Source organism: Kitasatospora sp. NPDC043950 (assembly GCF_056435345.1).
On sequence record NZ_JBWKER010000006.1, the window covers coordinates 81,317 to 138,391 of the forward strand.

Annotated in this window: 50 protein-coding genes and 3 tRNA genes (1 of these 53 running past the window's edge); 14 read left to right on the forward strand and 39 right to left on the reverse strand. The window is 72.6% G+C overall.

All coding sequences use genetic code 11. The features are described 5' to 3' along the window. Positions 1-124: 124 nt before the first annotated feature. The 4 genes from AC07BF_RS06110 to leuA all read right to left on the reverse strand — a co-directional run bounded on the left by AC07BF_RS06110 (position 125) and on the right by leuA (position 4,638). The gene (locus AC07BF_RS06110; RefSeq protein ID WP_363369948.1) at positions 125-964 is read right to left on the reverse strand and encodes an isoprenyl transferase; all 840 of its coding nucleotides are present in this window, start codon (positions 962-964) and stop codon (positions 125-127) included. Between the two features lie 4 nt (positions 965-968). Then, positions 969-1,715: a DNA repair protein RecO gene (gene recO, locus AC07BF_RS06115; protein WP_063347510.1), complete on the reverse strand. Its 747-nt coding sequence runs from the start codon at positions 1,713-1,715 to the stop codon at positions 969-971. Between the two features lie 223 nt (positions 1,716-1,938). Beyond that, entirely contained in the window at positions 1,939-2,481 is a 543-nt protein-coding gene (locus AC07BF_RS06120) for a TerB family tellurite resistance protein (RefSeq protein WP_350878207.1), read from the reverse strand. A 360-nt stretch (positions 2,482-2,841) separates the two neighbouring features. After that, positions 2,842-4,638, reverse strand: coding sequence for a 2-isopropylmalate synthase (gene leuA / locus AC07BF_RS06125; protein ID WP_350878208.1), 1,797 nt, complete (start codon positions 4,636-4,638; stop codon positions 2,842-2,844). Between the two features lie 330 nt (positions 4,639-4,968). Here leuA and AC07BF_RS06130 point away from each other — a divergent pair, with 330 nt between their 5' ends. Together AC07BF_RS06130 and AC07BF_RS06135 are read left to right on the forward strand one after the other, a co-directional pair. Further along, a complete protein-coding gene (locus tag AC07BF_RS06130; RefSeq protein WP_363588239.1) occupies positions 4,969-5,991 on the forward strand; it encodes a M4 family metallopeptidase in 1,023 nt (340 codons plus the stop codon). Between the two features lie 157 nt (positions 5,992-6,148). Next, positions 6,149-6,415, forward strand: coding sequence for a protealysin inhibitor emfourin (locus tag AC07BF_RS06135; protein WP_063351090.1), 267 nt, complete (start codon positions 6,149-6,151; stop codon positions 6,413-6,415). 75 nt (positions 6,416-6,490) lie between these two features. On the opposite strand, the gene era is transcribed toward AC07BF_RS06135, so the two are convergent. From era to hrcA, 14 genes are all read right to left on the reverse strand, one after another. Next, positions 6,491-7,420, reverse strand: coding sequence for a GTPase Era (gene era, locus AC07BF_RS06140; protein ID WP_363588241.1), 930 nt, complete (start codon positions 7,418-7,420; stop codon positions 6,491-6,493). Between the two features lie 59 nt (positions 7,421-7,479). Continuing rightward, complete coding sequence (locus AC07BF_RS06145; protein WP_159398424.1) at positions 7,480-7,638, reverse strand: hypothetical protein; 159 nt, start codon at positions 7,636-7,638, stop codon at positions 7,480-7,482. Positions 7,639-7,789: 151 nt separating this feature from the next. Next, positions 7,790-8,143: a hypothetical protein gene (locus tag AC07BF_RS06150; RefSeq protein WP_063351091.1), complete on the reverse strand. Its 354-nt coding sequence runs from the start codon at positions 8,141-8,143 to the stop codon at positions 7,790-7,792. Positions 8,144-8,174: 31 nt separating this feature from the next. Next, the gene (locus AC07BF_RS06155) at positions 8,175-8,720 is read right to left on the reverse strand and encodes a DUF4383 domain-containing protein (protein ID WP_363588245.1); all 546 of its coding nucleotides are present in this window, start codon (positions 8,718-8,720) and stop codon (positions 8,175-8,177) included. Between the two features lie 44 nt (positions 8,721-8,764). After that, complete coding sequence (locus AC07BF_RS06160; protein ID WP_063351092.1) at positions 8,765-9,001, reverse strand: hypothetical protein; 237 nt, start codon at positions 8,999-9,001, stop codon at positions 8,765-8,767. 33 nt (positions 9,002-9,034) lie between these two features. Then, the gene (locus AC07BF_RS06165; protein ID WP_063347516.1) at positions 9,035-10,360 is read right to left on the reverse strand and encodes a hemolysin family protein; all 1,326 of its coding nucleotides are present in this window, start codon (positions 10,358-10,360) and stop codon (positions 9,035-9,037) included. Positions 10,361-10,379: 19 nt separating this feature from the next. Continuing rightward, positions 10,380-10,874 (reverse strand): rRNA maturation RNase YbeY, encoded by a 495-nt coding sequence (gene ybeY, locus AC07BF_RS06170; protein WP_063347517.1) that lies wholly within the window; start codon positions 10,872-10,874, stop codon positions 10,380-10,382. 14 nt (positions 10,875-10,888) lie between these two features. Further along, positions 10,889-12,007 (reverse strand): PhoH family protein, encoded by a 1,119-nt coding sequence (locus AC07BF_RS06175; RefSeq protein ID WP_400805391.1) that lies wholly within the window; start codon positions 12,005-12,007, stop codon positions 10,889-10,891. A gap of 176 nt (positions 12,008-12,183) precedes the next feature. Continuing rightward, positions 12,184-13,107 carry a ribonuclease Z gene (locus AC07BF_RS06180; protein ID WP_363588246.1) on the reverse strand — a complete coding sequence of 308 codons (924 nt, stop codon included), beginning with the start codon at positions 13,105-13,107 and terminating at the stop codon, positions 12,184-12,186. A gap of 5 nt (positions 13,108-13,112) precedes the next feature. Continuing rightward, positions 13,113-13,466 (reverse strand): histidine triad nucleotide-binding protein, encoded by a 354-nt coding sequence (locus AC07BF_RS06185; protein WP_363588248.1) that lies wholly within the window; start codon positions 13,464-13,466, stop codon positions 13,113-13,115. A gap of 119 nt (positions 13,467-13,585) precedes the next feature. Continuing rightward, positions 13,586-16,822, reverse strand: coding sequence for a S41 family peptidase (locus tag AC07BF_RS06190; protein ID WP_363629211.1), 3,237 nt, complete (start codon positions 16,820-16,822; stop codon positions 13,586-13,588). 72 nt (positions 16,823-16,894) lie between these two features. Further along, positions 16,895-17,644 (reverse strand): 16S rRNA (uracil(1498)-N(3))-methyltransferase, encoded by a 750-nt coding sequence (locus tag AC07BF_RS06195; RefSeq protein ID WP_363620285.1) that lies wholly within the window; start codon positions 17,642-17,644, stop codon positions 16,895-16,897. 110 nt (positions 17,645-17,754) lie between these two features. After that, the gene (gene dnaJ / locus AC07BF_RS06200; protein ID WP_350878218.1) at positions 17,755-18,894 is read right to left on the reverse strand and encodes a molecular chaperone DnaJ; all 1,140 of its coding nucleotides are present in this window, start codon (positions 18,892-18,894) and stop codon (positions 17,755-17,757) included. A gap of 76 nt (positions 18,895-18,970) precedes the next feature. Further along, positions 18,971-20,005: a heat-inducible transcriptional repressor HrcA gene (gene hrcA / locus AC07BF_RS06205; protein ID WP_063347523.1), complete on the reverse strand. Its 1,035-nt coding sequence runs from the start codon at positions 20,003-20,005 to the stop codon at positions 18,971-18,973. Between the two features lie 263 nt (positions 20,006-20,268). On the opposite strand from hrcA, the gene htpX reads away from it, so the two are divergent. The 3 genes from htpX to AC07BF_RS06220 are packed head-to-tail and all read left to right on the forward strand — an operon-like array spanning position 20,269 to position 22,668. Beyond that, positions 20,269-21,189, forward strand: a complete 921-nt coding sequence (gene htpX / locus AC07BF_RS06210; RefSeq protein ID WP_363588254.1) for a zinc metalloprotease HtpX — start codon at positions 20,269-20,271, stop codon at positions 21,187-21,189. 42 nt (positions 21,190-21,231) lie between these two features. Then, on the forward strand, positions 21,232-21,816 hold the full coding sequence (gene pspAB / locus AC07BF_RS06215) for a PspA-associated protein PspAB (RefSeq protein ID WP_363588256.1): 585 nt from the start codon (positions 21,232-21,234) through the stop codon (positions 21,814-21,816). A 24-nt stretch (positions 21,817-21,840) separates the two neighbouring features. Beyond that, positions 21,841-22,668, forward strand: a complete 828-nt coding sequence (locus AC07BF_RS06220; RefSeq protein WP_363629209.1) for a DUF3097 domain-containing protein — start codon at positions 21,841-21,843, stop codon at positions 22,666-22,668. 6 nt (positions 22,669-22,674) lie between these two features. Here the strand turns inward: AC07BF_RS06220 and AC07BF_RS06225 are convergent, their stop codons facing one another. From AC07BF_RS06225 to AC07BF_RS06235, 3 genes are read right to left on the reverse strand one after another with little or no spacing between them, the layout of a single operon-like run. Further along, entirely contained in the window at positions 22,675-23,232 is a 558-nt protein-coding gene (locus tag AC07BF_RS06225) for a Uma2 family endonuclease (RefSeq protein ID WP_363588260.1), read from the reverse strand. A 41-nt stretch (positions 23,233-23,273) separates the two neighbouring features. Then, a complete protein-coding gene (gene hemW, locus AC07BF_RS06230; RefSeq protein ID WP_363588262.1) occupies positions 23,274-24,503 on the reverse strand; it encodes a radical SAM family heme chaperone HemW in 1,230 nt (409 codons plus the stop codon). A gap of 58 nt (positions 24,504-24,561) precedes the next feature. After that, on the reverse strand, positions 24,562-26,526 hold the full coding sequence (locus AC07BF_RS06235; protein ID WP_400805382.1) for an AMP-dependent synthetase/ligase: 1,965 nt from the start codon (positions 26,524-26,526) through the stop codon (positions 24,562-24,564). Between the two features lie 358 nt (positions 26,527-26,884). On the opposite strand from AC07BF_RS06235, the gene AC07BF_RS06240 reads away from it, so the two are divergent. Then, positions 26,885-28,618 (forward strand): ABC transporter ATP-binding protein, encoded by a 1,734-nt coding sequence (locus tag AC07BF_RS06240; RefSeq protein ID WP_363588266.1) that lies wholly within the window; start codon positions 26,885-26,887, stop codon positions 28,616-28,618. A gap of 194 nt (positions 28,619-28,812) precedes the next feature. Continuing rightward, entirely contained in the window at positions 28,813-30,711 is a 1,899-nt protein-coding gene (locus tag AC07BF_RS06245; protein ID WP_363588280.1) for an ABC transporter ATP-binding protein, read from the forward strand. A gap of 162 nt (positions 30,712-30,873) precedes the next feature. Here the strand turns inward: AC07BF_RS06245 and lepA are convergent, their stop codons facing one another. Beyond that, complete coding sequence (gene lepA / locus AC07BF_RS06250; RefSeq protein WP_478333032.1) at positions 30,874-32,742, reverse strand: translation elongation factor 4; 1,869 nt, start codon at positions 32,740-32,742, stop codon at positions 30,874-30,876. Positions 32,743-32,930: 188 nt separating this feature from the next. On the opposite strand from lepA, the gene AC07BF_RS06255 reads away from it, so the two are divergent. Both AC07BF_RS06255 and rpsT read left to right on the forward strand, forming a co-directional pair. Continuing rightward, positions 32,931-33,236 (forward strand): antibiotic biosynthesis monooxygenase family protein, encoded by a 306-nt coding sequence (locus tag AC07BF_RS06255; protein ID WP_363588270.1) that lies wholly within the window; start codon positions 32,931-32,933, stop codon positions 33,234-33,236. Between the two features lie 175 nt (positions 33,237-33,411). Continuing rightward, complete coding sequence (rpsT, locus tag AC07BF_RS06260) at positions 33,412-33,681, forward strand: 30S ribosomal protein S20 (RefSeq protein ID WP_270147017.1); 270 nt, start codon at positions 33,412-33,414, stop codon at positions 33,679-33,681. A 397-nt stretch (positions 33,682-34,078) separates the two neighbouring features. Here rpsT and holA read toward each other — a convergent pair whose 3' ends face one another. Next, positions 34,079-35,077 carry a DNA polymerase III subunit delta gene (gene holA, locus AC07BF_RS06265; RefSeq protein WP_363588272.1) on the reverse strand — a complete coding sequence of 333 codons (999 nt, stop codon included), beginning with the start codon at positions 35,075-35,077 and terminating at the stop codon, positions 34,079-34,081. 158 nt (positions 35,078-35,235) lie between these two features. Between holA and AC07BF_RS06270 the strand changes: the two genes are divergently transcribed. Both AC07BF_RS06270 and AC07BF_RS06275 read left to right on the forward strand, forming a co-directional pair. After that, the gene (locus AC07BF_RS06270; RefSeq protein WP_363588274.1) at positions 35,236-35,529 is read left to right on the forward strand and encodes a hypothetical protein; all 294 of its coding nucleotides are present in this window, start codon (positions 35,236-35,238) and stop codon (positions 35,527-35,529) included. A 305-nt stretch (positions 35,530-35,834) separates the two neighbouring features. Further along, the gene (locus tag AC07BF_RS06275; RefSeq protein ID WP_363588276.1) at positions 35,835-36,572 is read left to right on the forward strand and encodes a chitinase; all 738 of its coding nucleotides are present in this window, start codon (positions 35,835-35,837) and stop codon (positions 36,570-36,572) included. 201 nt (positions 36,573-36,773) lie between these two features. Here the strand turns inward: AC07BF_RS06275 and AC07BF_RS06280 are convergent, their stop codons facing one another. The 15 genes from AC07BF_RS06280 to AC07BF_RS06350 all read right to left on the reverse strand — a co-directional run bounded on the left by AC07BF_RS06280 (position 36,774) and on the right by AC07BF_RS06350 (position 52,402). Next, entirely contained in the window at positions 36,774-39,398 is a 2,625-nt protein-coding gene (locus tag AC07BF_RS06280; protein ID WP_363586401.1) for a ComEC/Rec2 family competence protein, read from the reverse strand. Between the two features lie 113 nt (positions 39,399-39,511). After that, entirely contained in the window at positions 39,512-40,543 is a 1,032-nt protein-coding gene (locus AC07BF_RS06285) for a ComEA family DNA-binding protein (protein WP_478333033.1), read from the reverse strand. Between the two features lie 152 nt (positions 40,544-40,695). Further along, on the reverse strand, positions 40,696-41,541 hold the full coding sequence (locus tag AC07BF_RS06290) for a DegV family protein (RefSeq protein ID WP_363586403.1): 846 nt from the start codon (positions 41,539-41,541) through the stop codon (positions 40,696-40,698). Between the two features lie 132 nt (positions 41,542-41,673). Continuing rightward, positions 41,674-42,537, reverse strand: a complete 864-nt coding sequence (locus AC07BF_RS06295; RefSeq protein ID WP_363629201.1) for a hypothetical protein — start codon at positions 42,535-42,537, stop codon at positions 41,674-41,676. Between the two features lie 274 nt (positions 42,538-42,811). Beyond that, positions 42,812-45,694: a leucine--tRNA ligase gene (gene leuS / locus AC07BF_RS06300; protein WP_363629200.1), complete on the reverse strand. Its 2,883-nt coding sequence runs from the start codon at positions 45,692-45,694 to the stop codon at positions 42,812-42,814. A 264-nt stretch (positions 45,695-45,958) separates the two neighbouring features. Continuing rightward, the gene (locus AC07BF_RS06305) at positions 45,959-47,263 is read right to left on the reverse strand and encodes an NsdA family TPR-like regulatory protein (RefSeq protein WP_350878238.1); all 1,305 of its coding nucleotides are present in this window, start codon (positions 47,261-47,263) and stop codon (positions 45,959-45,961) included. 97 nt (positions 47,264-47,360) lie between these two features. Further along, positions 47,361-47,433: transfer RNA gene (locus AC07BF_RS06310), tRNA-Ala, on the reverse strand. Positions 47,434-47,722: 289 nt separating this feature from the next. Next, positions 47,723-47,795: transfer RNA gene (locus tag AC07BF_RS06315), tRNA-Ala, on the reverse strand. Positions 47,796-47,838: 43 nt separating this feature from the next. Then, positions 47,839-47,911 (reverse strand) — tRNA-Ala (locus tag AC07BF_RS06320). Between the two features lie 196 nt (positions 47,912-48,107). Beyond that, positions 48,108-48,755 carry a histidine phosphatase family protein gene (locus AC07BF_RS06325; RefSeq protein WP_478333039.1) on the reverse strand — a complete coding sequence of 216 codons (648 nt, stop codon included), beginning with the start codon at positions 48,753-48,755 and terminating at the stop codon, positions 48,108-48,110. Further along, positions 48,752-49,210 carry a ribosome silencing factor gene (rsfS, locus tag AC07BF_RS06330; RefSeq protein ID WP_063347541.1) on the reverse strand — a complete coding sequence of 153 codons (459 nt, stop codon included), beginning with the start codon at positions 49,208-49,210 and terminating at the stop codon, positions 48,752-48,754. Before rsfS ends, AC07BF_RS06325 begins: the two co-directional genes overlap by 4 nt. A 129-nt stretch (positions 49,211-49,339) precedes the next feature. Continuing rightward, positions 49,340-51,178: an LCP family protein gene (locus AC07BF_RS06335; protein ID WP_363629198.1), complete on the reverse strand. Its 1,839-nt coding sequence runs from the start codon at positions 51,176-51,178 to the stop codon at positions 49,340-49,342. Between the two features lie 12 nt (positions 51,179-51,190). Next, positions 51,191-51,823 carry a nicotinate-nucleotide adenylyltransferase gene (gene nadD / locus AC07BF_RS06340; protein WP_363586407.1) on the reverse strand — a complete coding sequence of 211 codons (633 nt, stop codon included), beginning with the start codon at positions 51,821-51,823 and terminating at the stop codon, positions 51,191-51,193. A 124-nt stretch (positions 51,824-51,947) separates the two neighbouring features. Continuing rightward, positions 51,948-52,103: a hypothetical protein gene (locus tag AC07BF_RS06345; RefSeq protein ID WP_167745857.1), complete on the reverse strand. Its 156-nt coding sequence runs from the start codon at positions 52,101-52,103 to the stop codon at positions 51,948-51,950. 152 nt (positions 52,104-52,255) lie between these two features. Continuing rightward, a complete protein-coding gene (locus tag AC07BF_RS06350) occupies positions 52,256-52,402 on the reverse strand; it encodes a hypothetical protein (RefSeq protein ID WP_159398425.1) in 147 nt (48 codons plus the stop codon). A 248-nt stretch (positions 52,403-52,650) separates the two neighbouring features. Here AC07BF_RS06350 and AC07BF_RS06355 point away from each other — a divergent pair, with 248 nt between their 5' ends. Then, a complete protein-coding gene (locus tag AC07BF_RS06355) occupies positions 52,651-53,745 on the forward strand; it encodes a M48 family metallopeptidase (protein WP_063347544.1) in 1,095 nt (364 codons plus the stop codon). Positions 53,746-53,813: 68 nt separating this feature from the next. On the opposite strand, the gene AC07BF_RS06360 is transcribed toward AC07BF_RS06355, so the two are convergent. After that, positions 53,814-55,211, reverse strand: coding sequence for a DUF2079 domain-containing protein (locus tag AC07BF_RS06360; RefSeq protein WP_478333034.1), 1,398 nt, complete (start codon positions 55,209-55,211; stop codon positions 53,814-53,816). A 129-nt stretch (positions 55,212-55,340) separates the two neighbouring features. Between AC07BF_RS06360 and AC07BF_RS06365 the strand changes: the two genes are divergently transcribed. Together AC07BF_RS06365 and AC07BF_RS06370 are read left to right on the forward strand one after the other, a co-directional pair. Beyond that, on the forward strand, positions 55,341-56,018 hold the full coding sequence (locus AC07BF_RS06365; protein ID WP_363586409.1) for a response regulator transcription factor: 678 nt from the start codon (positions 55,341-55,343) through the stop codon (positions 56,016-56,018). Then, positions 56,008-57,075, forward strand: the 5' portion of a protein-coding gene (locus AC07BF_RS06370) for a sensor histidine kinase (protein WP_478333035.1). 519 nt of this gene lie beyond the right edge of the window; 1,068 of the gene's 1,587 nt are visible here — the first part of the coding sequence; the start codon lies at positions 56,008-56,010; its stop codon lies beyond the right edge, outside the window. Before AC07BF_RS06365 ends, AC07BF_RS06370 begins: the two co-directional genes overlap by 11 nt.

The window sequence follows — 57,075 nt, forward strand, 5'->3', positions numbered from 1 at the left end:
TGGGAGTCGGGGGAAGACAGAAGAGAGACAAAAAAAGAGGCCAAACGAGACGGCCCCCCCCCCCCCCCCCCCCCCCCCCCCCCCCCCCCCCCCCCCCCCCCCCCCCCCCCGCCGCCGTACCGCGTCAGCGCTGGGTGGGCAGGTCCAGCGGCTCGGGCACCTCGTTCGGGATCGCCCCGCCGAAGCGGCGGTCGCGCCTCGCGTACTGCTCGCAGGCACGCCACAGGTCGCGGCGGTCGAAGTCCGGCCAGAGCACGTCCTGGAACACGAACTCGGCGTACGCGGACTGCCAGAGCAGGAAGTTGGAGGTGCGCTGCTCGCCGCTGGGGCGCAGGAACAGGTCCACGTCCGGCATGTCCGGGTGGTACATGTACTTGGCGAGGGTCTTCTCGTTGACCTTCTTCGGGTCCAGCTTCCCGGCGGCGACGTCGGCCGCGAGGGCCGCCGCGGCGTCCGCGAGCTCGGCCCGGCCACCGTAGTTGACGCACATGTAGAGCGTGACGGCGTCGTTGTCCTTGGTCTGCTCCTCGGCGACCTGGAGCTCCTGGACGACGCTCTTCCACAGCTTCGGCATCCGGCCCGCCCAGCGGACCCGCACGCCCATCGCGTCCATCTCGTCGCGGCGGCGGTGGATGACGTCCCGGTTGAAGTTCATCAGGAACTTCACCTCGTCGGGCGAGCGCTTCCAGTTCTCGGTGGAGAACGCGTACAGCGAGATGTTCTTCACGCCGAGCTCGATCGCGCCCTTGAGGACGTCCAGCACGACCGACTCGCCGACCTTGTGGCCCTCGGTGCGGGGCAGTCCGCGCTCCTTGGCCCAGCGGCCGTTGCCGTCCATCACGATGGCGACGTGGCCGGGGACCAGCTCGCCGGGAATCTTCGGGGGCTGTGCGCCACTGGGGTGCGGGGTCGGGGGGAGGTACTCCCTCTGTTTGCCGCCGCCGAAGAGCCGTCGCGCTGCCATGTGCTCACTTCTCCACGTATCTCATCGAGCGGATGCCCCGCTCCAAATGCCACTGCAGATAGGCCGCGACCAGGCCGCTGCCCTCCCGCCAGTACCTCGGCTCGCAGGAATCGGCCGTCTGCCAGTCCCCTGACAGCAGCGCCCCGAGCAGTACCAGTGTCTCAGGGGAGGGTACGGCACATCCGGGCACTCGGCAGTCCGGGCAGAGGACCCCGCCCGCGGGAAGGGAGAAGAAACGGTTCGGCCCCTCCAGCCCGCATTTGGCGCAGTCCGTGAAGCTCGCGCCGTACCCGTTCACCGCGAGCGAGCGCAGCAGGAAGGCGTCCATCACCAGGTGCGACTCGTGCAGCCCGGCCGCCAGCGTGCGCAGGGCGCCCACCAGCAGCAGGTACTGCTGGACGGCCGGTTCGCCCTCGTTCTCGGCGAACCGCTCGGCCGTCTCCAGCATCGCCGTCCCGGCGGTGTAGCGGCCGTAGTCGGTGACGATCGAACCGCCGTACGGCGCGATCGTCTCCACCTGGGTGCACAGCGGCAACCCGCGGCCGATCAGCTCACTCCCCCGGCTGAAGAACTGCACGTCCACGTGCGAGAACGGCTCCAGACGGGCGCCGAACTTGGACTTGGTCTTGCGCACCCCGCGCGCCACCGCCCGCACCTTGCCGTGGTGCCGGGTCAACAGGGTGATGATCCGATCGGCCTCGCCGAGCTTCTGCGCCCGCAGCACGACGCCGTCGTCCCGGAAAAGACTCATGGGAGCCATTCTCCCCCACGGCACGCCCCGGCCGCCGACAGCCGTGTTGCCCGCACCGAGTCCGTGGGGGAGGACCGATCGGTGCGGGTCACGGCGGGCCCGGAGGGGGATTTCGGGCCCGTTTTGTGGGGGATCGGAGATGGCTCGGGGGTTGCGCGGCGGGCCCGGCACTGCGGAGCGGGTCCGGTACTGCGGAGGACGTCCGGGTTACTGCGGAGAAGGTCTAGTACGGAGCCCGGGTCGCCGCCTCCAGCAGCGCCCCGACCCGCGACTGCGGTAGATCCAGACAGCGCCCGACCGCGGCCAGCGCCTCGCGCTCCTGCGGCAGGTAGCGCCCGTCGGACAGGGCGATCGCCGCGCCCTGCAGCAGCAGCCGCTCCCGGCCCTGGTGGGCCAGGTGCGGGGCGAGCGGTTCGAGCACCGCGTGCAGTTCCACGGCCAGGCCGCCGGCCATCCCGTGGGCGTCGTAGAGTTCGCCGCCGAGCCCGGACAGCGCGGCGAGCGCGGCCAGCACCTGGGCCTCGCCGCAGTCCTCGAACCCGGCCTCGCGCACCGCCGTGCAGGCCGCCTCGCGGGCCGCGCGGTGCGCGGTGCCGCCGGCCGCGAGCAGGGCGAGCGCGATGGTGTACTGCGCGTCCCGCAGCATCGCGCCGAGCCGTACGGAGGTGGGCTGTTCCAGGCTCTCGACGCCGTAGCGACCGTGGCAGCTGGTGCACTGCACGCTGCCGATCACCGGGCCGAGCGGGGCCACCGGGGTCCCCAGCAACCGCAGCCACCGCCGACCGTGCTGCCGGCGGTAGTTGCGGTCCCCGCCACAGCCCGGACAGAAGAAGTCACCGAGAACGTCAGTCCGCCACCGCGGGCGAACACCCCACAACCTGGTCACGGCGCCACTCCCCAGACATGGCAGACGGCCTGCACAACAATGGGCAGGTCACGCGACCGGACACCGAGGCCGTCCCACCGACCCGGCTTTCCGGTGGATCGATGTTGCCATGGTTACCGGCACGTGTCAGTACCTCGAACGGCTTCCGACCCGAAAAAATGTGGCGCAGGACACAACTGGCCCCAGGCGCGGCGAAGGGCCGCCCCGGAGGACGGCCCCGCCACATCTCACTCGTACGAACTACCCGCGCTGTGCCCGGTTGACGGCGCTGATGATCGCCTTCAGCGAGGCCAGCACGGTGTTGCCGTCGATGCCGACGCCCCACAGCACCTTGCCGTCCACCGCGCACTCGACGTACGCGGCGGCCTGGGCGTCGCCGCCCTCGCTCAGCGCGTGCTCGGCGTAGTCCAGGACGCGGACGTCCAGGCCGATCCGGGCCAGCGCGTCCGTGAAGGCGGAGACCGGGCCGTTGCCGACACCGGTCAGGGTCACCGGTACCGAGTCCACCAGCGCGCCGGCGATCAGCGCGTCCCGGCCGTCCTCGGTGGTCAGGGTGCGCGAACCGCTCAGCGAGATCCGGCCCCACGGGTTGTCCGGGGTCGGCAGGTACTCGTCCTCGAAGACCCGCCAGATCTCGGCCGGGGTGACCTCGCCGCCCTCGGCGTCGGTCTTGGCCTGGATGATCCGGGAGAACTCGATCTGCATCCGGCGCGGCAGGTCCAGCTTGTGGTCGTTCTTCAGGACGTACGCCACACCGCCCTTGCCGGACTGGCTGTTGACCCGGATGACCGCCTCGTAGGTGCGGCCGACGTCCTTCGGGTCGATCGGCAGGTACGGCACGCCCCAGGTGTGCTCCCCCACCGGGACGCCCGCCGCCGCGGCGTCCGCCTCCAGGGCGTCGAAGCCCTTCTTGATGGCGTCCTGGTGCGAGCCGGAGAAGGAGGTGTACACCAGGTCGCCGGCGTACGGGTGGCGCGGGTGCACCTCCATCTGGTTGCAGTACTCGGCGGTGCGGCGCACCTCGTCGATGTCGGAGAAGTCGATCTGCGGGTCGATGCCCTGCGAGAACAGGTTCATGCCCAGGGTCACCAGGTCGACGTTGCCCGTCCGCTCGCCCTGGCCGAACAGGCAGCCCTCGATGCGGTCCGCGCCCGCCATGTAGGCCAGTTCGGCGGAGGCGACGGCGGTGCCGCGGTCGTTGTGCGGGTGCACCGACAGGCAGACGAACTCGCGGCGCGACAGGTTGCGCGACATCCACTCGAACTGGTCGGCCTGCACGTTCGGGGTGGCCCGCTCGATGGTGGCCGGCAGGTTCAGGATGATCTCGCGGCCCTCGCCCGGCTGCCAGACGTCCATGACCGCCTCGCAGACCTCCAGCGCGAAGTCCAGCTCGGTGTCCACGAAGATCTCCGGCGAGTACTGGTAGCCGAAGACGGTCTCCTCGCCCAGCAGCTTCTCGGCGTACTCCATCACCAGCCGGGTGCCGTCGGTGGCGATCGCCTTGGTCGCGGCCCGGTCGTTGCGGAACACCACCCGGCGGAACAGCGGCGCCGTCGCGTTGTACAGGTGGACCGTCGCGCGCGGGGCGCCGACCAGCGACTCGACGGTCTTCTCGATCAGCTCCTCGCGGGCCTGCGTCAGCACCGAGATGGTGACGTCCTCGGGGATCGCCCCCTCCTCGATCAGCGACCGCACGAAGGCGTGGTCGGTGGCGCCGGAGGACGGGAAGCCGACCTCGATCTCCTTGTAGCCCATCGCGACCAGCAGGTCGAACATCTTGCGCTTGCGGGCCGGGGACATCGGGTCGATCAGCGCCTGGTTGCCGTCCCGCAGGTCGGTGGAGAGCCAGCGCGGCGCCTTGGTGATCACCTTGCTCGGCCAGGTGCGGTCCGGCAGGTCGACGGTGTCGAACGGCAGGTAGCGCCCGTACCGCATGCCGGAGGGCAGCTGGCGCACGGACGCGGCGGTGATCGGGGTGGGGCGGTCGACGAAGGCGCGACCGGCGGGGATGGGCGCGGCGGAGCTCTGCTCGGTCATGGAATGACTCTCGGCTTCCTGTGATGCGTGGTGCGGGGGCGGGTCGGGGTGGTCAACACCGACTGGCCGGCAGCTGCCGCTCGCGACCCTCCGTTGGATCGCCGGATGACGCGCACAGCTCGATCCCCGCGGCGAGGGAGCCGGCCCTGTGGACTACAGGCCCTCGACGCGGCAGCTAAGAAGAAGCAGCCCGTTGCGCATGATGGCCCCAGCGTAACCCAGGGCCGCGCGCCCCCGAAGTGATCCGGGCCACCGTTCCACCCCTTGAGACACCGACCGGTCACGCCAAGAGTGGTGACAACCGGTCATCGAGGCCTCACCCTGGGCCACATGACTGCAGCAGTTCCGATCTGCGCGATCGTCCCGCCGTACGTCCTGGACCGCCTCGCCGAGGCCGGTCACGAGCCCGCCGTCCGCTCCCTCCTGCTCGACACCGCGCACCGCGCGGCCCGCCTCGCCCCTCCCCCGCCCGTCAGCACCGGCCCGACCCCCAGCCGACTGATCGCCGACACCGCCCACAGCCAGCGGCTGCCCGGCCGGACCGTCCGCACCGAGGGCCAGGCCCCGGTCGCCGACCAGTCCGTCAACCACGCCTACGACGGCCTCGGCGACACCTTCGCCCTGTACGCCACCGTCTTCGGCCGCCGCTCGATCGACAACCGGGGGCTGCGCCTGGACGCCACCGTGCACTACGGCCAGGACTACGACAACGCCTTCTGGAACGGCCACCAGATGGTCTTCGGCGACGGCGACGGCGAGATCTTCGGCGACTTCACCGCCTGCGTCGACGTCATCGGCCACGAACTCACCCACGGCGTCACCCAGTTCACCGCCGGCCTGCAGTACCAGGACCAGCCCGGCGCGCTCAACGAGTCGGTCTCCGACGTCTTCGGCTCGCTGGTCAAGCAGCACTCGCTGGGCCAGGACGCCGCCCACGCCGACTGGCTGATCGGCGCCGGCCTGCTCGCCCCCGGCATCCAGGGCGTGGCGCTGCGCTCGATGAAGGCCCCCGGCACCGCCTACGACGACCCCCGGCTCGGCAAGGACCCGCAGCCCGCGCACATGCGGGACTACGTGGACACCACCGACGACAACGGCGGCGTGCACATCAACTCCGGCATCCCCAACCACGCGTTCTACCTGCTGGCCACCGCCCTCGGCGGCCAGGCCTGGGACCGCGCCGGGCGGATCTGGTACGACGCCCTGACCGGCGGCCGGCTGGCCGCCGACGCCGACTTCACCGCCTTCGCCCGAGCCACCGTGGCCGCCGCCAAGGCCCGCTACCCCGACCAGTCCTCGGTGGCGGACACCGTGACGGCCTCCTGGGCGCAGGTGGGCGTCAGCCCCGGCTGAACCCCTCAGGCGGCCCCGGCCGAACCCCTCAGGCCTCGGCGGCGGCCCCGACGACGGCCCCGACCGAGGACCGGTTGAGACCGGGTTGAGCCGCGCTTAAGGTCACGGTCCGGGAAAAGACCGGCAAACTCCCTCCCCTGGTAGCACCATGGACACCATGCGTATCCAGGTGACCCGGACCGGCGGCTTCGCGGGGATCGTCCGCCATGCGGAACTCGACACCGTCGACCGCACGGACGCCCCGCACGTCCACGCGCTCGCCCGCGAGGCCGTCGCGGGCGGGCTGCGGGCGCCCTCGTACGGGGTGCCGGACGGCTTCCACTACGAGATCACCGTCGACGGCCGGACGGTCTACTGCGCCGACCCGAAGCTCACCGACTCGCAGCGCGAGCTGGTGTCGCTGGTCCTGCGCGAGGGCGCGTAGCCCCACCGGCCCCCGGACCCGCCGAAGGCCCGCCCGATCGACGGATCCGGGCGGGCCTTCGCTGGGAACCGGGGCTCAGAAGCCGAGCTTGCGCAGCTGCTTCGGGTCGCGCTGCCAGTCCTTGGCCACCTTGACGTGCAGGTCCAGGTAGACCGGCGTGCCGAGCAGCGCCTCGATGTGCTTGCGGGCGGTGGTGCCGACGTGCTTGAGCCGCGCGCCCTTGGCGCCGATGACGATCGCCTTCTGGCTCTGCCGCTCGATGTAGACGTTGGCGTGGATGTCCAGCAGCGGGCGGTCCGCCGGGCGGCCCTCGCGCGGGAGCATCTCCTCGACCACGACGGCCAGCGAGTGCGGCAGCTCGTCCCGGACGCCCTCCAGGGCGGCCTCGCGGATCAGCTCCGCGACCATGATCTGCTCGGGCTCGTCGGTGAGGTCGCCGTCCGGGTAGAGCGGCATGCCCTCCGGCAGCAGCTTGGTGATCAGGTCGCCGACCAGTTCCACCTGCTTGTCGCCGACGGCCGAGACCGGGATGATCTCGGCCCACTCGATGCCCAGTTCCTCACCGAGCTGGTGGATGGCGATCAGCTGCTCGGCGAGCCGCTTGGAGTCGACCAGGTCGGTCTTGGTGACGATGGCGACCTTGGGGGTCTTCTTGACCTCGGCGAGTTCCTTGGCGATGAACTTGTCGCCGGGGCCGAGCTTCTGGTCGGCGGGCAGGCAGAAGCCGATCACGTCGACCTCGGCCCAGGTGCTGCGGACCAGGTCGTTGAGGCGCTCGCCGAGCAGGGTGCGCGGCTTGTGCAGGCCGGGGGTGTCGACCAGGACGAGCTGGGAGTCCGGGCGGTGCACGATGCCGCGCACGGTGTGCCGGGTGGTCTGCGGGCGGTCGGAGGTGATCGCGACCTTCGTCCCCACCAGAGCGTTGGTCAGGGTCGACTTGCCCGCGTTGGGTCGGCCGACGAAGCACGCGAAGCCGGAGCGGTACGAGGAGGAAGGGGCACTCATGTGCTCCATTCTCCCTGATCACCGGAGTCGCGCTGTCCGGGCCCGCCCGCACCGCCCGATCAGCCCTTGCGGCCACCCCGCGAGACCACCGACATCACCACCAGCAGCACCAGGAAGGCGACCGAACCCCAGAGCCAGTACGGCGAGCCGGTCTCCTGCCACTTGCCCATCCCCATCACGAACAGCAGCAGCCCGGCGAAGAACGCCACCGCCCCCATGTGCCCAGCCCCCTCACCGAGTTCACTCCCCCGGTGAGACTATCGGCTCGGTTCGGGCAGGTGTTCGCCAGGCCGCCGCCATCGCCCGCCACAGCGGGCCCCAGCAGCCCTCAGCGGGCCGCGGCATCAGGCCGGCGGGCCCCAGCAGCCCTCAGCGGGCCTCGGCCGCCACCCGCAGCGTCCCGTCCACACCGGCCAGCAGCACGGGCGTCCCGGCCCCGCCGAGGTCCCGGACGGCCGCCAGGTCGGCCTCGGCCGGCTGCTCGGCCTCGCTCACCACGGCCGCCGCCTCCAGCGACTTCGCACCGCTGGCCACCGCCATCGCCACCGCCGTCTGCAGCGCGCTCAGCCGGAGCGACTCCAGCGCGACCGTCCCGGCCACGTACGTCCGGCCGGTCTCGTCACGCACCGCGGCCCCCTCGGCGACGCCGTTGCGGGCGCGGGCCGAGCGGGCCAGGGTGATGATCTTCTTGTCTTCGGGGTCGAGCTCGACGATGTCACTCATGCCGCCGAGCATAGGCGGCCCCCGCGGCCGCTCAGTGGCCGACCGGGTGGGTCGGACCGGGGTTCGGATTGAGGACCTTGACGAAGGTCTTCGGCCCGGACGGCCTCGCCGTCTCGTGCTCCGCGCGCTCGCGCCAGAACGGGTTGTCGTGCGGCAGGTGGCTGCTCACCCGGCCGTACATCCCGAAGGTCGTCAGGATCACCCCGAAGATGAAGGCGAACAGCACGTTCGACATCCGGAAGTTCAGGATGTTGGCGTCCGGCCGCCCGAGCACCGCCAGGCCGTAGAAGCCGGACAGGACGAACAGCACGCCGACCACCATGTTCAGGTTGGACGCGAAGTTGCCGCCGATCACCGCCCCCGCCACCAGGATCGCGCCCGCCACGATGGACAGGATGCTCAGCGCCCCGTTGGTCGACAGCCCGGCGATCCGGTCACCGTGGGTGGCGAGGAAGCCCGGGTGATCGGCCAGCCCCAGGCACCCGAACACGATCAGGAAGATCCCCCCGAGCCCCGCCCCGATCCGCCACACCGTGGCGAGCCGGCTGTTCACGGGCAGTTCGTCTTGCAGCTTCATGGTGACCTCCACCATGGCCTGGCCGGCCTGCCGGCCACGCCGGCCTAGCTGTAGGGATGGCTCCCCTGCATGTGCGGCACCTCGTGCATGTAGAGCGAACCGCACTGCTGGCAGCAGCGCAGCCCGGTGCCCCACTCCTGCTCGGGCCGCGTCTCGGCGTCGTCGGCCAGGCTACGGCCGCAGAGCGCCGTCGCGGGGTCGCCGTCGCGCACCACGTGCCAGACCTTGACCCCGCCGGTCGCACCCTGCGGGCCGTACTCCGCGCGAAGTTGATGCGTCATGCTGTCCATGGTCGCTCCGCCGGGGCGCGACCGCTACTCGCCGGGCTCCGCCCCGGCCTCCGCGGCCTTGCGGACCGGGGTCGCGACCATCGAGCCGATCCGGTTGCGGCGCCCGGCCGAGGACTCGGCGGTCAGCAGGATGCCGGTCAGCCCGGTGCCCGCGGGCTCGGGCAGCGGGATCTCGCAGGCCGAGCCGGGGATCGGCACCCGGCCGAGGTGCTTGGCCAGCAGGCCGCCGACGGTCTCGACGTCCTCGTCCTCCAGCTCGATGCCGAAGAGCTCGCCCAGGTCCTCCACCAGCAGCCGGGCGGTGATCCGGTACGAGCCGTCGCCGAGGTCCTCCACCGGTGCGATCTCCCGGTCGTACTCGTCGGTGATCTCGCCGACGATCTCCTCCAGGACGTCCTCGATGGTGACCAGGCCGGCCGTGCCGCCGTACTCGTCGATCACGATCGCCACGTGCGAGCGGCGCTGCTGCATCTCGCGCAGCAGGTCGCCGGCCGGCTTGGAGTCCGGTACGAAGACGGCCGGGCGCATCACCGCGCCGACCTCCTCGGACTCCGCCTCCCGGTTGATGTGGGTACGCCGGACCAGGTCCTTCAGGTAGACGATGCCGACCACGTCGTCCTCGCTGTCCCCGACCACGGGGATCCGCGAGAAGCCCGAGCGCAGCGCCAGGGTGAGCGCCTGCCGGACGGTCTTGTGCCGCTCGATCATCACCAGGTCGGTGCGCGGCACCATCACCTCGCGGACGATGGTGTCGCCCAGCTCGAAGACGGAGTGCACCATCCGGCGCTCCTCGTCCTCGATCAGGTCGTCCTTCTCGGCGAGGTCGACCAGCGCCCGCAGCTCGGCCTCGGAGGCGAACGGCCCCTCCCGGTAGCCCTTGCCCGGGGTCAGCGCGTTGCCGAGCAGGATCAGCAGCCGCGGGATCGGGCCGAGCACCGCGGCCAGCGGCAGCAGCACGAAGGAGGCGGCGGTCGCGGTGGTGAGCGGGTGCTGGCGCCCGATCGTGCGCGGCGAGACCCCCACCGCGACGAAGGACACCAGCACCATCACGCCGAACGCCAGCAGCACGGCCTGCCAGATCGGCTCCACGTTGCGCACGCACACCACGGTGACCAGGACGGCCGCCGCCATCTCGCTGGCCACCCGGATCAGGGTCGCCAGGTTGAGGTAGCGGATCGGGTCGGAGGCGACGGTCAGCAGCCGGGCCGAGCCGCGCCGCCCGGCCCGCACGGCCTCCTCCGCCCGGAACCGGGAGACCCGGGAGATGCCCGCCTCGGCGCACGCGGCCAGCCAGCCGAGGACGACGAGGAGCACGGCACCGAGGATGAAGCTCGTACTTTCACCACTCACAGGGGTTCGGGCTCCGCGCTCAGTGGGTGGTGGGGGCCGGGGAGAGACCACCGAGGCCCCGGCCCGCCCGCCAGTCGTCCAGGATGCGCTTCTGGAGGGCGAACATCTCCTCCTCCTCCTCGGGCTCCTCGTGGTCGTACCCGAGGACGTGCAGCACCCCGTGGACGGTGAGCAGTTGGAGCTCCTCGTCCATCGAGTGCTTGGAGGGGGCCGCCTTGCCCTGCTGCTCGGCGACCTCCGGGCAGAGCACGATGTCGCCGAGCAGGCCCTGCGGCAGCTCCTCGCCCTCCTTGCCGGGGCGAAGCTCGTCCATCGGGAAGGACATCACGTCGGTGGGGCCGGGGAGGTCCATCCACTGGATGTGCAGCTCCTCCATCGCCGCTCCGTCCACCAGGATCACGGACAGTTCGGACTGCGGGTGGATCCGCATCTTGTCCAGGGCGAAGCGGGCGACGTCGAGGATGGCTTCCTCATCGGCGTCCCAACCGGACTCGTTGGCGATGTCGATCGACATGACGGGCTGCGTACTCAGCTTTCGGTGCGATGGGACTGACGGGGTGCGCGGGAGCCGCGCCGCTGGGCCGGCTTGCGGGCGGGCGAGGAGTTCTCCTCGGCCTCCTGCTTGGCGTCCCAGCGTTCGTAGGCGTCCACGATCCGGCCGACCAGCTTGTGGCGGACCACGTCGGTGCTGGTGAGGACGGAGAAGTGGATGTCGGGCACGTCGGCCAGGATGTCCTGGACGACCTTGAGGCCGCTGCGGGTGCCGCCCGGGAGGTCGATCTGGCTGGTGTCGCCGGTGACCACCACCCGGGAGTTGAAACCGAGGCGGGTGAGGAACATCTTCATCTGCTCGGGCGAGGTGTTCTGGGCCTCGTCCAGGATGATGAAGGCGTCGTTGAGGGTGCGGCCGCGCATGTACGCCAGCGGCGCGACCTCGATGGTGCCGGCCGCCATCAGGCGCGGGATGGAGTCCGGGTCCATCATGTCGTGCAGCGCGTCGTACAGCGGGCGCAGGTACGGGTCGATCTTCTCGTAGAGGGTGCCGGGCAGGAAGCCAAGCCGCTCCCCCGCCTCGACGGCCGGGCGGGTCAGGATGATCCGGTTGACCTCCTTGGCCTGGAGGGCCTGGACGGCCTTGGCCATCGCGAGGTAGGTCTTGCCGGTGCCGGCCGGGCCGAGGCCGAAGACGATCGTGTGCTTGTCGATCGCGTCGACGTAGCGCTGCTGGTTGAGGGTCTTGGGGCGGATCGTGCGGCCCCGGTTGGACAGGATGTTCGCGGTGAACACCTGGGACGGCGCCGGGCTGTCCGGGTCCTCCGCGGCACCGCGGAGCATGGCGATGGAGCGCTCCACGGAATCCTCCGTCAAGGGCTGGCCGGTGCGCAGCACCAGCATCATCTCGGTGAAGAGCCGCTGCACGAGGGCGACCTCGGCGCGCGCTCCGGTGGCGGTCACCTCGTTGCCGCGGACGTGGATGTCGGCGGCGGGGAAGCCCTGCTCGATCACGCGCAGCAGCGAGTCCGCCGTGCCGAGCAGGGTGACCATCGGGTGCTTCTCGGGGATGACGATCCGGGCGCTGACGCGACCGTCGTCGGCCGGTTCGGGGCGCGACTGTCCGTTCGTACGGGTCTGCGATGTGTCACTCATAGGTCGGCGCTGGGCCTGCCTCATCCCATCCGTGGTGTCGTGTGCCGATCGGTCTCTCCGGGGCACCAGGGTACGCCGCGCACGTGGTCGCCGCGGCGGGCGGCGGGGCCGCACCCGACGATGCTGCGGCAGATCGGGGGGCGGCGCGAGCGCTTTTCACGGGGTGCGGGCCGGGTTCACGGCTGGCGCCGGACGGGGACGGGCACCCGGGTGAGGTCGGCGGCGATCACCAGCTCGCCGTCGAAGTGTTTGCGGGCGTCGGCCAGGTGCTGGCCGAGGTCCGGGTAGCGCTGGGAGAAGTGGGTCAGCACCAGGGTGCGCACACCGGCCTCGGCGGCGGCCTTGGCGGCCTGCCCGGCGGTGAGGTGGCCGTGCTCCTCGGCGAGCCGGGCGTCGGCGTCGGCGAAGGTCGACTCGGCGACCAACAGGTCGGCGCCCTCGGCGAGTTCGTACACGCCGTCGCAGAGCCGGGTGTCCATCACGAAGGCGAAGCGCTGGCCCGGCCGGGGCTCGCTGACCTCCTCCAGGGTGACCCGCCGGCCGTCCGCCTCGATCGCCCCCTCGTGCTGGAGGCGGCCGACCGCGGGGCCGAAGACGCCCAGCGCGGCGAGGCGTTCGGGCACCAGGCGGCGGCCGTCCGGCTCGGACAGCCGGTAGCCGAAGGACTCCACGGGGTGCGACAGCCGCACGGCGTCCAGCGCGAAGCGGGCACCGGGCGCGGGCAGCGGGCCCGGCTCGTCGATCGGCCGGGGCCGCAGGACGGCCGTCTCGTGGTAGGCGGTGGCGTGCCGCAGCCGCTCGAAGTAGACCTCGCCGGAGGCCGGGAAGTAGACGTCCACCGGGTGGGGGACGCGGTCCAGGTTGATCCGCTGGATCACCCCGGCGAGGCCCAGGCAGTGGTCGCCGTGGAAGTGCGTCACGGCGATCCGGGTGATCTGGGTGGCCGAGACGCCGGCCAGCAGCATCTGCCGCTGGGTGCCCTCGCCGGGGTCGAACAGCAGGCCCTCGCCGTCCCAGCGGAGCAGGTAGCCGTTGTGGTTGCGGTGCCGGGTGGGCACCTGGCTGGCGGTGCCGAGGACGACGAGTTCGCGCTGTGACACGTAGGTCAGACCATGTTCTCGGTCATCGGCTTGCCGCCGAGCACGTGGACGTGGGCGTGGAAGATCGTCTGGCCGGCGCCGGCGCCGGTGTTGAAGATCAGCCGGTAGTCCTCGATGCCCTCGTCCCTGGCCACCGCGCCCGCCTCGGCGAGGAGTTCACCGGCGATCTCCGGCTCGGCGGCGGCCAGCGCGGCGGCGTTCGGGTAGTGGACGTGCGGGATGACCAGGACGTGCAGCGGCGCCTTGGGGGCGATGTCGCGGAAGGCGAGGACGCGCTCGGTCTTGCGCACCACGGTCGCCGGGATCTCGCCCGCAACGATCTTGCAGAACAGGCAGTCGGGTTGCGGCTCGCCGGCCATCGGCTTCTCCTCGGTTCGTGTCTGGTCTGGGGCCGTACGGGCGCAGCCTAGCGGGAAGTCGGCCGGGCCGACCTCCCGTTCGGCTGCTCTCCCGCCCGCCGGGGCGGCGGGGGCGCGCCCTACGCCCAGGGCATCGGCGGGGCCGTGCGGGGCGGGGCCGCGGCGAGCGCGGCGAGGGCGATCCGGACGCCCTCGGCCAGCTGCGGGTCCTCGCCGGCGGCCCACTGGTGCGGGGCCATCGGCACCTCGACGTCCGGGTCGACGCCGTGGTTCTCCACGCCCCAGCCGTAGTTCTCCAGCCAGTACGCGTACTTGGGCTGGGTGACCAGGGTGCCGTCGACCAGGTGGTAGCGGCTGTCGATGCCGATCACCCCGCCCCAGGTGCGGGTGCCGACCACCGGGCCGATGCCGAGCGTCTGGATGACGGCGTTGACGACGTCGCCGTCCGAGCCGGAGAACTCGTTGGCGAGCGCGACGACCGGCCCGCGCGGGGCGTCGAGGGGGTAGGGCACCGGGTGGTCGGTGTCCCGGATGGCGTTCCAGCCGACGATCCGGCGGGCGAGCTTCTCGATCACCAGCTGCGAGGTGTGGCCGCCGCGGTTCTCCCGGACGTCGACGATCACGCCGTCCCTGGCCAGTTCCACGGCCAGGTCGCGGTGGATCTGGGCCCAGCCGGCCGACTGCATGTCGGGGATGTGCAGGTAGCCGAGCCGGCCGCCGGACAGCTCGCGCACCGCGGCCCGCCGCCCGGCCACCCAGTCGTGGTAGCGCAGCGGCTCCTCGTCGGCGATCGGGACGACCACCGGGTGGCGCCGGTCGGTGCCGTCCTTGCCGGCCACGGTCAGCTCGACCGGCTGCCCGGCGGTGCCGGCCAGCAGCGGGGCCGGGCCGGTGACCGGGTCCACCGGGCGGCCGTTGACGGCGAGGACCGCGTCGCCCGGGCGGATCGCGGCGCCGGGCGCGGCCAGCGGCGAGCGGGCCCGGGGGTCGGAGGACTCGCCGGGCAGGATGCGGGCGATCCGCCACCGGTCGCCGTCCTTGGCGAGGTCCGCGCCGAGCAGGCCCTGGCGCCGGGCCGGCTCGGTGTACCGGCCGTACGGGATGACGTAGGCGTGCGAGGTGCCGAGCTCGCCGTGCACCTCCCAGAGCAGGTCGACCAGGTCGTCGTGCGAGCCGAGGCGTTCCACGAGCGGCCGGTAGCGGTCCAGCACGCCGGCCCAGTCGACGCCGCCGAGGTCGGGGCGCCAGAAGTTGTCGCGCATCAGGCGGCCGTTCTCGGCGTACATCTGCCGCCACTCGGCGGCCGGGTCGACGGTGACCCGCAGCCGGGCCAGGTCGACGCCCACCTCGTCGTCCTCACCACCCGCCTTGTGCTCGGCCGGGACGATCCGCAGCTCGCCCCCGTCCAGCACGGCCACCCGGGTGCCGTCCCCGCTGACCGCGAAGCCGTCCACGCCGTGCACCAGTTGCTCGACGCGGCGCTTCTTCAGGTCGAAGCGCTCCAGCACCGGCCGGGGCCGCTCGTCCTCGGGCGAGGCCGCCTCGTCGCCGAGTTCGCCGAGCAGCGGGGCGCGGGTCCACAGCACGCCGTCCTTGGCCGCCCTGAGCGCGTCGAACCGGCCGCCCTCGACCGGGAACGGGACGATCCGGTCCGCAATGCCGTCCAGGTCGACCCTGGTCACCGGCGCGGCGTCGCCGGCGGCCTCCTCGCCGTCCGCCCTCCTGCCGCGCAGCTCGTCCTCCTCCCCGCCGAGCGGGCGCCCGGCCCGCTGCGGCCCGAACGGGGACGGCGTGTCGGCGGCCAGCGTGATCAGGTACGGGCGGCAGCCGTTGGGGAACGACAGGTCGAAGACGTGCGAGTCGTAGACCGGGTCGAGGTTGCGCACCGACAGGAACGCCAGGTAGCGGCCGTCCGCGGTGAAGGCCGGCGAGGTGTCGATGAAGCGCTCCTGGGTGACCTCGCCGACCGTCCGGGCCACCAGGTCGGCCAGCACGATCTGGCGCAGCGAGTACGGGCCCAGCCGGTGCACCGGCCGCGACCAGGCCAGCCAGGCCGAGTCCGGGCTGAAGGCCAGCCCACTGACCTCGCCGTCGGCGCTGCGGTCCAGCTCGTGCACGGTGCCGTCGGCGAGCGCGACCAGCAGGACCCGGCCGTCGTGCACGCCGAGCGCGGCCTGCTTGCCGTCCGGGGACACCGCCAGGGAGTTGACCCGGCCGATCCGCCCGGCGGCCAGCCGGCGGCGCTCGGCGCCCTGCGCGTCGGGGGCGAACTCCAGGGCGTCCTCGCCCTCGGCGTCGGACACCCACAGCACGCCCTGGGCGCCGTCCTCGCCCGGCACCACCCGGGCCAGCCGCCCGCGCACCCCCGGGGTCTCGTCCAGCACCCGGGCCGGGCCCTCGCGGTGGGTCAGCCAGTGCACGTCGCCGCGCACCACCACGGCGCCGGCCCGGCCGGTGCGGTCGGGGGCGGCGGACTCCAGCCAGTGCGCGGCGTGCACCGGGCGGGGGCGACGGCCGCTGCGCGGGCCGGCCAGCCGGATGTCGAGGCGGCGGGGCGCGGCTCCCGCCAGGTCGTCCAGCAGCCAGACGTCGCCGGCCCGGTGGAACACCGTCCGGGTGCCGTCGGTGCCGGCGTTGCGGGCGTAGAAGCCGTCCGGGTCGGTGGTGTGGCGGCGCAGGTCGGAGCCGTCCGGGAGGCTGGAGTAGAGCTCGCCGACGCCCTCGTGGTCGGAGAGGAAGGCGATCCGGTCCCCCACCCACAGCGGCGAGTCGAGCTGGCCGTCCAACTCCTCGTGGACGCGGACGAATGCGTCCCGCCCGATCCACAACTTGCCCGCCCGGCCGCCCCGGTAGCGCTTCCACCAGGCCGGCTCGCGGTTGTTGACGGTGCCCAGCAGCACGCGGTCGCCGCCCGGCTCGAAGGCGAGCCCGCCGACCGGCCCGTACGGCAGCCGCACCGACTCGCCGCCGTCCAGCGGCACGGCGTGCGCCCAGCTGCGGCGCAGGGTCGCCTCGCCGGCGGTGGTGAGGGCGATCGGGCGCCCGTCGGCCGTCCAGCCCCGCACCTCGGTCTGCTCGCTGCCCCAGTGGGTGAGCCGCCGGGACGGCCCGCCGTCCACCGGCACCACGTGCACCTCGGGCGCGCCGTCCCGGGTGGAGGTGAAGGCGATGTGCCGCCCGTCGGGGGCGAACCGGGGGTGCCGGACGGGCACGTGATCGGCCGTCAGCCGCCAGGCCCGGCCACCGTCCAGCGGGGCCAGCCAGACGTCGTCCTCGGCGACGAAGGTGACCAGGTCACCGTGCAGATGGGGGTGGCGCAGGTAGGCGCCCGCGGAGGTGCTCAGGGGTTCCGTCACGCGGTCAGCGTAGGCACGTGCGCGCACGGCGCGGGCCGGTTCGGGCAGACTCCGACCGCACGGGCGGGCCGGCTACGACCAGCGGCCGGTGCGCCCCAGCAGCAGGGCGCCGGCGGCCACCCCGGCGGTGGAGGTGCGCAGCACCGAGGGGCCCAGCCGGTACGGCCCGGCACCCGCCTCGGCGAACGCGGCCAGCTCCTCCGGGGAGACCCCGCCCTCCGGGCCGACCACCAGCACCACGTCCCCGGCCGCGGGCAGCGCGGCCAGCGCCAACGGCTCGGCGCCCTCCTCGTGCAGCACGGCGGCGAACGCGGCCCCGGCCAGCAGCGGCGCCAGCTGCCGGGTGGTCGCCGGCTCGCGCACCTCGGGGAAGCGCAGCCGGCGGGACTGCTTGCCGGCCTCCCGGGCGGTGGCCCGCCACTTGGCGAGTGCCTTGGCGCCCCGGTCGCCCTTCCACTGCGTGATGCAGCGCGAGGCGGCCCACGGGACGATCACGTCCACGCCGACCTCGGTCATGGTCTCCACCGCGAGCTCGCCGCGGTCGCCCTTGGGCAGCGCCTGGACGACGACGATCCGCGGCGCCGGCTCGGGCTCCCGGCGGACGGCGGCCACCGTGACGTCGATCGCGTCCTTGCCGAGCACCGCGGCGACCGTCCCGTCCACCCCGAGGCCCAGCCCGTCGGCGAGGGTCACCGCCTCGCCCGCCGCCAGCCGCTTCACCGCGGCCGCGTGCCGCCCCTCCGGCCCGTCGAGGCGCACCACGGAGCCGGGCGCGGCGGCGGCGATCCGCTCGGTCTCGACGACGAAGACGGGGGCGGTCATGCGGGGAACCTCCGGGGGTGGGGCGGATCGGGAACGCGAAAGGGGCGCCGGGCAGAACCCGGCACCCCCGCGCGGACGGCCAGGGCCCAGTAGCGGCCCCGGCCTAGGGCCTAGCGGCCGTTGAACGCGTCCTTGAGGCGCGAGAACAGGCCCTGCTGGCCCGGCGCGAACTGGCCGGACGGCCGCTCCTCGCCGCGCAGCACCGCGAGCCGGCGCAGCAGCTCCTCCTGCTCGGGGTCGAGCTTGGTGGGCGTCTGCACCTCGACATGCACTATCAGGTCGCCCCGGCCGCCGCCGCGCAGGTGCGTGATGCCGCGGCCGTGCAGCGGGATCGACTGGCCGGACTGGGTGCCGGGCCGGATGTCGACCTCCTCCAGCCCGTCCAGGGTCTGCAGCGGCACCTGGGTGCCGAGGGACGCGGCCGTCATCGGGATGGTGACGGTGCAGTGCAGGTCGTCCCCGCGCCGCTGGAAGACGGTGTGGGTGGTCTCGGCGATCTCGACGTACAGGTCGCCGGCCGGGCCGCCGCCGGGGCCGACCTCGCCCTCGCCGGCCAGCTGGATCCGGGTGCCGTTGTCGACACCGGCCGGGATCTTGACGGTCAGGGTGCGCCGGGCGCGGACCCTGCCGTCGCCGGCGCACTCCGGGCACGGGGTCGGCACGACGGTGCCGAAGCCCTGGCACTGCGGGCAGGGACGGGAGGTCATGACCTGGCCCAGGAACGACCGGGTGACCTGGGAGACCTCGCCCCTGCCGCGACACATGTCGCAGGTCTGCGCGGAGGTGCCGGGGGCCGCGCCCTCGCCGCTGCACGTGGTGCAGGTGACGGCGGTGTCGACCTGGAGTTCCTTGGTGGTGCCGAAGGCGGCCTCCTCCAGGGTGATCTCCAGCCGGATCATGGCGTCCTGGCCGCGGCGGGTGCGCGAGCGCGGGCCGCGCTGGCCGGCCGCGGCGCCGAAGAAGGCGTCCATGATGTCGGAGAAGCCGAAGCCGGCCGCCCCCGCGCCGAAGCCGCCCGCGCCCCCGCCGCCCGGCGAGAGCGGGTCACCTCCGAGGTCGTAGACCTGGCGCTTCTGCGGGTCGGAGAGCACCTCGTAAGCGGCGTTGATCTCCTTGAACCGCTCCTGCGTCTTCGGGTCCGGGTTGACGTCCGGGTGCAGTTCGCGTGCCAGGCGCCGGAAGGCCTTCTTGATCTCGTCCTGCCCCGCATCCCGTCGGACGCCGAGTACCGCGTAGTAGTCCGTGGCCACCAAATGCTCCGCTTGTTCCGCCTGTAGTAGTGCTGCGACTGGACACCGCCGTCAGAGGTTCCGACGGCGGCCTGTGCTACGACTCGGCCAGGATCTGGCCCACGTACCGCGCCACCGCACGCACCGCCCCCATTGTGCCCGGATAGTCCATCCGGGTCGGACCGATCACACCCAGTTTGGCCACGCTCTCGTCGCCCGAACCGTAGCCGACCGACACCACCGAGGTGGAATTCAGCCCCTCGTAGGCGATCTCCCGCCCGATCCGGACCGTCATCGCGGCGTCCGCCGTCTCACCCAGGAGGCGGAGCAGGACGACCTGCTCCTCCAGGGCTTCCAGCACCGGCTGGATGGTCAGGGGGAAGTCGTGCCCGAAGCGGGTCAGGTTGGCCGTGCCGGCCAGCATGATCCGCTCCTCGTTCTGCTCGGCGAGCGCTTCGAACAGCGTCGCCAGGACCGTGCTGACGGTCGGGCGGTCCGGCGGCTCGAAACCCGCCGGGAGCTCCTCCAGGAACCCCGGCACGTCCGGCAGCCGCTGGCCGACGGCCCGCGCGTTGATCCGGGCCCGCAGGTCCGCCAGGACCGTCTCGCCGACCGGGCCCGGGCAGTCGACCATCCGCTGCTCGACCCGGCCGGTGTTGGTGATCAGGACCAGCATCACCTTGGTCGGGGCCAGCGCCACCAGCTCGATGTGCCGGACGGTGGACCGCGACAGCGAGGGGTACTGCACCACCGCGACCTGCCGGGTGAGCTGGGCGAGCAGCCGCACCGTCCGCATGACCACGTCGTCCAGGTCGACGGCGCCGTCCAGGAAGTGCCGGATCGCCCGGCGCTCGGGGGCGCTCATCGGCTTGACCTCGGCGAGCTTGTCGACGAACAGGCGGTACCCCTTGTCGGTGGGGATGCGCCCGGCGCTGGTGTGCGGCTGGTGGATGTAGCCCTCCTCCTCCAGCGCCGCCATGTCGTTGCGGACGGTCGCCGGGGAGACTCCGAGGTTGTGCCGCTCCACCAGGGCCTTGGAGCCGACCGGCTCCTCGGTGCCCACGTAGTCCTGGACGATCGCGCGGAGCACGGCGAGCTTGCGGTCGTCCAGCTGGCGAACCTCACCGGCCATGGGGCACACACCTCCGTCTTCGCACGTTGTCCGTTCGTGTCACGCATGCTGCTGCCCGCTCCGGGAGGATCCCGGCTCCGGCACCCGCTTTGGCACTCTGAACCTGCGAGTGCCAAAACCGTACCTGCCAGTGTAAGGCCCGGGCCCAACGGCAGGAACGGCCCGGCCGGAGTGATCCTGCCCGCAGTTCCCGGCGCGGGGGTGGTGCCGCGGGGCCGTCCGGGTGGCAGCATCGAAGACGACGGCGAATGGAGGAGCAAGCAATGTCGAGCTCGGGCCAGCACACCCGTTTCGCGCCCGACCGCGGTCTGACCGGCCGCATGGTCGTGACGATGTTCGTGATCGGGCTGCTGTACGTCGGTTTCACCGGTCTGCTGATCGTGCTGCTGCGCGGCGCCTGGCCACTGATCGTCCTGATCTCCGGCGGGCTGTTCGTGGCCCAGTTCTGGTTCAGCGACAAGATCACCGAACGGGCGATGGGCGCCCACCAGGTGACCCCTGAGCAGTACCCGCAACTGCACGGCACCATCGACCGGCTCTGCGCGCTGGCCGACATGCCCAAACCCCGGGTGGCGGTCGCCGACAACGACATGCCGAACGCCTTCGCCACCGGCCGCAACCCGCAGAACGCCGTGGTGTGCGTCACCACCGGCCTGCTGCGCCGGCTGGAGCCCGAGGAACTGGAGGGCGTCCTCGCCCACGAGCTGTCCCACGTCGCCCACCGGGACGTCGCGGTGATGACCATCGCCGGCTTCCTCGGCGTCCTCGCCGGGGCCATGACCCGGATCGCCATGTACGGCGGGTTCATGGGCGGCAACCGCAACAACAACGACCAGAACGCGGCCATCGTCGCCCTGATCATCCCGCTGGTGTCGATGGTCGTCTACGCCATCAGCTTCCTGCTCACCCGGCTCCTGTCCCGCTACCGGGAACTCGCCGCCGACCGCGCCGCCGCCCAGCTCACCGGCCGGCCCAGCGCCCTCGCCTCCGCGCTCACCAAGGTCACCGGCCAGATCGCCGCCATCCCCAGCAAGGACCTGCGCCAGGCGCAGCCCTACAACGCCTTCTACTTCGCCCCCGCGCTGAGCGCCCGGGAGACCGCCTCGCAGCTGTTCTCCACCCACCCGACGCTGGAGAAGCGCCTGGAGCAGCTGGCGAAGATCTCCGAGCAGCTCGGCCGCTGAGGCCCTGCCGCCCTCCCGACTCCCTCCTCCGAAAGGACCGCCGTGGGAATCCTGGACACCCTGTTCGGGCGCACCAAGCCCGTCAAGCCCGACCTCGACCAGCTGTTCGGCGTCCCGTCCGCCGCCCTCACCCTGGAGGCCGGGGCCGGGTTCACCCCCACCGGGCTCGGTTCGGTCTGCTTCGCCGCCGTCGAGGGCGCGGCCTTCGGCCAGGTCGAACAGCAGGTGCGGGCGCTGCTCGACGCCGACACCGAGCGCGGCGGCGTCCCGGTGGAGGCCTCCAAGGACGGCTACGGCTACTCCTGGCTGCTCGCCCGGCACACCCCCGAGGAACTGCCGGACCTGGTCAACGACCTGCACGCGGTCAACAGCGAGCTGGAGGCGAACGGCTTCGGACCGCAGCTGCTCTGCTCGCTGGTCGGCTTCCGCAACCCGGACGGGCAGTCGCTGGCCCTGGTCTACCTCTACAAGCGCGGCACCTTCTACCCCTTCGCCCCGATGCCCGGCGGCGGGGAGCGGCGCAACAGCCCGCTGGAGCTCCAGGTCAACGCGATGCTCGGGAACGACCTGCGGCTGGAGAAGGACCTCAGCCGCTGGTTCCCGGTCTGGGGCGCGCCGGGCCTCTGACGGTCCGTCCGTATAGTCGCTTTCATGCGCAGCCGCCAGTACGGACCCGACCTGACCCCGCCGTGGAAGAAGCAGCAACCCGCCCCGGAGGTGACCGCCGAACGGGACCTGGTGGTGGAGGAGGCCGCCACCGGCTTCTGCGGCGCGGTGGTGCGCTGCGAGAAGACCGCCGAGGGCTTCACCGTCACCCTGGAGGACCGCTTCGGCAAGCTCCGGGTGTTCCCGCTGGTGCCGCGCGGCTTCCTGCTGGAGGGCCGGACGGTCACCCTGGTGCGCCCGGCCGGCCCCGCCCCCTCCCGTACGCCGGGCCGCACCGCCTCCGGCTCGGTCGCCGTCCCCGGCGCCCGGGCCCGGGTCGCCCGCGAGTCGCGGATCTACGTCGAGGGCCGGCACGACGCCGAACTGGTCGAGCGGGTCTGGGGCGACGACCTGCGGATCGAGGGCGTGGTCGTCGAGTACCTGGAGGGCGTGGACGACCTGCCCGCGATCGTCGCCGACTTCGCCCCCGGCCCGGGCCGGCGCCTCGGCGTCCTGGTCGACCACCTGCTCCCCGGCACCAAGGAGCAGCGCATCGCCGCCCAGGTCACCGGCGACGCCGTCCTGGTCGTCGGCCACCCCTACATCGACATCTGGCAGGCCGTGAAGCCCGCCTCCGTCGGCATCGCCGGCTGGCCCGCCGTCCCGCGCGGCGAGGAGTGGAAGGAGGGCGTCTGCCGCCGCCTCGGCTGGCCGGTGAACACCCCCGCCGCCTGGAAGCGGATCCTCTCCACGGTGGACAGCTACAAGGACCTGGAGCCGGAACTGCTGGGCAAGGTCGAGGAGTTGATCGACTTCGTGACGGTTCCGGAGTGAGGCCGATCAGACGTACTGCTGAAAGTCCGTGGTGTCCAGATCGATCTCAAGCAGGCTGACGGGGACGGGCTCGCCGAACTTGCTGGTCCGCTCGGACATGTACCTCGGGAGGCCGGACCCGGGATCCCTACCCAACTCGGTCAGCAGCACGCAGACCCCCTTGATCGGGTCCACGATCAGGTACGCGGGGACGGAGCCCTCGGCGTAGAGCTCCCGCTTGGTCCGGTAATCACGATCGACACTGGTCTTCGACACCACCTCGACCACCAGGGTGACGGCGGGCGACGGCAGCAGTCGTCCGTGCTCCTGGACCGCCCCGCGTTCGAAGACGACCAGGTCGGGCTGGGGTTCGCTCGCCTGGCCGGGGATCCCCAGGTCCTGGGTCGTGAGTGGACGCCACCGACCGTACGGAAGCTGGTGCTGAATCGCCAGGACGATGAGATTGTGGACCATGTCAGGCCCCGCCATCATCACGATTTCCCCCCTGATGAGTTCGGCCTTGATGCCCTCCGGCACCTCCAGGTTCTCGAAGATCCCGGTCATCCGATCATCGATGGCGGTCATCGCACGCTCCCTCCGACGGCTGACACCCACGTTAACGAATGTCAGTCCACCAGGTCACGTACGACCGCGTCGGCGAGCAGCCGGCCCTGGAGGGTGAGGACGGCGCGGCCCTGGGCGTACGGCTCGGCGGCGAGGAGGCCGTCGGCGAGGTGGCGGGCGGCGGCGTGGCGGCCGGTGTCGGTGAGGAGGGTGAGCGGGATGCCCTCGGCGAGGCGCAGTTCCAGCAGGATGCGCTCGACCCGGCGGTCCTCCTCGGCGAGCACCTCGCGGCCCAGGGCCGGGGTGCGGCCCTCGGCGAGGGCCTGGGCGTAGGCGGCGGGGTGCTTGGCGTTCCACCAGCGGACGCCGCCGACGTGGCTGTGCGCGCCCGGGCCTGCGCCCCACCAGTCGGCGCCGGTCCAGTACAGCTCGTTGTGGCGGCAGCGGCCCTCCGGGGTGGTGGCCCAGTTGGAGACCTCGTACCAGGTGTAGCCGGCGGCGCTGAGGGCCTGTTCGGCGATGAGGTAGCGGTCGGCGTGCACGTCGTCGTCGATCATCGGCAGTTCGCCGCGCTTGACCCGGGCGGCGAGCTTGGTGCCGTCCTCGACGATCAGGGAGTACGCCGAGACGTGGTCGGGCCCGGCGCCGATGGCGGCGTCCAGGGAGGCGCGCCAGTCGTCGTCGGACTCGCCGGGGGTGCCGTAGATGAGGTCCAGGTTGACGTGGTCGAAGCCGGCGGCGCGGGCCTCGGCGACGCAGGCCTCGGGGCGGCCCGGGGTGTGGTGGCGGTCGAGCAGCTTCAGGACGTGCGGGCGGGCGCTCTGCATGCCGAAGGAGACCCGGTTGTAGCCGCCCTCGCGCAGTTCGGCCAGGTAGGCCGGGTCGACGGACTCCGGGTTGGCCTCGGTGGTGACCTCGGCGCCCTCGGCGAGCCCGAACTCCTCGCGCAGCGCGGCGAGCATCTTCACCAGGTCGCGAGCGGGCAGCAGGGTGGGGGTGCCGCCGCCGAGGAAGACGGTCTGGACCGGCAGGTCGACCTGGCCGAGGACCTGGCGGGCCAGCCGGATCTCGGCGACCACGTTGTCCGCGTAGGTCTCCTGGGAGGCGACGGCCCCGGAGGAGCGCAGCTCGGTGGCGGTGTAGGTGTTGAAGTCGCAGTAGCCGCAGCGGCTGGCGCAGTAGGGCACGTGCAGGTAGAAGCCGAACGGCCGCTGCCCGAGACCGGTGCGGGCGGATGCGGGCAGGGAACCGTCGGACGGCACCGGTTCACCGTCGGGGAGTGCGGAGGGCATGACCCCATTGTCCCGTACGGCTCACCCGAACCGGTGAGCCGTACGGGGTCGGGGCCGATCAGGCCTCGTTGGCGCCCGCGTACATCGCGGTGACGGCGTCCGCGTAGGTCCGCTCGACCACCGGGCGCTTGATCTTCAGGCTCGGGGTGAGCTCGCCGTGCTCGATGTCGAGGTCGCGTGGCAGCAGGTGGAACTTCTTGATCGTCTGCCAGCGCTGGAGGTCGGCGTTGAGCCGCTTGACGAAGCCCTCGATCAGCTGGTGCACCTGCGGGTCGGCGACCACCTCGGCGTAGGACTTGTCCTTCAGCCCGTGCGCGGCGGCCCACGGCATGATGACCGCCTCGTCCAGGCCGATCAGCGCGGTGCAGAAGTTGCGGCCGTTGCCGATCACGAGGATGTTGCTGACGAACGGGCAGACCGCCTTGAACCTGCCCTCGACCTCGCTGGGCGCGACGTACTTGCCGCCGGAGGTCTTGAACAGGTCCTTCTTGCGGTCGGTGATCCGCAGGAAGCCGTCGGGGCCGAGCTCGCCGATGTCCTCGGTGTGGAACCAGCCGTCGGCCTCCAGCACCTCGGCGGTCTTCTCGGGCAGGTCGTGGTAGCCGCGCATGACGCCGGGGCCGCGCAGCAGGATCTCGCCGTCCTCGGCGATCCGGACCTCGGTGCCGGGCAGCGGGCGGCCCACGGTGCCGATCCGGACGTCCTCCTCACGGTTGACGCAGGAGCCGGCACTGGTCTCGCTGAGGCCGTAGCCCTCCAGGATCGGCACGCCGGCGCCGAGGAAGAAGTAGCCGATCTCGGGCGCGAGCGCGGCGCTGCCGGAGACGGCGCCGCGCAGCCGGCCGCCGAAGGCCGCGCGGATCTTGGCGTAGACCAGCTTGTCGGCCAGGCCGTGCTGGAGCCTGAGGCCCAGCGGGGCGGTGCCGGCGCCGGTGGCGATCCGGCTCTCCTGGACGGCGCGGGCGTGCTCGCGGGCGACCTTGGCGGCCCACCGGAAGATCTTGTACTTGGCGCCGCCCTCGGCCCGGGCCCGGCCGGCGATGCCGTTGTAGACCTTCTCGAAGATGCGCGGCGCCGAGGCCATCACGGTCGGCCGGATGACCGGCAGGTTGTGGATGATCCGGTCGACCCGGCCGTCCACGGCCATCACGTGGCCGGTGGCGATCTGGCCGGAGATCAGCGTCTTGCCGAACACGTGCGACAGCGGCAGCCACATGAACTGGACGTCGTCGGAGCGCAGCAGTCCGCTGGCCTCCTGGGCCCGGGCCTCGTACGCCCAGCAGTCGTGCACCAGGCGCACGCCCTTGGGGCGGCCGGTGGTGCCGGAGGTGTAGATGAGGGTGGCCAGCTGTTCCTTGTCGAGCGCGGCGACGGCCTTCTCGACCGCGTCCGGGTGCTGCTCCAGGTACTCGGCGCCGCGCTGCTCCAGCTCGGCGAGGGTGAGCACCGTGAGGGCGTTCAGGCCGTCGGCCCCGGGGGTACTGGCCTGTGGGGCGTCGGTCTCGGGGGCGTCGGCCTCGGGGGCGTCGAAGAGGATGACGGTCCGCAGCTCGGGCAGCTGTCCGAGCTGGCCGACGGCCTTGGCGAGTTGGGCGGAGTTCTCCGCGAACAGCGCCCTGGAACCGGAGTTGGAGAGGATGAACGCGGTCTCATCGGCGTTGGTACTGGGATAGACGGTCGTCGTGGCGGCACCCGCGCACATGTTCCCGAGGTCGGCGATGATCCATTCGAGCCGGGTGGAGGAGGCGAGGGCCACCCGGTCCTCCGGCTGGATGCCGAGCGCCATCAGGCCGGCGGCCACCGCCTTGACCCGGGCCGCGGTCTGCGCCCAGGTGAGCGAGCGCCACTGCTCGGCGCCGGGGGCGCTGTCCGCGGCGTGCTCGTCGACCGGGGCCGGGTAGCGGTAGGCCTCGGCGTTCGGGGTGGCGGCGACCCGCTCCAGGAAGAGGTGGGCGACGGAGGCGGGACGCCCGGCGACCAAGTCGGCACTGCCGGAGTCGATCAGGGACTGCGCGGAACTCAACGAGGACCTCCGGGGGCGGGTGGCCGTCTGAGGGATGGTCTCGGCGCCCGTGGGGGGCGGCCGCCGGGCCCCCGGTCAACCCGGGCGATACCGGCGAGTAACAAGGGGGCAATCAGCAGCCTAGGGGGAAACCGGTCATTCCGTAAGAGGGCGGGGCCCGGCCGGCACACCGCCGCGCCGCCGGTGCCCGACGACGACTCCGCCCGCGCCCCGGTGAACCCGTGCAATCGGGCCCGCCGTACGGTTCGGCAAAGGACTGGGCAAACCTGCGATCCACAACTCGTGAATCGCCTGTACGAGTCCACCAAAGAACGAGAATCGGGATGCGAATCCACCCGTCGACGACAAGAGTGTGCCAGTGCTGATCAGACTTCTCAGGGCGTACCTGCGCCCGTACTCCCGACCGATCGCGCTGCTCGTGGGGCTCCAACTGGTGTCCACCCTGGCGGCGCTCTACCTGCCGACGCTCAACGCCGACATCATCGACGACGGCGTGGTCAAGGGCGACACCGGCTACATCCTGCAGGTGGGCGGGGTGATGATCGGCATCACCCTGGTCCAGGCGCTCTGCTCGATCGGCGCCGTCTACTACGGCTCCAAGACCGCCATGGCCTTCGGCCGGGACGTCCGCGCCGCCGTCTTCGACCAGGTGCAGAGCTTCTCCGCCCGCGAGGTCGGCCAGTTCGGCGCCCCCTCGCTGATCACCCGCACCACCAACGACGTCCAACAGGTCCAGATGCTGGCCCTGATGAGCTTCACGCTCATGGTGGCCGCCCCCATCATGTGCGTCGGCGGCATCATCATGGCCCTCAACCAGGACGTGCCGCTGTCCGGCCTGCTGCTCGCGGTCATCCCGCTGCTCGGCGCCGTCGTCGTCCTCCTCGTCCGCTCGCTGCGCCCCAAGTTCCGCAGCATGCAGACCCGGATCGACACGGTGAACCGGGTCCTGCGCGAGCAGATCACCGGCATCCGGGTCATCCGCGCCTTCGTCAAGGACGACCACGAGCAGGCCCGCTTCGCCAAGGCCAACGGGGACCTCACCGACACCGCCCTCCAGGTCGGCCGGCTGATGTCGTTCATGTTCCCGGCCGTGATGCTGGTCGTGAACGTCTCCAGCGTCGCCGTGCTCTGGTTCGGCGCCCACCGGATCGACAACGGCGGCATGCAGATCGGCGCGCTCACCGCCTTCCTCTCCTACCTGATGCAGATCCTCATGAGCGTCATGATGGCCACCTTCATGTTCATGATGGTGCCGCGCGCCGAGGTCTGCGCCGAGCGCATCGAGGAGGTCCTCGGCACCTCCTCCAGCGTCGTCCCGCCCGCCGCGCCGATCACCGAGGTGCTGCGCCGCGGCAACCTGGAACTGCGCGACGTCGACTTCCGCTACCCCGGCGCCGAGGCCTCGGTGCTGCGCGGCATCGCCATCACCGCCCGCCCCGGCGAGACCACCGCCGTCATCGGCTCCACCGGCAGCGGCAAGTCCACCCTGCTCGGGCTCGTGCCCCGGCTGTTCGACGCCACCTCCGGCCAGGTCCTGCTCGACGGCGTCGACGTGCGCGAACTCGCCCCCGAGGCGATCGCCGAGAGCGTCGGCCTCGTCCCGCAGAAGCCCTACCTGTTCTCCGGCACCGTCGCCAGCAACCTCCGCTACGGCCGGCCCGACGCCACCGACGAGGAACTCTGGCACGCCCTGGAGATCGCCCAGGCCAAGGACTTCGTCGCGGAACTGGCCGAAGGCCTGGACGCCCCGATCGCCCAGGGCGGCGGCAACGTCTCCGGCGGCCAGCGCCAGCGCCTGGCCATCGCCCGGGCCCTGGTCCGCCAGCCCGACGTCTACCTGTTCGACGACTCCTTCTCGGCGCTCGACTACGCCACCGACGCCAGGCTGCGCAAGGCCCTCGCCCGCGAGACCTCCGACGCCACCGTGCTGATCGTCGCCCAGCGCGTCTCCACCATCCGCGACGCCGACCGGATCATCGTCCTCGACGAAGGCGCGGTCGTCGGCACCGGCACCCACCACGAACTGATGGCCGACAACCCGACATACCGGGAGATCGTGCTCTCCCAGCTCACCGAGCAGGAGGCGGCGTGACCACCCCCGGCAAGCCCGACGCGGACACCAGGACCGCGGACACCGAGACCACGGACACCAGAACCGTGGACCCCGAGGCCGCTGACCCCGCAAAGCCCGACCCGGACACCAAGGCCGCGGACCCCGCCGACGAACTGCCCAGCGACTCGCAGGCCGCCGCCGCCCGCCGCGGCCCCGCCGGACCGGGCCGCTTCATGGGCGGCCAGGGCACCGAGAAGTCCATGGACTTCAAGGGCTCCGGCAAGCGACTGCTCGCCCTGCTGCGCCCCGAACGCAACCTGATCTCCGGCGTGCTGGCCCTCGGCGTGCTCAGCATCGGCTGCGCCGTCACCGGCCCCAAGGTCCTCGGCAACGCCACCGACCTGATCTTCGCCGGCGTCGTCGGCGCCCGCTTCGAACCCGGCACCTCCAAGGCGCAGATCGTCGAGGGGCTGCGCGCCCACGGCGAGGGCGGCGTCGCCGGCCTGCTCTCCTCGGTGGACTTCACCCCCGGCCAGGGCATGGACTTCGGCGCCATCGGCACCGTGCTGCTCTGGGTGCTGGTCATCTACCTCGCCTCCGCCCTGTTCGGCATCGTCCAGGGCCGGCTGGCCACCGCGGCGATCCAGCGGGCCGGCTACCGGCTGCGCCAGGACGTCGAGGCCAAACTCGCCCGGCTGCCGCTCAGTTACTTCGACAAGCAGCCGCGCGGCGAGGTGCTCAGCCGGGTCACCAACGACATCGACAACATCAGCCAGTCCATGCAGCAGACCATGGGACAGGTCGTCAACTCGCTGCTCACCGTGATCGGCGTGCTGGCGATGATGTTCTGGATCTCCCCGCTGCTGGCGACGATCGCCCTGATCTCGGTGCCGCTGTCGGTGGCCGTCGCCGCCAAGGTCGGCAAGCGGGCGCAGCCCCAGTTCGTCCAGCAGTGGAAGTCCACCGGCCAACTCAACGCGCACATCGAGGAGATGTACACCGGCCACACCCTGGTCAAGGTGTTCGGCCGCCAGCGCGAGTCCGCCGAGACCTTCCGCGAGCACAACGAGGCGCTGTACACCTCCAGCTTCCGGGCGCAGTTCATCTCCGGGATCATCCAGCCCGCGATGATGCTGATCGGCAACCTGCAGTACGTGCTGGTCGCGGTCGTCGGCGGCCTGCGGGTGGCCAGCGGCGCGCTGTCCATCGGCGACGTGCAGGCGTTCATCCAGTACTCGCGGCAGTTCAGCCAGCCGCTCACCCAGGTCGCCAGCATGGCCAACCTGGTGCAGTCCGGGGTCGCCTCCGCCGAGCGCGTCTTCGAGCTGCTGGACGCCCCCGAGCAGACCCCCGAACCGGCCGTGTCCGAGCGGCCCGACACCATCCACGGCCGGGTCGCTTTCCAGGACGTGTCCTTCCGCTACGACCCCGAGAAGCCGCTCATCGAGGACCTCTCGCTCAAGGTCGAACCCGGCCAGACCGTCGCCATCGTCGGCCCCACCGGCGCCGGCAAGACCACCCTGGTCAACCTCCTGATGCGGTTCTACGAGGTCAGCTCCGGGCGGATCACCCTCGACGGGGTCGACGTCTCCGCGATGTCCCGCGAGGAACTGCGCTCCGGCATCGGCATGGTGCTCCAGGACACCTGGCTGTTCGGCGGCACCATCGCCGACAACATCGCCTACGGCGCCCAGGGAGCCACCCGCGAGCAGGTCGTCGAGGCCGCCAAGGCCGCCCACGTCGACCGCTTCGTGCGCACCTTGCCGGACGGCTACGACACCGTCATCGACGACGACGGCGCCGGGGTCAGCGCGGGCGAGAAGCAGCTGATCACCATCGCCCGGGCGTTCCTCGCCCAGCCGTCGATCCTCGTCCTGGACGAGGCGACCAGCTCCGTCGACACCCGCACCGAGGTGCTGATCCAGCGGGCCATGGCCCGGCTGCGCACCGGCCGCACCAGCTTCGTGATCGCGCACCGGCTCTCCACCATCCGGGACGCCGACGTGATCCTGGTGATGGAGAACGGCTCGATCGTCGAACAGGGCTCGCACGACGAGCTGATCGCCGCGCACGGCGCCTACGCGCGGCTGTACCAGGCGCAGTTCGCGGAGGCCGTGGCCGAGGTGGACTGACCGTCGCACACCGCCGGTGCCGAGCCGGGGCGGGCCCGAACCGCCCCGGCTCCTCGTCCGTGGTGCGCTGCGGTGGCCCGCTCCGGCGGAGAGAACGAGGGTGGGGAGAACGAGGAGGGGCCCGGGCGGTTGTCCGCCCGGGCCCCTCTCACGCGCCTGTGGTTACTTCTTTTCCTTCGGCGCCTCGGCGTCGGTGGACAGCGCGGCGATGAAGGCCTCCTGCGGGACCTCCACGCGGCCGACCATCTTCATCCGCTTCTTGCCCTCCTTCTGCTTCTCCAGCAGCTTGCGCTTGCGCGAGATGTCACCGCCGTAGCACTTGGCGAGGACGTCCTTGCGGATCGCGCGGACCGTCTCACGGGCGATCACCCGGGAGCCGATGGCCGCCTGGATCGGCACCTCGAACTGCTGGCGCGGGATCAGCTTCTGCAGCTTGCCCGCCATCATCACGCCGTAGCCGTAGGCCTTGTCCTTGTGCACGATCGCGGAGAAGGCGTCCACCGCGTCGCCGTGCAGCAGGATGTCGACCTTCACCAGCTGGGCGGACTGCTCGCCGACGGGCTCGTAGTCGAGCGAGGCGTAGCCGCGGGTCTTGGACTTCAGCTGGTCGAAGAAGTCGAAGACGATCTCGGCGAGCGGCAGGGTGTAGCGCAGCTCGACCCGGTCCTCGGACAGGTAGTCCATGCCCTGGAGGTTGCCGCGGCGGGACTGGCAGAGCTCCATGATCGCGCCGACGAACTCGTTGGGCGCCAGGATGGTGCCGCGCACGACCGGCTCGTACACCTCGGCGATCTTGCCGGTCGGGAACTCGCTCGGGTTGGTGACGATGTGCTCGGTACCGTCCTCCATGATCACCCGGTAGACCACGTTCGGGGCGGTGGAGATCAGGTCGAGGTTGAACTCGCGCTCCAGGCGCTCCCGGATGATCTCCAGGTGCAGCAGGCCGAGGAAGCCGCAGCGGTAGCCGAAGCCGAGCGCGACCGAGGTCTCCGGCTCGTACACCAGCGCGGCGTCGTTCAGCCGCAGCTTGTCCAGGGCGTCGCGCAGCAGCGGGTAGTCCGAGCCGTCCAGCGGGTACAGGCCGGAGAACACCATCGGGCGCGGGTCCTTGTAGCCGCCCAGCGCCTCGGTCGCACCCTTGTGCATCGAGGTGATGGTGTCACCGACCTTGGACTGCCGGACGTCCTTCACGCCGGTGATGATGTAACCCACCTCGCCGACGCCCAGGCCGTCGGAGACCTTCGGCTCGGGCGAGATGACGCCGATCTCCAGCAGCTCGTGGGTGGCGCCGGTGGACATCATCGCGATCCGCTCGCGCTTGGTGAGCTGTCCGTCCACGACACGCACGTAGGTGACCACGCCGCGGTAGGAGTCGTACACCGAGTCGAAGATCATCGCGCGGGCCGGGGCGTCCTTGACGCCGACCGGGGCCGGGACGGTGTTGACGATGTGGTCCAGCAGGTCCTCGACGCCGAGGCCGGTCTTGGCGCTGACCTGCAGCACGTCCGAGGGGTCGCAGCCGATGATGTGCGCGATCTCCGCCGCGTACTTCTCCGGCTGGGCGGCCGGCAGGTCGATCTTGTTCAGCACCGGGACGATCGTGAGGTCGTTCTCCAGCGCCAGGTACAGGTTGGCGAGGGTCTGCGCCTCGATGCCCTGGGCCGCGTCGACCACCAGGATGGTGCCCTCGCAGGCCGCGAGGGAGCGGGACACCTCGTACGTGAAGTCCACGTGGCCGGGGGTGTCGATCATGTTGAGGATGTGCGTCGTCCCGGCATTCGGACCGGTCCTCGGCGCCCACGGGAGGCGGACCGCCTGCGACTTGATGGTGATGCCGCGCTCGCGCTCGATGTCCATGCGGTCGAGGTACTGGGCGCGCATCTGCCGCGGGTCGACGACGCCCGTGATCTGCAGCATCCGGTCTGCGAGCGTCGACTTGCCGTGGTCGATGTGGGCGATGATGCAGAAGTTGCGGATCAGCGCCGGGTCGGTACGGCTGGGCTCTGGCACATTGCTGGGGGTCGCGGGCACCTTGGTCCGATTCTCCGTTGGTCCGGGGCCGGGGGTGTCCTGGTCATCGCTGACCGGTTTTCCCGGGGACCGGACAGTCTCGTCCGATCGAAATAGTTCCTCCCATCCTCCCACGACCACGGCGCGGGCCGCCGTTCGGTCCGCCCGGACCTTCTCCGGGCCCGCGCCAGACGGCAGGATGGCACCCCGTGATCCTCGAAAGCGCCCTGCTCGACGTCCTGCCCGGCCAGGAGGACGAGTTCCTCGCCGCCTTCGCCGAGGCCCGGCCCCTGATCGCCGTCCAGCAGGGCTTCCGCTCCCTGCAACTGCGCCGCTGCCTCGACGAAGGACGCGGCTCGCGATTCCTCCTCCAGGTGGAATGGGAGACGCTCGCGGACCACACCGAGGGCTTCCGCGGCTCAGCCGAGTACCGGCGGTGGCGGGAGCTGCTGCACCGCTTCTACCGGCCGTTCCCGGAGGTCGAGCACTACGGGGAGCCGGTGCTCAGTGCGTAGACGGCCCACTACCGCGCAGGCGACCCGGCCACGGGGCCGGGCGCCCGGTTTGGGGCGGGTGGCGGGCCCCTGGTAGCGTGGGCTGCTGCACCTGGCCCCGGCATGCCCTCTCAGCTGCCCGGCGGCCGCGCGGTGCAGCCCGTTCAATCCTTTTAGACAAGACTGAGGCTCCTTCGTGGCGAACATCAAGTCCCAGATCAAGCGCAACAAGACCAACGAGAAGGCGCGCCTGCGCAACAAGGCCGTCAAGTCCTCGCTGAAGACCGCCCTGCGCAAGGCCCGCGAGGCCGCTGCCGCCGGCGAGACCGAGAAGGCCACCGTGCTGGCCCGCGCCGCCTCCAAGGCGCTGGACAAGGCCGTGAGCAAGGGCGTCATCCACGCCAACCAGGCCGCCAACAAGAAGTCGGCCATCACCAAGCGCGTCAACGCGGCCGCCCAGGCCTGACGCCCCGGGGGCCTCGGCCCCCACCGCCTCGGGACGGACCCGGCCCTCTACCCGGACCCCTGAGGCGCGAGAGACTCGCACCGCACGCGGCCTGCGTTCGCCACGCGGGTGCGGTGTACGAAGCAGTACGACAGGCGCCGTAGTCGGCCTCTCCCCAGAGGCCCGCTACGGCGCCTGTCGCGTTCCGCGGCCCGGTCGCTGTCGTCTGGCCGGTCACGCGCGTCCGGGGCTCCGGACGGCGCTGCGGGCCGATGCCTGGGAAGCCGTCCGCTCGATGGGCGCGTAGGCGGGTCGGCGGGTGAGCAGGTGGTGGCAGGCGGGTCGGCGGGTGGCCGGGCAGGCGCGGGCCGGGTCCGGCCCCGGTCCGGTGGACGGGTCCGGTCCGGTGGCCGCGCCGTCAGTACGCCGGGCGGGACCCGGCCCGGGCCGCCCGGGCGACGGCCACCACCGCGCGCTCCAGCGCGAAGGCCGGATCGTCCGAGCCGCCCTTGACGGCGGCGTCGGCCTGGGCGATCGCGGTCAGCGCGGTGGCCACCCCGTCGCCGGTCCAGCCGCGCATCTGCTGGCGCACCCGATCGACCTTCCACGGCGGCATGCCCAACTCGCGGGCCAGGTCCGCCGGACGCATGTTCCGCCCGGTGGTCGCCAGCCGCCCGATGCTGCGCACGCCGGAGGCCAGCGCGTAGGTGATACCGGTCGGCGGCTGGCCCACCGCCAGGGCCCAGCGCAGCCGCTCCAACGCCTCCGCGGCCCGGCCGGTGACCGCCAGATCGGCCACCTCGAAACCCGTCGCCTCGGCCCGGCCGCTGTAGTAGCGGGCCACCACCGTCTCGTCGATCGCGCCCTCGACGTCCGAGGTCAACTGGCTGCACGCGGCCGCCAGCTCGCGCAGGTCGCTACCGAGCGAGTCCAGCAGGGCCTGGCAGGCCTCCGGCGTCGCCGAGCGGCCCAGCGTACGGAACTCACCCCGGACGAAGGCCAGCCGCTCGCTCGCCTTGGTCAGCTTCGCGCACGCCACCTCGCGACCGCCCGCCTTGCGCCCGGCGTCCAGCAGGCCCTTGCCCTTGGCCCCGCCCGCGTGCGCCAACACCATGATCACTTCTTCGGCCGGCGCCTCGATGTACGCCTTGACCTCCTTCACCGAGTCGGCGGAGAGGTCCTGCGCGGCCCGCACCACGATCACCTTGCGCTCGGCGAACAGCGACGGCGTGGTCAGCTCGGCCAGGCTGCCCGGCTGCAGGCCGCCGGGCGGCAGATCCCGCACGTCGGTGTCCGGGTCCGCCGCCTTCGCCGCCGCCACCACCTGGGCGACCGCGCGGTCCAGCAGCAGCTCCTCCTGGCCGACCGCGAGGGTCAGCGGGGCGAGCAGGTCGTCGGGTGCACTCTTCCTGGCCATCGCCTACCAGCATCCCACGGGGCGCGGACACTCCCGCCCGGGGCGACCCCGGCCCCTGGCCCCGCCCGGTCCCGCCTCTCCGGCCCGACCTACCCGACCCGACCCGCCTGACCCGACCTGCCCGACCGTGCCGATCACCCGACCTGGAGAATGGTCCGGTGACCGAGAACCACACCACCGACCTGCCGGACGTCAACGACCCGCACGCCCGGCAACTGCTCGTCCTGCCCGACCGCGACGCCGCCGAGGACGCCGCCGAGGAGCTCAGCGCCGCCCACCCCGACCTCGGCGAGCTCGACCTCGTCCGGGACGCCCTGGCCGGCGAGGACGACGCCGAGGACGCCCAGTGGCTGGTCGTCGTCGAGCCCCCGGAGGACGGCTGGACCCCGGCCCTGCTGCACGCCCTGGACGCCATCGCCGTCGAGCACGAGGGCTGGCGCGAGGAAGGCTGACACCGACGGCCGGACCCCGGCCCGGCCCGGAACCTTCGAGGGGAACGGACCCGGACGCGGCGCTGCGCCCGTTCCGGGCCGAGGAGCACGAGGCCACCTCCACCCCGCGCCGCCGGGTCCGACCACCTCGGCGTCAACCCTCGACGAGCCACACCCCCGTCGAGTGATTCACCGTCAATTCCGTGCCTCCTCACACCAAGTGCGTGTCATTCTGCGCACGTTGCTTCGGCCACGAATCCTTGAGCGTCCGAGCCGGCTGCCCGCAGGGGCTCAGCGGCTCGGTCCACGCCACCGAAGGAGTGCAGATGTCCGTATCCCGCGCCCTGTCCCGGACCCGGTCCCGCGTTCTGGCCGTGCTGAGCGCCGCCGCAGTCGCGAGCGGGCTGGCGGTCGCCGTTCCGGCGACGCCCGCCTCCGCCGACGGGTTCGTGGTCAGCGAGGCCCAGTTCAACCAGATGTTCCCGAACCGGAACTCCTTCTACACGTACGACGGCCTGGTCAATGCGCTGAGCGCCTACCCCGGGTTCGCCACCACCGGGGACGACGCGACGCGCAGGCGGGAGGCGGCCGCCTTCCTCGCCAACGTCAGCCACGAGACCGGCGGCCTGCGGTACGTCGTCGAGCAGAACACCGCCAACTACAGCCACTACTGCGACGCCTCGCAGCCCTACGGCTGTCCGGCCGGCCAGAGCGCCTACTACGGGCGCGGCCCGCTCCAGATCAGCTGGAACTTCAACTACAAGGCGGCGGGCGACGCCCTGAACATCGACCTGCTGGACAACCCCTACCAGGTGGAGCAGGACCCCGCCGTCTCCTGGAAGACCGGCCTCTGGTTCTGGGACACCCAGAACGGCGCCGGGACGATGACCCCGCACGACGCCATCGTCAACGGCAGGGGCTTCGGCGAGACCATCCGCAGCATCAACGGCGCCCTGGAATGCAACGGCCAGAACCCGGACGAGCGCAACGACCGCATCAACCTCTTCCAGAACTTCGTCGGCATCCTCGGCACCGACGTCGGCGGCGGCAACATCTCCTGCTGACCCGGCTGGCCCTGCCAACAGCTCACGCTCGACGGTCGAGCGCGACGCACCACCGTAGGTGCCCGTACTTCGGCGCGCTCCGGGCAGGGCCCGGAGCGCGCCGCGATCGTTCTCCGGGCCCCGCCCCGCCCCCCTCCCTCCTCCCCACCCCCACCCCTTTCCCTTCCCCCACCTGATGGCTGGGAGGAGAGGAGGGCGGGGTCAGCCGGGCGGGGCTCGCGGGGTGTGCGAGCCCTGCCCGGTACGGGAGTCGGGCGCTCCGTCCGCAGCGCGCGAGCGGGGCTTGCGCGCCTCGTGCGCCGTCTGCGGGTGCACGGACACCCCGAGGACGGCCGGCGAGCCGCCCGTCACCGCGATGTCGCCCACCCGATCGGTGCGCAGCACGCTCGCGCCCAGCGCGCGCAGCCGGTCCACCGTCCGCACGGACGGATGCCCGTACGCGTTTCCCTCGCCGCACGAGATCAATGCCAGCCGGGGACGCAACGCACCGGTCAAGGCCCAGTCCTGATGCGCGGATCCGTGGTGCGCCACCTTCAGGACGTCCACCCGCCCCAACCGGCCCAGCAGCGCCGACTGGGCGGGCGGTTCGAGGTCCCCGAGCAACGCCATCCGCAGTCCGCCCGCCACCGACACCACCAGCGCGACGCTCGCATTGTTCGCCCCCGGTGCCTCGGCAGCCGCCCCGGCGTCGGGCCAGACCACCTCCCAGGACAGCCCCGGCCCCACCGAACGCCGTTCACCGCGCCCCGCGCGCAGCAGCGGGACTCCGGCACCAGCCGCCCAGCCCGCCACCCGGGCCGCCTCACCCGGTGGATCGTCCAGGGTCGTGCCCTCGATCGCTCCGACCCGGCGGCCCCGGAACACCCCCGGCACACCCTCGACGTGATCGGCGTGGAAGTGCGTCACCACCAACAACGGCACTTCCGTGACACCCAGATCCCGCAGGCACCTGTCGGCGGCGTTCGGATCCGGCCCCGCATCGACCACCACCGCACTGTCCTGTGCACCGGCCGCGAGCACCAGCATGTCCCCTTGGCCCACGTCGCACATCACCATCCGCCACCCCGGCGGCGGCCAGCCGGTCGCGATCCGGGTGAGCTGCGGTGGCCGCAGCAGCACGGCCAGCAGGACCACGAGCAGGACCCCCGCCACCAGCGCCCGCACCCACCGCCGCCGGGCGCGGACGGGCTTGCCGGACGGCGCCCGCCGTGGCAGCAGGAGCGGCATCACCCAGCAGACCGCCAGGGTGGCCAGCGCGACCGTCGCCGTCCCGAACCACCCGCCCGGCCAGGAAAGTTGGCTGCCCGGAAGTTCGGCACCGCGCCGCGCCACCAGGGCGAGCCAGCCGACCGGCACGCCGGCCGGCCCCGCGAGCAGCCGGGCCAGGTCCGGGAGGAGCGGCTGCAGCACGAGCACCCCGAAGCCGAGCAAGGTCGCCGGGGCCACCGCCAGTTCGGCCAGCAGGTTGCACGGGATCGCGACCAGGCTGACGTGCCCGGACAGCACCACCGTCACCGGCGCGCACAGGGCCTGGGCGGCGGCCGTCGCCGCCAGGGCACCCGCCAGGTGGTGCGGCCAGCGCCGGGACCGCAGCGCCTCGGCCCAGTGCGGCCCGAGGACGAGCAGCCCGGCCGTGGCGAGCACCGAGAGCAGGAATCCGAAGGAACGCGCCAGGAACGGGTCGAGCAGGACGAGCACCAGGACCGCCCCGGCGAGCGCGGGCACCGCCTGCCGGGGCCGGCCGGTGGCCAGCGCGAGCATGCCGATCAGCCCCGTCCCGGCCGCGCGCAGCACGCTGGGCTCCGGCCGGCAGACGGCGACGAAGGCCAGCGTCAGCGCCGTCCCGAGCAGCGCGCTGGTGCGCAGCGAGAGCCCCAGCAACGCGGCCAGCCCGCGCCGTTCCGGGGTGCCGGCCTGCCCCGGGGCGCCCAGCAGCGCGCCGAGGACGATCGCCAGGTTGGCCCCGCTCACCGCCACCAGGTGCACCAGGTCGGTGGCCCGGAAGGCGTCCTCAAGGTCATCGGGCAGTCGCGAGGTGTCGCCCACGACCAGGCCCGGGAGCAGTCCGCGCGCGTCCGGCGGGAGCCCGTCGCTGGCCGTGCGCAGACCGGCACGCAGCCGCCCGGCGATCCGCTGCGGCAGGCTCGGCGGCGCGAGGTGCCGGGGAGGGCCGTGGACGACCAGCAGCGCCGCGCACGAGGTGTCGTAGCCGTCTCCCGCGGGCCGCACCTCGGCCTCCACCGCCAGCCGCTCCGACGGGAGCAGCCCCTGCCAGGGCCCGGATTCCGCGCCCCGGACCATGACGGTCACCGGGGTCCGCGTCCGGGTGCTCCGCCCGTCCGGCAGGAGCGTGACCCGGTCGGCCACCGCGTCGACGGTGAGGAGGGTCTGCCCGCCGGTGGTCCCGCCCCGGGCCGCGTGGGCCTTCGGGTCCCCGGCGACGGTCAGCTCCACCTCCACCATCCGAACGGGCTCGCCCTGGGACCGCGGCGGGGCGTGCTCGGCCGCTCGGACGAGCTCCGGCAGCGGCCCCCGGTGCAGATCGGCGGTGTGCAGAGGGGTGGCCACCGCCGCGGCGGCTCCGGTGAGCAGGACGGCGGCCAAGGTCACCGCCGCTGCGCGTCGGCGCAGGAGCGCGGGCCTGACGAGCAGCAGGACGGCCGCCGGCGCGGCGGCACCCGCCAGGCCGAAGGCGAGGACGTCGTACCCCGGCTCCAGGCCGAGGAGCGCGGCCGTCACCACCCAGGCCGAGACGGCGGGAAGCAGCAGCCGGAAGTCGGCACCGGTGGAGCGGTTCGGCAGGTTCGGTTCGGTGGTGGCAGGCACGGCGGTACCTCCCTTCGGCGGGTGGCGGCGACGGACGAAGGACGACGGACGACGACGGACGGACGACGACAGACGGACGGGAGAACAGGCGGGCAAGGGGACGGACGGGGAGGTCAGAGGGTCAGCAGCGGACGGAGTTCCGCGAACGTGCGCGCCCCGATGCCGCTGACCTGCCGGAGCTGGTCGAGCGTGCGGAACGAGCCGTGCGATGTGCGGTAGGCGAGGATGCGCTGGGCGAGGGTCGGGCCGACGCCGGGGAGGGCGTCGAGCTGTTCGAGGCCTGCGCGGTTGAGGCTGACGGGCGGTCTGGACGTGCCGGCCGCCGGCGGTCCGTTGCCGGCTCCGGCGCCCGGGGCGGAGGCCTGAGCCGGCTCGCCGACCAGGATCTGTTCACCATCCGTCAGTACCCGGGCCAGGTTGAGGCTCCGGGTGTCCGTCTCCGGCAGCGGACCGCCCGCCGCCCGCAGGGCGTCGGCCACCCGCGAGCCGCCGGGCAGGGTGTGCAGGCCTGCGAGGTGCACCCGCCCGCCGATGTCGACCACGACGACCGCCCCGCCCCCGGCGCCGACGGGATCGGCCGCCGAGACCGAGTCCGGGCCCGGGCCCGAGGCCGGAGCCGGCACGGACGCGGATGTCGCCCCCGGTGAATCCGGTGAATCCGGTGAGACCGGGGCGGAGGCCAACGCCGGCACGGCCACCGCCTGCGGTCTGGCCAGCCAGAAGTGCTGCACGGCGTAGCCGACCGCGAACAGCAGCAGGACGGCCAACCCGGCCACCGCCCGCCGGTCGAGTGCCATCGCCGAGCCGAATCGAAGACCCGACCCGGCCTCCGGCTCCGGCGGATCCACGTCACCGCCCGCCCTGACCGAATCCAACGGCACAGGTGGCACAGGCGGCGCAGGCCCCGCCGGCGGAGGCCGTTCCCCCGCCCCGGACGGAACCGCGCCCGAAGGCTGCCCGGTCGACGCGAGCGCGCCCACCGCGGCACCGAAGCCCACCGGCCCGCCAGCCCCGACCCCGACCCCGACCCCTGCCCCACCGCCCACGGCGCTGCTGCCGCCGGTCGGCAGCAGCGCCGCCATCCGCAGCCGGACGGTCTCGTTGATCTCGTGGCGCTTCGCCGCGCCCAGGCCCATGGTCGTCATGCCGAGGACGGTAGGAGTCCTCGGCAGAGTGCGCAGAAATTACCGAACCCCTGTGGATAACTCGGGGGTTGTGGACAAAACAGATCACTCACACGAGTGATCGGTGCCGCGAAAAGTTGACCAGAGCCCGCGACGCGGCGCGACCGGCCCGCTCAGCGCGGCGCGACGACCACCGCGAGCAGCCCCGGCCCGACGTGCGCGCCGATCACCGCCCCCACCTCGCCCACGTACAGCTCCCGCAGCCCCGGCACCCGGGCCCGCAGCCGCTCCGCGAGCGGCTCCGCCCGTTCCTCCGCCGCCAGGTGGTGCACGGTGATGTCGACCTCCCCGCCCCCCGACCGCTCGACCGCGATCTCCTCCAAGCGCGCGATCGCCCGCGACGCGGTGCGCACCTTCTCCAGCGGTTCGATCCGCCCCCCGTCCAGGTGCAGCAGCGGCTTGACCGCCAGCGCCGACCCGAGCAGCGCCCGCGCCGCCCCGATCCGGCCGCCCCTGCGCAGGTGCTCCAGGGTGTCGACGTAGAAGAACCCGCTGGTCACGGCCGCCCGCCGGGTGGCGGCCTCGGCCGCCTCCGCCAGGTCCCGCCCGTCCGCGATCGCCTCGGCCGCCGCCAGCACCGCGTATCCGAGGGCCATGCCGACCAGCCGGCTGTCCACCACCCGCACGGGTACCGGCGCCTCGGCGGCCGCCAGCCGGGCGGCCTCCACCGTGCCGGACAGCTCGCCGGAGATGTGCACCGAGACGATGCCCTTCGCCCCGGCCTCGGCGGCGGCCCGATAGGCGGCGGCGAAGGCCTCGGGGTTCGGTCGGGAGGTCGTCACCCGCTGCTTGTCGCGCAGCGCCTCGGCGACGTCCTTGGGGGAGATCTCAACGCCTTCGCACAGGACCGCGTCACCGACCGCGACGCTCAGCGGGACCACCGTGATCCCGTACCGGTCGAGGGTCTCCTGCGGCAGGTAGGCCGTGGAGTCGGTGACAAGTGCGAGGTCAGAGGGCATGAGGCGGAGATTACTCCCCGTTCGTCCGGGAGGACAGCGCCCGGGTGCGAACCCCGAAGGGCCCCGAGGGCGCCGCCGGGACAAGCACGCGGCACCCGCCGAAACACGGCCGCAGCACCCGACGCGGGGTGCTCAGCCCGCCGTGGGCCCCGCCGACGGCTTCCGCAGCCGCTGGGCCAGTTTGGCCAGCGGGTCGGCGAGCCCGAGCAGTTCCTCCGCGCTCGGGCGCCCCTTCCCGTCCGTCAGCCCGGCCCGCGCAGCACCGCCGGAGGCCGCCCCTGAACGCGTACCCGCAGACGCGGACGCGGAGCCAGAGGAGCCAGCGGAACCAGTGGCAGCAGCGGAACCAGCGCCAGCAGCGGAGCCAGCGGCGGCAGCAGAGCCTGCGGAACCGGCGCCGGCAGCGGAGCCACCGGAGGAGGACGCGGACGACGACTCCCCCGAGGTGTCCCAGTGCCGCAGCGCCCCCGCCTCGCTCTCGCACTCCTGGCTGAGCCGGCTCAGCTCGTCGTCCGCGAACCGGTGCATCCGGTCCTGCGCGGCCCAGCGCATGGTCTCCGCGGAGTGGGTGATCCGTTCGGCGCGCTCGCGCAGCTCCGGCAGCTTGGCCGCGATCCGCGCGGTGTCCGGCTCCCGCTCCAGCATCCGCAGTTCGCCGTCGAGTTCGGCGGCGTGCGTGTCGAGCCTGCCGAGCAGGGCGAGGGACTCGCCGAGCTGGCCGTCCTGGGGGAGGCCGCTCTCCAGCACCTGCCGGGTGCCGTCGAGCGAGGTGCGCAGGCCGAGCCGGACGGCGGCGATCTGGCCGGGCGGTCCGACCTTGGTGAAGGTCTTCGCCTTGAGGGTCGCGTTCTCCACGGCGCGCCGGGCATTGGCCTCGTGCCGCCCGATCTTCGTGGCTACGGCCTTCGCCGCCTTGACCGTGCCGACCACGGCCAGGACGAACGCCGCGATCCCGAAGAGCAGGACCAGGCCGATCATCACGCCGAACGCGTCCATCGCGAGCCACCTTCCGCCACCGTTTCGGCCCCCACCGGACCCAACGCGGGCCGTACTGCCGAGGGTTCCACGGTAGCCGCCGGATCGGGCCCGGAGCGGACGGAACGGGCCCGGGCGGCGGAGATCAGGGACAGATCGGGGATCTCCCCGAGGGTTCGCGGGTCCTCCCGGGGCTCCGGGCACGAGCAAGGGCGGGCGTCCCGAAGGACACCCGCCCCAGCAGCCTCAGCCGACCGACTACCAGTCGACCGACCTGAGCCTCGGCCTCTCAGCCTCAGCCGGTAACGATGTTCACCAGCTTCGGCGCCCGCGCGATCACCTTGCGCACCGGCGCCTCGCCGATCGCCGCGACGACGGCCGGGTCGGCCAGCGCCAGCGCCTCCAGCTCGGCGTCCGAGATCGTCGGCGCGACCTCCAGCCGGGCCTTCACCTTGCCCTTGAGCTGCACCACGCAGGTCACCGTCTCGTCCACCACGTACGCCGGGTCGGCGACCGGGTAGTCGGCGTGCGCCAGCGACTCGCCGTGGCCCAGCCGGCGCCACAGCTCCTCGGCGATGTGCGGGGCCAGCGGTGCGACGACCAGGACCAGCTGCTCGGCCACGGCGCGCGGCGTGGAGCCGCGCTTGACCAGGTAGTTGTTCAGCTCGATCGCCTTGGCGACGGCCGTGTTGAACCGCAGCCCGGCCATGTCGCCGCGGATGCCGTCGATCGCCTTGTGCAGGGCACGCAGCGTCGCCTCGTCCGGCTCCTCCTCGGTGACGACCAGGTCACCGGTGGCCTCCGAGACGACGTTGCGCCACAGCCGCTGCAGGAAGCGGTACGAGCCGACGACGGCGCGGGTGTCCCAGGGGCGGGAGACGTCCAGCGGGCCCATGGACATCTCGTACAGGCGCAGCGTGTCGGCGCCGTACTCGTCGGCGATGTCGTCGGGCGCGACGGCGTTCTTCAGGGACTTGCCCATCTTGCCGGCCTCGCGCTTGACGGCCTCGCCCTGCCAGAAGTACTGGCCGTCGCGCTCCTCGACCTCGGCGGCGGGCACCGGGAAGCCGCGCTCGTCGCGGTAGACGTCGGCGGTGATCATGCCCTGGTTGAACAGCTTGTGGAACGGCTCGACGGACGAGACGTGGCCCAGGTCGTGCAGCACCTTGTGCCAGAAGCGCGCGTACAGCAGGTGCAGCACGGCGTGCTCGGCACCGCCGACGTACAGGTCGGCGCCGCCGGCCGGCTTGGTGGCCGTGGGGCCCAGCCAGTACTTCTCGTTGGCCGGGTCGACGACCGCCGAGGAGTTCGACGGGTCGACGTAGCGCAGCTCGTACCAGCACGAACCCGCCCAGTTGGGCATGGTGTTGGTCTCGCGCCGGTACGTGCGGACGCCGTCGCCCAGGTCCAGTTCGACGTTGACCCAGGCCTCGTTGCGCGACAGCGGGGTCTTCGGCGAGGAGGTGGCGTCGTACGGGTCGTAGGTGTGCGGCGAGTAGTCCTCGACCTCGGGGACCTCGACCGGCAGCATCGACTCGGGCAGGGCGTGCATGACGCCGTCCTCGTCGTAGACGATCGGGAAGGGCTCGCCCCAGTACCGCTGGCGGCTGAACAGCCAGTCCCGCAGGCGGTAGTTGACGGTGCCCTCGCCGATGCCGCGCTCGGCCAGCCAGGCGGTGACGGCGGCCTTGGCGTCGACGACGCTCAGCCCGTCCAGCGTCAGCCCGTCCCGGGAGGAGTTGACGATGACGGAGTCGTAGGTGTCGAAGGCGTCGTCCCAGGCGGCCGGGTCCTCGCCGCGCCCGTCGGTGGGCTGGACGACGCAGCGCATCGGCAGCGCGAAGGCGCGGGCGAAGGCGAAGTCGCGGTGGTCGTGGGCGGGGACGGCCATGATGGCGCCGGTGCCGTAGCCCATCAGCACGTAGTCGGCGATGAACACCGGGACGGACGCGCCGCTGACCGGGTTCACGGCGTAGGCGCCGGTGAAGACGCCGGTCTTGACCTTGGCCTCGACCTGCCGCTCGACGTCCGACTTGGCGGCGGCGGTGGCCCGGTAGGCGGCGACGGCCTCGGCGGGGGTGGCGGCGCCGCCGGTCCACTCGGCGGGCACGTCCACGGGCCAGGCGGCCGGGACGATCGAGTCGACCAGGCCGTGCTCGGGGGCCAGCACCATGTAGGTGGCGCCGAACAGGGTGTCGGGCCGGGTGGTGAAGACGGTGATCTTCTCATCGGAGCCGACGGCGAAGTCGACCCGGGCGCCCTCGGAGCGACCGATCCAGTTGCGCTGCTGCAGCTTGATGGCCTCGGGCCAGTCCAGCAGGTCCAGGTCGGAGATCAGGCGGTCGGAGTACGCGGTGATGCGCATCATCCACTGGCGCAGGTTGGACTTGAACACCGGGAAGTTGCCGCGCTCGGAGCGGCCGTCCGCGGTGACCTCCTCGTTGGCCAGGACGGTGCCCAGGCCGGGGCACCAGTTGACCGGCACCTCCTTGGAGTACGCCAGCCGGTACTCGCCCAGCAGTTCGTCGCGCTCGGCGGCGGACAGGTCGGCCCACGGGCGCCCGTCCGGGGTCGGCTTCGCGCCGGACTCGAACCGGGCGATCAGCTCGGCGATCGGCCGGGCCCCGCCGGCCTGCTCGTCGTACCAGGAGTTGAAGATCTGCAGGAAGATCCACTGGGTCCAGCGGTAGTACTCCGGGTCGATCGTGGAGATCGAGCGGCGCGGGTCGTGGCCCAGGCCCAGCCGGCGCAGCTGCTGGCGCATGTTGGCGATGTTGGCCTCGGTGGAGACCCGCGGGTGGGTGCCGGTCTGCACCGCGTACTGCTCGGCGGGCAGGCCGAACGCGTCGTAGCCCAGCGTGTGCAGCACATTGTGGCCGGTCATCCGCTGGTAGCGGGCGTAGACGTCGGTGGCGATGTAGCCCAGCGGGTGGCCGACGTGCAGGCCCGCGCCCGAGGGGTACGGGAACATGTCCATGATGAAGCTGTGCGGCTTCGCGGCGACGTCACCGGCCTCCGGGTCGGCCAGCGCACCGGCGGGGTTGGGGGCGTTGAAGGTGCCCTCCTTCTCCCAGAGGTCCTGCCAGCGGGACTCGATCTCCGCCGCCAGCGCGGCGCTGTACCGGAACGGCTCGGTCGCGGTCTCGGCCGTGCCGGACGCAGGGGTCGTCTCGCTCATGGTCCTTCAAGCTCCATCGATGTCAGTTGGCGAACCGCGCACACGGCCGGCCCGTGAACGGGGGCGGAAAACAAAAAATCCCCTCGCAGGAGGGGACGCCACGCCGACTCCGGCACCGCCCGAGGGCGTAACCGGTCCTGGTCAGCGCGGCCGGCTAAGGAGCAGGCGCACGGTTCGCATGGGCTCAGGGTACCGCAAGCAGATCAGCGCGCTCCCGGGTATCCGCCGGGGCCCGACGGCCCCGGGCCCGCCCCCGCACGGGCCTCACCGCCCCGCCGACGCCGCCGCCCGCGTCGCCGCGTCGAAGTCGCGCAGCGCCCGCGCCAGCCGCTCGGACTGCATGCCCGCCGCGAGCGCCCGGGCGAGCGACGCGGTGCGGGCGGCCTCCCGCTGGTCGCCGAGGCGCCGGTGGGTCTCGGCGAGGCGGACCATCAGCAGCGCCTTGGACCGCCCGCGGCCGGCCCCCAGCCCGGCGACGGCCTCGGCGAGCAGCGCCTTGGCCATCCGGTGCTGGCCGAGTGCCAGCCGCCCCTCCCCCACCATCCCGGCGAGTTCGGCGCGGGCCGCCTCCGTGCCGGGCACGCCGTCGAGTTCGGCGAAGGCCCGGGCGGCGGCGGCCTCGGCCTGCTCGGCCTCGCCCCGGCGGCCGTGCGCGCGGGCGATCCGGCCGAGTTGCCGGGCCCGGCCGGCGGGGCTCAGTACGGAGCCGTGCCGGGCCAGGGCCGTGTTGAGCGCGGCGACGGCGTCCAGGCCGCGTCCGCCGGCGCCCTGGGTGGCGAGCACCACCAGGCCGCCGAGCACGGCGACGCCGAGCCGGGCGTCGCCGCTGACGTGGGCGGCCCGCAGGGCGGCGACGAAGGCGCGCTGGGCGGCCGCGTCGTGGCCGAGGTCGTACGCGGCCCAGCCGGCCAGCCGGGCGAGCCGGCTGGCCGTGCCGTACAGCTCGCGGCCGACCCGTTCGTCGTAGGCGCCGAGTTCCAGCAGCTTGGCCAGCATGGCGAGTTCGGCCCGGGTGGGGCCGAGGACGAGTCCGCCGCCGCAGGAGCGTTCGAGCCGCTGCTTGCTGCGGTAGGACAGGCCGAGGTCGCCGACGAGGCCGGGGTCGATGCGCAGCGCCCCTTCGCCGCCCCCGACGGGCGGGGGCGGGGAGGCGAGCCGTTCGGCGGCCTGGTCGAGGTCGGCGCCGCGGAAGAGGTCGGTGAGGCGGACGGGCCCGGCGTCGGTGGCGGCCTCGCGCAGCGCGGTCTGGGCGGTGTCGGCGGTCCACGGGTCGGTGAGCAGCCGGGGCGAGAGGATCTTGGCGCCGCGGTGGCCGCCCATCCGGCCCCAGAGCTGTTCGTAGGTGACGGCGATGCCGAGGGTGCGGCTGAGCACTTCGCAGACGGTCTGGTCGTGCGGGCTGCGAGGCACCATGCCGCGGTCGCGCCACTTGTAGGGGGCGGTGGAGCTGATGGCCAGGCCTGGCGGCAGGGCGAGGCTCACCTCGCGGGCGAGCCGTTCCGGACTCCAGCCGAGCTGGTGCAGTATCCGGGCCAGTTCCTCGTTCCGCCTTCTCTCCAGATCGGCCATGGAACGACGGTAGCGGTCTTTCCCGCCGTTCCGCCGGTGGCATGCGCAGAACGCCGAAGGGCCGCCTCCCGTTTCGGGGGGCGCCCCTCGACTGCTGTGGAGCTACGGGGAATTGAACCCCGGACCTCTTGCATGCCATGCAAGCGCTCTACCAACTGAGCTACAGCCCCTTGACCTGCGATGTCACCGGGGGCTTTCGACCGTTTCCGTCCGGTTTCCCTCGGCGACATCGACTACTTTACACGGTCCCGGGGGTGCTCCACGAATCCGCTCCCGGGGGCCCGCGTTCCCACTCCCTCGGACCCGCGCTCGCCCTCCCCGGAGCCCGCGCTCCCCCACCCCGGGCCCCGCACTGCCGCCCCCACTCCAAGCCCCGCACTGCCGCCCGCGCCCCGCCCCGGAGGCGGCCCGGCAACGCGAGAGGCCGCCACCCGGTGGGTGACGGCCTCTCAACTGCTGTGGAGCTACGGGGAATTGAACCCCGGACCTCTTGCATGCCATGCAAGCGCTCTACCAACTGAGCTACAGCCCCGCGACACGGGCGCTCCTGATCGAACAGGAGCGCTGGTGCGGAGTGGAGCTATGGGGAATTGAACCCCAGACCTCTTGCATGCCATGCAAGCGCTCTACCAACTGAGCTATAGCCCCGCAGTCGTCGGATCTCCCGCTTCCCTTCCGGGCCGCGTTCCTTCCCTGCGAACGAGGAAAACTCTAGCTGGTCAGGCCCGGAACTGCGAAATCCGCCCCCGCGGAGCCCCTGCAAGCCCCCTGCGAAGCCCCTGCACGCCCCTGGCGAGCCCGCAACCCAGCCCCGCCCCACCCCACCCCGCGACGCGCCCGTCGCTCAGGTGTCGTCGCCGATGACCGGCTGCGGGAGCGTGCCCGCGTTGTGCTCCAGCAGGCGCCAGCCGCGCGCCCCCTGCCCGAGCACCGACCAGCAGCAGTTGGACAGCCCGCCGAAGCACTCCCACTGGACCGGATCCAGGTCCAGCAGTCGCCCGAGCATGGTGCGGATGGCGCCGCCGTGGCTGACCACCACCAGCGTCCCGTCCTCCGGCAGCTTGTCGACGGCCTCCAGCACGACCGGCACCGAGCGGTCGGCGACCTCGGTGGCCAGTTCGCCGCCGCCGCGCCGCACCGGCTCGCCGGCCGCCCAGGCCGCGTACTCCTCCGGGAAGCGGTCGCGGATCTCGGCGTTGGTCAGGCCCTGCCAGGAGCCCGCGTAGGTCTCCCGCAGGCCCTCGTGGTGCTGCACGTCGAGGCCGGTGACCTTGGCCAGTTCCTCGGCCGTGCGCTTGGCCCGGGTGAGGTCGGAGGAGATCAGCAGGTCGGGGCGCAGGCCGGAGAGCAGCCGGGCCGCCCGCTGGGCCTGGAGGACGCCCTGACCGGTCAGTTCGATGTCCGTGGTGCCCTGGAAGCGGGACTCCAGGTTCCACGAGGTCTGGCCGTGGCGCCAGAAGACGACGCGCGGCCCCCGCCCGTCCCGGCTCAGTGCAGGTCCTCGGGCTTGCCGAAGTCGTCGGCCGGGGCGACGACGTTGCCGGCCTCGTCGGTGTGGGCGTCGGGCCGGTTGCGCGTGGCCAGGGCGTCCTCGGGCAGCGGCAGCTCGGGGCAGTCCTTCCAGAGGCGGTCCAGCGAGTAGAAGGAGCGCTCCTCGGAGTGCTGGACGTGCACGACGATGTCCAGGTAGTCGAGCAGGATCCAGCGGCCGTCGCGCTCGCCCTCGCGGCGCACCGGCTTGATGTCCAGCTGCTCGCGCAGCTGGTCCTCGATCTCCTCGGCGATCGACCGGACCTGGCGGTCGTTGTTGGCGGAGGCGATCAGGAAGGCGTCGGTGATCGACAGCACCTCGCTGACGTCGAAGGCGATGATGTTGTGCGCGAGCTTGTCGGCCGCCGCCTGCGCGGCGACGGTGATGAGCTGCTGGCTGTGGTCGGTGACGGTCACGGTGTTCTTCCGGCTCGGCGGCTTGGGGGCGACCCCCGGCTCCTGGCCGGGGGTCGCCTTCCAGGATCTCACGCCGCCCGGGCGGCCCCGGAACGCTTTTCCGGGGCCGCCCGGGCCGGAGGCCGCGGCCTACTGGCTCTTCGGCGGCTGGTAGTCCTTGCCGAGCACGACCACCAGGTCCGCGTTCTGGGCGTCGCCGACCTTCTTCACCGCCGTGTCCGGCAGTCCGAGGCTGATCGCCAGCGACTTCGCCGCGGCCTGCCGGGCGTCGTCGGTGTAGCGGATCTCACTGGCGGCCTGCGCGGCGGTCTTGGAGCCGCCGGGCAGGAAGGTCAGGCCGGAGTTCACGATCTGGACCTGTGCGGCGGCCGCCGCCTGGTCGTTGCCGGTGGCGTCCTGGAGCGAGACCCGGGCGGGGGCGTCGGCGGAGGCCGCGGACTTCACGGTGCCGCCGAGCACGTCCTTGACCTGCTTGCCGGCGGTGGCGTCGTCCAGGCCGCCGTCCGGTTTGACGGTCAGCGCGGTGGTGCCGAGGTGGCCGTCCTTCGCCTGCTGGGCGAGCTGGGCGAGCACCCCGGCGAGGGCGTCCTCGGGCAGCGAGGGGTCGAGCACCGCGTTCATCCGGTGCACGTCGTCCTTGGCGTCCTTGAACTCGGTGGGCATGGCGCGCACCACCGCGTCCATCACCTGTCCGAACCGGGCCAGTTGGGCGTCCCGGTTCTCGCCGGACGCCTGGAGGGTGGCGTAGGCGACCGCGGCCTTCCCGTTCAGCAGGGTGTTCTTGCCGGCCGCGGACAGCAGCTTGCCGTCCGGCTTTCCGCCCTCGTGGGTCTCCGCGTTGGTGTCCACCCGGACGCCGCCGAGCTGGGAGACCAGCATCTCCAGGTAGGGGGTGTCCAGCCGCCAGGTGCCCGCGACCGGGGCGCCGAGCACGGTGGACAGGCCGTCGCGGGTCGCGGAGGCGCCGATGCTGTCCATGGCCTGGCCGACGGTGGTGACCGGCGGGTCGCCGGGGCCGGGCAGCCGCAGGGTGTCGGGCAGCAGGAGCACGGTGCCCTTCTTCCCGGTGGAGTCGTTGACCAGCAGCGCGCTGGAGACCTTGCCCTGGAGGTCGCGCAGGTGGACCACGTTGACCTGGCGCGGACCGGCCGCGTTCGCCGCGGTCTGCTTGTCGCCGGTGAACCAGAGGTAGCCGCCGGTGCCGGCCGCCGCGAGCGCCACCACCACGCCGAGGCCGATCAGCCGGTTGCGCAGCCGGCGGCGGCGCTCGGCGCGCACCTCGCTGCGGGACTCGGCGAACTTCAGCCAGTCGATGACGTCCTCGGACTCCTCCCCCTCCTCGTCGACGAAGGTGAACTCGTCCGTGGGGTAGCCGTCCTCGGCGGCCTTGCCTCCGGCCTTGCCGCCGGACTTCCCGGCCCGGGCCCCGCCGACCAGTTCGGACGGCGGCTCGGGCTTGGCGCCCGCCGCCTCGGCGGCGGGCCGGGGCACGCGCGGGCGCGGCGGCGCGGGGGCGACGGGCGCGGGCGCGACGACGGCCTCGGGCTCGACCGCCGCCTGTGCACCCGCCGCAGGCGCGGCCGGGTAGGCCTGCTGCTGGTAGCCGCCCCCGGCCTCCGGCCCGGACGACCCCCATCCGCCGTACGCCGGGTCCTGGTAGCCGTAGCCCCCCTGCTGCTGGTACGCCTGCACGGGCTGCCCGTACTGGTCGTACTGCTGGTCGTACTGCTGGTCGTACTGCTGCGGGGGCTGCTGGTGCGCCTGGTAGGGCTGCTGCTCCTGGTAGCCGCCGTACGGGTCCGCCGCGTACACCGGCTGCCCGTACTGGTCGTACTGCTGCTGGTCGTACTGCTGCTGCGGAGGTTGTTCAGGCTGCTGCTGGTAACCCTGGTACTGCTGGTACTGCCCGGTCGACCAGTCCTCCGGCTGCTGCTGGTGCCGCTGGCCTCCGCCGCTTCGCTCGGTCACGCCCGCTCCTGGTCAGGTCCGGTGCGGCGCGTAGAGCGCCCGCTTGTCGATGTAGCGGACCACGCCGTCCGGGACGAGGTACCAGACCGGTTCGCCCTTGGCGACCCGGTTGCGGCAGTCCGTGGAGGAGATGGCCAGCGCGGGGACCTCGACCAGGGAGACCCCGCCCACCGGGAGCCCGGCGTCCGACAGGGTGTGTCCCGGGCGGGTGCACCCGATGAAGTGCGCGAGCGAGAAGAGCTCGTCGGAGTCGCGCCAGGAGAGGATCTGGGCGAGCGCGTCGGCGCCGGTGATGAAGAAGAGGTCGGCGTCCGGGTGCTGGGAGCGCAGGTCGCGCAGGGTGTCGACGGTGTACGTCGGTCCCTCGCGGTCGATGTCGATCCGGCTGACCGAGAACTGCGGGTTCTCGGCGGTGGCGATGACCGTCATCAGGTAGCGGTCCTCGGCCGGGGTGACGTGGCGGTCGCTCTTCTGCCACGGCTGCCCGGTCGGCACGAAGATCACCTCGTCCAGGTGGAACGCGCTCGCCACCTCGCTGGCGGCGACCAGGTGGCCGTGGTGGATCGGGTCGAAGGTGCCGCCCATCACCCCGAGGCGCTTCTTCACCGGTTCCGGTCCGCCGGGATTCCCGGCCTGCTCTCCCATGCCGCCACACCTTACGCGACGCCCGTTACGGTGCGGGAACGCCCGGGTGGGGGTTGTCCGAAGACGCGTGAGGGAGCGGCCGGCCGGTACGCCGGACGCTCCCCGAGCGGCCCCGGGAGGCGGCTCAGCGGTCCCGGTTGAAGCGGGTGGTCACGAAGAGCAGGAGCGCCAGGATGAACAGTGCGGCGCCACCCGTCAGGTACGGGTTCAGGCTCTCGTGGTTGCCCCCCTCGCTCTCGGCGAGCAGGTTCAGGACGGGGAGTGCGGCGGCAGTGTTCATGGTCGGCGGGACCTTCTCGGCTCGGGTGAACGGACCAGGGGTTCTTCCGGGCCGGTGAAGGCCCACCTGTCATCGTACGGGGGCTTACCCGGCAACCGCTCGGCGGCCCACCGCCGCTGACCGGGCGTGAGCCTGAACCGGGGCGGCGGTGCTCAGTTGCCGCGGAAGGCCCGCGCCATGATCCAGACCAGCAGGCCGACGCCGACGAACGACGCCACCACGATGATCCGCAGGAACAGGCCCGGGCCGGCCTCGTTGGAGATGGGCGCGGCCAGGCTGACAAGCGCGTCGGTGGACATCTGCGGGGCTCCTCGAACTGCTCGGTACCGGGGCCGGGGCCGGTCTCGGTTCTCCAGGGCATTCAGGGTAGACCGGCCTCACACCGGCGGCGCCCACCGGCCCCTGCGGCGTGGCCCGGCCCGCGCGTACGCTGGCCGCGGGGACGAGTACGCAACCGCGGACGTTGCAAGGACAGTCGTTGCAGGCGTAGACCAGCGGGGGCCGGCCGCCGGGCCGGGGCCGCCGTCGACCAGGAGGTACTCAGACCATGACCGACCCGACCGCGAAGACCCCGAGCCGGCGCCGTCAGCGCTTCCCCGACATCTCCACCCGCGCCTGGGAACACCCCGCGGACCGTTCCGCCCTGGTCGCCCTGCGCAAGCTCACCGGCTTCGACGACGTCCTGAGGAAGCTCGCCGGGCTGGTGTCCGAGCGCTCGATCCGGCTGATGTTCCTGGCCACCGCCGTGAAGACCTCCGAGCGCCAGTTCCCCGAGCTGTACGACATGGTGCGCGACGCCGCCTACGTGCTCGACCTGGAGCAGGTCCCGGACCTGTACGTCACCCAGGACCCGACGGTCAACGCGTACTGCATCGGCATCGACACCCCGATCATCGTGATCACCAGCGGCCTGATCGAGCTGCTCGACGAGGAGGAGCTGCGCTCGGTCATCGGCCACGAGGTCGGCCACGCGATGTCCGGCCACGCGGTCTACCGGACGATGCTGATGATCCTCACCAACATCGCCACCCGGGTCGCCTGGGTGCCGCTCGGCAACCTGGCGATCATGGCGATCGTCACCGCGCTCAAGGAGTGGTTCCGCAAGGCGGAGCTGTCCAGCGACCGGGCCGGCCTGCTCGCCGGGCAGGACGTCCAGGCGTCCATGCGCGCCCTGATGAAACTGGCCGGCGGGCACAACCTGGCCGAACTGAACGTCGACGCCTTCCTGGAGCAGGCCGAGGAGTACGACAAGGCCGGCGACCTGCGCGACGGCGTGCTCAAGCTGCTCCAACTGCTGCCGCAGAGCCACCCGTTCGCGGTGGTACGGGTCGCCCAGCTGAAGAAGTGGGCGGAGAGCGACGAGTACCGCTCGATCCTGGCCGGCGCCTACCCGCGTCGCACGGACGACCCGGACACCTCGGTCGGCGAGCAGTGGAAGGCCGCCGCCGACCACTACACGACCTCGGTGAAGGAGAGCAAGGACCCGCTGATGGGCCTGATCCGCGACGTGGCCGGCGGCGCCGCGACCGTCGGCGGCAAGCTCCGCGACACCTTCGCCGACACGTTCACCGGCGGCTCCCGCGGCGGCTCCGCCACCCGCGAGGACGGCCGCACCGACCGGGGCGAGCGCACCGACGGCTGACCCGCCGCACCCGCGCCGACGGCCGGTGCGCCCCCGCCCGGGGTCACCGGCCGTCGGCCTGCCGGGGCCTACCCCGGCTGCCAGTGGTACACCGCCACCCCCGCCCCGTCCGCCACCCGCCGGTACCCGCCGCCGTCGACCAGGCCGGCCAGGAACCGCCGCTGCTCCGCCACCGGCACCGGGAAGGCGTCCGGCTCCTCCAGCACCGCCACCCACTCCGCCACCGGCCGCCCCCAGCCGCCCGGCCCGCCCACCCCGCCCGGCGGCGTCAGGTACGGGAACAGCGACACCGCGCAGCGCCCGGTCAGCTGCGGCGCCAGGCGGTTGGCGGCGGCCACCCGGGCGCCGTCCGGGACGACCGCCAGCACCCGGCGCACCTGCGCCGCCCGCCCGTCGCCCCGCCGGGCCTCCCCCGACAGCACGCCCGCCACCGGGCCGGTCGCGGTCAGCGCCACCGTGACGGCGAGCATCCCCGCCGCCACCGGCAGCCCCCGGCCCAGCCGGCCCAGCCGGGGCAGCCGGGGCAACAGCAGGCCCACCCCGTGCAGCCCCGCCGTGCACAGCAGCGGCACCAGCACCGCGTCGTAGTGCTGCCCGGTGCGCCAGAACGCCGGATTGACCACCCAGAACCGGGCCGCCAGCAGCACGCCCGCCAGCAGCACCAGCGGCGAGCGCAGCGCCAGCAGCAGCGTCGGCGCCAGCAGCAGCAGGACGGTCAGCGCCTTGACCTCCGGGAACAGCAGCCGGACCACCGGGTTCCCGCCGTCGAACTCCCCCATGTGCGCGTACGTGTACTCGCCGCCCGGGTTCACCGCCGGGATCACCACCAGGGTGACCAGCAGCCCGGCCGCCACCGCCACCAGCACGGTGACCGCCCCCAGCCGGCGCCGCCCGCGCCACCACACGTAGCCGCCGACCGCCGCGACCAGCAGCGCCTGGTCCTCCTTGACCAGCAGCAGCGGCAGCGCCCACGCCACCGCCGGGCCGTACCGCCCCCGGGCCAGCGCCACCACCGCGGCCGCCGCGAGCGGCACCGCGAAGGCCACCTCGTGGAAGTCGAACGCCACCGCGCTCTGCAACCCCGCCGACAGCCCGTACGCGACCCCGGCGACCGCCCCGCCCGCCGGCCCCAGCACCCGCACCGCGTACGCCGTCACCGGCACCGCGGACAGCGCCACCAGCACCGCCTGCGCCACCAGCAGCGTGCCGGGGCCCGGCCAGAGCCGGTAGAACGGCGCCAGCACCGCCAGCACCGGGCTGAAGTGGTCGCCCAGGAGGTTGAAGCCCGTACCCTTCAGCGCGACCACCGGTGCTTCGAGCCGGGAGTAGGCGCGCACCGCCTCCTCGAAGATGCCCAAGTCGAAACCCGAACTCTCCAACCGGGCGTGCCGGGTGAGCGAGACCGCCGCGTACAGCGGGGCGAACAGGGCGGCCACCGACCACGGCAGCACACGTCGGAAATCCATGGTCCGGACGCTAGGAATTCCGCACTGAAGGGAAACTGAGGAAAGCTGAGGAAAACTTCAGTTCGGATATCCCGGGCAAGCCGGTCATGGCCGTTGCGGGAAAACCGAATTCCACCAAGGATGGGCGTCATGCGGCTACTGATCGTCGAGGACGAGGAGCGGCTCGCGCAGTCCCTGAGACAGGGACTGGCGGCCGAGGGATACGCGGTCGACCTGGCGGCCGACGGCGTCCAGGGGCTCGAACTCGCCCTCGTCGAGCCATATTCGGTGATCGTGCTCGATCTGATGCTGCCCGGCCTCAACGGCTTCAAGGTCTGCCGCGAACTGCGCGGCGCCGGGAATTCCGTACCGATTCTGATGCTCACCGCGAAGAACGGCGAGTACGACGAGGCCGAGGCGCTGGACTGCGGCGCCGACGACTTCCTCAGCAAACCGTTCTCCTACGTCGTGCTCACCGCCCGGCTGCGCGCCCTGCTGCGCCGCGGCGCCGTCGCCCGCCCACCGGTGCTCGCGGTCGGCGCGCTGCGGATCGACCCGGCGGCCCGCCGCTGCACCGCCGCCGACCGACAGGTCCGGCTCACCACCAAGGAGTTCGCCGTGCTGGAGTGCCTGGCCCACCGACCCGGCGAGGTGATCCCCAAGGGCGGCATCCTGGACACCGTCTGGGACGCCGCCTTCCGGGGCGACGTGAACATCGTCGAGGTCTACATCGCCGCCCTGCGGCGGAAACTGGACGTGCCCGGCATCGGCTGCCGGATCGAGACGGTGCGCGGCGCCGGATACCGGCTGGTGCCCGATGCGCGCTGACCGCCTCCACCCGCTGCTGCGCCCCTGGCACCGCTCCTCGCTCCGCATCCGCGCCGCCCTCGGCGCGGCCCTCGCCTCGGTGCTGGCCTTCTCGGTGGCCAGCCTCTGGGTCGGCGGCGCGGTCCACGACCAGTGGACGGCCGTCACCGAGAAGCAGGCCGAGCGCAGCATCCAACTCGTCACCCACGACATACCCGGCGGTTCACAGACCTGGGTCGAATCCCTGCAGGAGTCCTTCGTCCTGGTCCTGGCGGACGGACGGCTGGCGTTCCCGGTCCGCCCCTGGGACGCCGGCCGCGTCTGGAACGACACCCGCACGAACGCCTCCTGGGTCCAGGCCAGCACCCTGCTGGAGGAGTACGCCGGTCTGCCGGTCGAACCCTTCGCCAAGATGCCGTCCTACCCCCAGAACGCCACACCGGGCCGCACCGACCGGATCCGGATCCACCTGCCCGTCCACACCCGGCTGTGGCACCCGCCGCGGAGCGGCCCCGACCTCACCGACCGGGACGTCACCCTGCTCAAGCGGATCACCGACCAGGCGTCCTCGGAGGCGCTGGAGAAGTACACCGGCATCGCGGGCCTGCCGGCCCAGCGCGTCACCGTCTACCTGCTGGTCAACCCCACCGCCGCCGACCAGGCCGAGGACCGGACCACCGGCATCCTGCTGCGCTACGTACTGCCCGCCGCGACCCTGTTCACCGCCCTGATCGCCTGGCTGGTCACCGGCCTGGCGCTGCGCCCGGTGGAGTCGATCCGCCGGGGCATGGCCCGGATCGGCGCCGGCGCCTTCCACGAGCGCGTCCCGGTGCCGCCCTCGCGGGACGCCATCGCGCGGCTGGCCGAGACCACCAACACCACGCTCGGCCGCCTGGAACACGCGATCGACGAGCAGCGCCGGCTGGTCTCGGACGCCTCGCACGAGCTGCGCAGCCCACTGGCCGCACTGCGCAACTCGCTGGAGGTGCCGCTGGCCCACCCGGCGGGCGTGGAGTGGCCGCAGGTGGTGCGCGACGCGCTCACCGACACCGAGCGGCTGCAACTGCTCACCGACGAC

Excerpts from the sequence above, each read along its gene's own strand:
- AC07BF_RS06350 (WP_159398425.1), bottom strand. The coding sequence starts at position 52,402 with ATGTCCACCGACGCGCTTGTCAGCCTGGCCGCGCCCATCTCCAACGAG.
- AC07BF_RS06290 (WP_363586403.1), bottom strand. The coding sequence starts at position 41,541 with ATGCCCTCTGACCTCGCACTTGTCACCGACTCCACGGCCTACCTGCCG.
- AC07BF_RS06305 (WP_350878238.1), bottom strand. The coding sequence starts at position 47,263 with ATGGCCGATCTGGAGAGAAGGCGGAACGAGGAACTGGCCCGGATACTG.
- AC07BF_RS06155 (WP_363588245.1), bottom strand. The coding sequence starts at position 8,720 with ATGAAGCTGCAAGACGAACTGCCCGTGAACAGCCGGCTCGCCACGGTG.
- AC07BF_RS06185 (WP_363588248.1), bottom strand. The coding sequence starts at position 13,466 with ATGGCCGGCGAGCCGCAACCCGACTGCCTGTTCTGCAAGATCGTTGCG.
- AC07BF_RS06245 (WP_363588280.1), top strand. The coding sequence starts at position 28,813 with ATGGGCGGCCAGGGCACCGAGAAGTCCATGGACTTCAAGGGCTCCGGC.
- AC07BF_RS06175 (WP_400805391.1), bottom strand. The coding sequence starts at position 12,007 with ATGAGTGACACATCGCAGACCCGTACGAACGGACAGTCGCGCCCCGAA.
- AC07BF_RS06285 (WP_478333033.1), bottom strand. The coding sequence starts at position 40,543 with ATGACGACCATGGGCCTGGGCGCGGCGAAGCGCCACGAGATCAACGAG.
- nadD (WP_363586407.1), bottom strand. The coding sequence starts at position 51,823 with ATGGGAGAGCAGGCCGGGAATCCCGGCGGACCGGAACCGGTGAAGAAG.
- hemW (WP_363588262.1), bottom strand. The coding sequence starts at position 24,503 with ATGCCCTCCGCACTCCCCGACGGTGAACCGGTGCCGTCCGACGGTTCC.
- htpX (WP_363588254.1), top strand. The coding sequence starts at position 20,269 with ATGTCGAGCTCGGGCCAGCACACCCGTTTCGCGCCCGACCGCGGTCTG.
- holA (WP_363588272.1), bottom strand. The coding sequence starts at position 35,077 with ATGGCCAGGAAGAGTGCACCCGACGACCTGCTCGCCCCGCTGACCCTC.
- AC07BF_RS06110 (WP_363369948.1), bottom strand. The coding sequence starts at position 964 with ATGGCAGCGCGACGGCTCTTCGGCGGCGGCAAACAGAGGGAGTACCTC.
- recO (WP_063347510.1), bottom strand. The coding sequence starts at position 1,715 with ATGAGTCTTTTCCGGGACGACGGCGTCGTGCTGCGGGCGCAGAAGCTC.
- AC07BF_RS06220 (WP_363629209.1), top strand. The coding sequence starts at position 21,841 with ATGCGCAGCCGCCAGTACGGACCCGACCTGACCCCGCCGTGGAAGAAG.
- ybeY (WP_063347517.1), bottom strand. The coding sequence starts at position 10,874 with ATGTCGATCGACATCGCCAACGAGTCCGGTTGGGACGCCGATGAGGAA.
- AC07BF_RS06145 (WP_159398424.1), bottom strand. The coding sequence starts at position 7,638 with ATGGGGGCGGTGGCGTTCTTCGCCGGGCTGCTGCTGTTCGTGATGGGG.
- leuS (WP_363629200.1), bottom strand. The coding sequence starts at position 45,694 with ATGAGCGAGACGACCCCTGCGTCCGGCACGGCCGAGACCGCGACCGAG.
- AC07BF_RS06295 (WP_363629201.1), bottom strand. The coding sequence starts at position 42,537 with ATGGACGCGTTCGGCGTGATGATCGGCCTGGTCCTGCTCTTCGGGATC.
- era (WP_363588241.1), bottom strand. The coding sequence starts at position 7,420 with ATGAGTGCCCCTTCCTCCTCGTACCGCTCCGGCTTCGCGTGCTTCGTC.
- AC07BF_RS06360 (WP_478333034.1), bottom strand. The coding sequence starts at position 55,211 with ATGGATTTCCGACGTGTGCTGCCGTGGTCGGTGGCCGCCCTGTTCGCC.
- AC07BF_RS06275 (WP_363588276.1), top strand. The coding sequence starts at position 35,835 with ATGTCCGTATCCCGCGCCCTGTCCCGGACCCGGTCCCGCGTTCTGGCC.
- leuA (WP_350878208.1), bottom strand. The coding sequence starts at position 4,638 with ATGACCGAGCAGAGCTCCGCCGCGCCCATCCCCGCCGGTCGCGCCTTC.
- AC07BF_RS06160 (WP_063351092.1), bottom strand. The coding sequence starts at position 9,001 with ATGACGCATCAACTTCGCGCGGAGTACGGCCCGCAGGGTGCGACCGGC.
- AC07BF_RS06135 (WP_063351090.1), top strand. The coding sequence starts at position 6,149 with ATGCGTATCCAGGTGACCCGGACCGGCGGCTTCGCGGGGATCGTCCGC.
- AC07BF_RS06355 (WP_063347544.1), top strand. The coding sequence starts at position 52,651 with ATGACCGACCCGACCGCGAAGACCCCGAGCCGGCGCCGTCAGCGCTTC.
- AC07BF_RS06225 (WP_363588260.1), bottom strand. The coding sequence starts at position 23,232 with ATGACCGCCATCGATGATCGGATGACCGGGATCTTCGAGAACCTGGAG.
- AC07BF_RS06345 (WP_167745857.1), bottom strand. The coding sequence starts at position 52,103 with ATGAACACTGCCGCCGCACTCCCCGTCCTGAACCTGCTCGCCGAGAGC.
- AC07BF_RS06365 (WP_363586409.1), top strand. The coding sequence starts at position 55,341 with ATGCGGCTACTGATCGTCGAGGACGAGGAGCGGCTCGCGCAGTCCCTG.
- AC07BF_RS06130 (WP_363588239.1), top strand. The coding sequence starts at position 4,969 with ATGACTGCAGCAGTTCCGATCTGCGCGATCGTCCCGCCGTACGTCCTG.
- hrcA (WP_063347523.1), bottom strand. The coding sequence starts at position 20,005 with ATGGCCGGTGAGGTTCGCCAGCTGGACGACCGCAAGCTCGCCGTGCTC.
- AC07BF_RS06150 (WP_063351091.1), bottom strand. The coding sequence starts at position 8,143 with ATGAGTGACATCGTCGAGCTCGACCCCGAAGACAAGAAGATCATCACC.
- AC07BF_RS06195 (WP_363620285.1), bottom strand. The coding sequence starts at position 17,644 with ATGACCGCCCCCGTCTTCGTCGTCGAGACCGAGCGGATCGCCGCCGCC.